We start from the raw sequence: 57,671 nt of genomic DNA on the forward strand, positions 1-57,671 counted from the left end.
AGCGTGGTGGGCAGCGGCACCACCGTGCGGCTGTATTTCCCGCGCTGCGATGAAGCCGAGACGGTCGAATTCGGCGATCAACGTGTGGCACCGCTGGGTGGCAGCGAGACCATCCTCATCGTGGAAGACGATGCGCAGGTGCGTCTGACTGCCGTGGAAATGCTCGCGCAACTCGGCTACAAAGTGCTCACGGCCTCGGATGGCGACGCGGCGCTCGAGTTCCTCAACAGCGGCGTGCCTATCGACCTGCTGTTCACCGATGTCGTGATGCCAGGCAACATCAAGAGCGTCGAACTGGCGCGCCGCGCGGCGCTGCGCACGCCGCCCATGCCGGTGCTGTTCACCTCCGGTTATACGCGCGACGAGATTTTCCATCACGGCAAGCTCGATTCCGGCGTGACATTGCTGAGCAAACCTTATCATCGCGACGATCTCGCGCGCACCGTTCGCGCGGTGTTGCATGCACATACGCATGCCACGGCGCGCGCGGCGGAGTCCGAGGTGGACCCCACGGCGCAATCTTCTGCGTTCGAACTCGCTCCTACCAGTGCCGACGGCGAACAACATCCGCGCGCTGCACCTGCCCATGTTTTGTTGGTGGAAGACGATGCGCCCTCGCGCGAGGCCATGATCGAATTGATCACCAGCTTCGGGCTGACGTGCACCGCCGCCGCCAGTGCGGAAGAAGCGCTTTCGCTCGCCGCCGGTCATCGCTACGATATCCTGCTGAGCGACGTGACGCTGCCCGGCTTGTCCGGTGACGCGCTGGCGCGCATGCTCCTTGGCGCGCAGCCCGCACTCCGAGTGGTGCTGATGTCGGGCTACGGCGAGCAGGCGAATATCGGCGCGGCGATTCCAGGTGTACGGCTCTTGCCCAAACCGTTCGATATCGCCGTGCTGCGTCACGTGTTGACAGCAGTCCCGGAACGCGCGGATACGCTCGCTCAGTGCGGTCATGCCACGTCGTGAGTGGGGAGAAGATGGCTGAGATGAACATCCAATGCGGCACGGCCGGCTGGGCCGATAAATCGCTGATTGCCTGCAAGCGCTTCTATCCGCGTGGCTGCAGCAGCGCGGAAGCGCGTCTGCGTTTCTACGCAAGCCAGCTCCCGCTCGTCGAAGTGGATTCCGCTTACTACGCCATGCCGTCCGCTTCGAATGCGCAACTCTGGGCCGAGCGGACTCCGGCGGATTTCACGTTCAACTTCAAGGCGTTCCGGCTATTCACTGGCCATCAAACCTCGCCGGACGTATTACCGCCGGATATGGCGATGGCGCTCGGCGCTGCGTCAGGTGCATCAGGTGCGCCGGGTGCATCGACGCGCAAGAAGAATCTGTACTACCGCGACTTGCCGCTGGATATGCGCGACGAACTGTGGCGTCGCTACTACGAAGCACTCGAGCCTTTGCGCCAGGTCGGCAAGCTCGGCGCCGTGCTGTTTCAGTTCGCACCGTGGATCACCAGCGCGCCGGACGATCTCGCGCACGTGGACGAGTGCGCGGCCCGCATGGCTGGCTACACGATGGCCGCGGAGTTTCGCAATCAGTCGTGGCTCGATGAGCGGCATGCCGCGTCGACGCTCGCCTTCCTGCGCGAGCGCAATCTCGTGCATGTGATCGTCGATGCACCGCCTGATGTCACGAATCGCGTGCATACCGTGTGGGACGTGACGAATCCGCAACTGGCGATGGTGCGTCTGCACGGACGCAACACGCGGTCGTGGAATCCGGGCGCGGGCGCCACCGCAGCGGACCGCTTCAACTACGACTACAACGACGCCGAACTCGAAGAGCTGGCCGCCTCGATCCGCACCATTGCCTCACGTGCCGCACGCACGCATGTGATCTTCAACAACTGCTTCGAGGATCAAGGGCAGCGCAACGCGCTCACCATGACGAGACTGCTGGGCGGCACGCCGACCACCCTGTTCTGAGCGACGCGCGCCGCGTTTGCTGTTCAGGCCAGTCCGAACGGATCGTCGATACTGCGCGCCGGCTCGGTAAACCAGCGCGGCCCGGACTCCGTCATATACGCGTGATCCTCGTGACGGATACCGAACTCGCCCGGCAGGCACAGCATGGGTTCGATGCTGAAGCACATGCCCACGTCGAGCGGCGTCGTATCGCAACCCACCAGATACGGGCTCTCGTGGATTTCCAGGCCGATGCCATGCCCCGTACGGTGCGGCAGTCCCGGCAAACCATAACCCGCGCTGTAGCCCGTTTTCTGCAGATACGCCCGCACGGCCTTGTCCGCTGCGCCGGCCGGCACACCAAGGCGCACGGTGGCGAACGCCGTGCGCTGCGCCTCCTGTTCGTCCAGCCAGACCTTGCGTTGCCGCTCATCGGCTTCACCGAACACATAGGTACGCGTGATGTCCGAGTTGTAGCCGTGCAGCTTGCAACCCGTGTCGATCAGCACCATGTCGTTGTTGCTCAGCGCCTTCGGTGTTTTCACGCCATGCGGGAACGCCGTGTCCGGTCCGAACAGCACGATGCAAAAACTCGAACCAGCGCGCGCGCCAACCGCGCGATGCGCGGCATCGATGAAGTCGAGCACTTCCTCCGTGCTGATGCCCTCGCGCAGAATCGCGGCCGCCGCCTGATGCACGCGGATCGTCATGTCGTTGGCGCGCTGCATCAAGGCCAGTTCCGTGGCCGATTTCTGCATCCGGCAGGCGCGCGTCACGCTGGTGGCCGCCATGATCTGCACGTTGCCCGCGCAGGTACGCAGCCCTTCGAACATGAAGTACGAGGCGGACTCGTCCAGACCCAGCACGGCACCATCGGACTTGAGCTGCGCGACCCGTTCGATCAGCAGACGATGCGGATCTTCGTCTTCTTCCCAGCAGCTCATCGCGCCGGGAATCTGCAGCATGCCGGTGAATGTGCCGCGCTCGAACGCCGGCACGATGTATTCGATTTCACCGCTGGCGGGAATCAGCGCACCAGCCAGCCGCTCGCTGCGATACCAGGGCACGCCGGTGAAATACAGCAGGTTCGCGCCCGACTCGACATAGAGAGCGTCCATGCCCTGCTGCTGCATCAGACGTTGCGCCTTGGCAATGCGCGCCAGAAATTCCGCCGGCTGGATAGGCTCGACGCCCTGCGTCATGTCGTGCAGTTGCGACAACTCGCGCTGCGCATCCGAACCGCCAATGCCAATACCCATGAATCCCCCTTCCTCTTTCTGAAAATTAGCTTCTTTCCAGGCGCGATGCGTCGCACCAGTTTGATTCAGTTTCCTGCCTGCTTCCCTGCTTCCATGCTGCCCTGCTTCCCTGTTCGTTGACGAGCCCGCTTCAACGCCATTCCGCCGCTCTCACCTTTCAATCGGCTTGAGTAGTAATCCTGATCAAGACCGACGACGCGTCTACTGCTCGCGGCACTCACTTACGCTTCTACCTCGGATGGTGACTCGAACACCACCGCCGGGTCATGGAACTCCGTCTCGCGAAAACGCGCGCCTTTCTTCGCGCCGGCCCGCGTTTTCGCGGTGTCGTAGACGTTGAGCGTGCCTACCCAGATCACCTGCGCTTCGCCACCCACGGCCTTCACCGAGTGCGGTTTGGTCGCGTCGAAGTGAACGCTGTCACCCGCCTTCAGGTGATAAATCTTCTTGTCGACGCAATAACGAATTTCACCCTGCAGCACGAACACGAACTCCTCGCCCGCGTGCGACACGGTTTCCGACACGTATCCTGCCGGCATCAACATCTTGACTGCATGCACCTGGCTGCCGGCGAACACGGTGGATAGCCGCTCATATGCAACGCGGCCATTCTCGACCGCGAAGGTAGGACGCGAATCCTGATGCGAGTCCAGTTGCGGCGACTCCGGCGCCTCGACCAGCGCGCCGAGCGGCATGTCCAGCGCCGCGGCGATATTGGTCAGCGACGACAGCGACGGACTGGTCTGGCCACGCTCGACCAGCGAAATAAAGCCGATCGACAAACCCGTAGCCTTGGCCAGTTGCAGCAAGGTCAGGCGCAACTCGCGCCGACGCGTGCGAATGCGCTCGCCGATGCCCGTAATCTGCGCGTGGTTGTTGCCGTTGGCCACAGTACCTCCATCTTTGACGGCATCTTCCCGAGGTCAAAAATTTTAGTCAAGGTAAAATTATTATGGAGGTAAAACTGGGATTGGGCGGTACTGAGTCACGTCCAGACACACACTCTCACGCTCGAAACACGCTCGAAGCACGCGCGGATCGAGCGCAGACAGGCTTCCCAGCGGCGGCTGTATTTACCCGGCACGGTAGAATCCAGGGCAAACAACACGAGGCAAAGCCGCTGCCCTCCCAAACGCCCCATGCCGAATCAAACCCTGCTCCAGCTTCTCACTGCCCGCGTCCAGGACGCCCTCGCTGCCGCCGGCTGCGCAGACGCGCCCGCCATCGTGCAGCCCGCCGGCCGTCCCGAACACGGCGACTACCAGGCCAATGGCGTGATGGCCGCCGCGAAGGCGCGCAAGCTCAACCCGCGTGCGCTGGCCCAAACGGTGGTCGAGCATCTGCAACTGGATGGCATCGTGAGCCGCGTCGAAATCGCCGGCCCTGGCTTCATCAACATGACGATTGCGCCGGATTTTCTCGCGCAGTGGATGGGTCGTGCGCTCGACGACAGCCACCTCGCCGTGCCGCGCGTCAGCGGCGATGGCGTGCAATGCGTCGTCATTGATTATTCGTCGCCCAATCTCGCCAAGGAAATGCACGTGGGCCATTTGCGCTCCACCGTGATCGGCGATGCGCTTGCCCGTGTGCTGCGTTTCGTCGGGCATCGCGTGATCGCGCAGAATCACGTGGGCGATTGGGGCACGCAGTTCGGCATGCTCACGGCGTCGATGGACGACGCGGTGGGAGAAACGGCCGCCGAAGAAACCGCCGTGATGGCGCTGGCCGATCTCGAGGACTTCTATCGCCAGGCCAAGAAACGCTTTGACGAAGACCCGGCCTTCGCCAACCGCGCTCGCGACTACGTGGTCAAGCTGCAAGGTGGCGATGCCCGCGTGCAGGCTCTATGGCAGCGCTTTCTCGACATCTCGATGCAGCATTGCGAGGAGATTTATCGCAAGCTGGGGGTGGGCCTCACGCTCGCCGATGTGCATGGCGAAAGCGCCTATAACGACGATCTGCCGGTCGTCGTGGCTGATCTGGAGACGCAAGGGCTCGCCGTGACGAGCGATGGCGCCAAAGTCGTGTTCCTCGACGAATTCGCCAGCAAGGACGGCACACCCGCCGCGTATATCGTGCAGAAGCAGGACGGCGGCTATCTGTACGCCACGACCGATCTCGCCGCGCTTCGCTATCGTTCCGGCACGCTCAAGGGCGACCGCCTGCTCTACGTGGTGGATGCGCGTCAGAAGCTGCATTTCCAGCAGTTGTTCGCGCTGGGCCGCAAAGCGGGCTACGTGCCGTCGCGGATGCAACTGGAACATATCGGCTTTGGCGTCGTGCTGGGCGACGACGGCAAACCCTTCAAGACGCGCAGCGGCGACACGGTCAAACTCGCCGAACTGCTCGCTGAAGCAACCCAGCGCGCTTACGATCTCGTCACCGCGAAGAACCCGGAGCTACCGGAAGCGGAGCGCCGCGAGGTCGCGCAAGTGGTGGGCATTGGCGCGATCAAATACTTCGATCTCGCCAAAAATCGCAGCACGGATTACGTGTTCGACTGGGCGAGCATGCTGTCGTTCGAAGGTAATACGGCGCCGTATCTGCAGTATGCGTACACGCGGATTCAAAGCGTGCTGCGCCGTGCCGGTGATTGGGACCAACGCAGCGCCGTCAGTCTCGCCGAGCCCGCCGAGCGCGATCTGGCGTTGCAACTCGCGCGCTTCGCCGACGCCGTACTTGCCGTCGCACAGGACGCGTTGCCGAATTATCTGTGCGCCTACCTCTACGAACTGGCCGCAGCGCTGATGCGTTTCTACGAAGCGTGCCCGGTGCTGAACGCGAGCGGCGAGGTGCGCAGCAGCCGCCTGCAACTGTGCCGTCTTACTGCGCAGACGTTGCGCACGGGGCTGGGACTGCTGGGTATCGACGTGCTCGAGACCATGTAAGCGCAAGCTCCAGCCGGTAGCGTGCGCGTGTCAGAGACCACTGCAATGACACGGCGCAAGCGCTACCGGCCAGGCAAGGCAGCGCCTTAGAACTGCTCCTTGTTCATTAGATCTTTCGCGTTGCTCTGGTCGATACGCTGTGTCGGCACCACTACGTTGCGTGGCACTTCGCTCGCGCAGTCGATCAGGATCTTCTTCGCCAGTTCAAGCGCCTGCGCCGCGCCCGTCGGATAGGTGTAGGTCGCGGCCCATTGACCGTCCGCCACGGAACGGATCCCGCCCGACGGTCCCGGCAAACCATCCGTGCCGATGATCTTCACCTGGCCCTCCTTGCCCGCCTGCTTGGCCGCAATGTAGGCGCCCGCTGCCGCCAGATCGTTGCTGGTGTAGACGAGCTTGATGTCCGGATGCGCCTGCAGCATCGCCGAGAACACGGTCACCGCCTGGTCTTCCATCCAGTCCACCGGCTGCACTGCGACGAGTTTGATCTTCGGATTGCTGGCAATGCCCGCCTTGAAGCCTTCGAGCCGCTCGATGGCCGGCGACGAACTCGGCAGTCCTTCCAGAATCGCCGCTTCGCCGCCATCCGGCAACAGCGTCTTGGCCGCCCACTCGCCCGCTTCGCGCGCAATCAGACGGTTGTCGCCGCCCACGAACGCGGTGTAGTCGTTGCCGGTGGTTTTACGGTCGAGTTCGATCACCGGCACACCCGCCTTGTAGGCCGCCGAAACCGCCGGCGTCAGCGGCGCGGCCTCGAAGGGCGAGATCATCAACAGGTCGACTTTCTGGGTCATGAAGTTTTCGACCTGCGACACCTGCGTGTTCACGTTGGCCTGTCCATCTGCAATGACGATCTTGAACTTCGGATAGTTCTTCACGAGCCGCTGCAACTCGTTGTTGACGTGCTCGCGGTACGGCTCCTTGAAATTCGCCTGGCTAAAGCCGATCACGTAATCGTTGTTCGGCCCGCAGTCCTTCGCGAGCGGCTTGCCGCCCGCCGCCCATGCGCTGGATACGAGCACCACACCGGCTGCCAGCAAGCTCGTTTGCAAAATGACGTTCATATGCCTGTCTCCTTTGTCGATCTGCGATCGTTATGACAAACGTCAGCGCACCCTGCTCGCCGCAGCCGGGAACCACGCGCCCAGATTTACCGCCTCGAACCTCCGCGGCCCACGACGTACGTCTGCAAAGCCGCGGCGATCACGATGATCGCGCCCGTCGCGAGCAGTTGCATAGCGGCACTGACGTCATTGAGCTGCAGAATATTGGCAAGCGCGCCCAGCATGATGGCGCCCGCGATCGTGCCGACCATCGAGCCGGCGCCCCCGAACAGATCCGTGCCGCCAATCACCACGGCGGCAATCGCGTTGAGTTCGTAGCCGGTGCCATCGTTAGGGCTGCCGAACGAAAACTGTCCCGCGTGCACGATCCCCGCAATCGCGGAACAGAAGCCGGTCAGCGCGTAGACCGAGATCTTGATCGGCGCCACCGGAATGCCCGAGAGACGCGCGGCCTTTTCGTTACCGCCCACGGCGATCACGTAGCGTCCATAGCGCGTGTTGTTGAGCAGGAACGCGGCCAGCACCGCCAGCACGACGAACACCAGCGTCGCCACTGGAAACACGCCGCCAATCCGCTGCCCCAGCACGCCAAACGCGGGCGGCGCATTGCCCGGCCCCGCGCCATAGTTGATGTTGATGAAGGCGTTGTTGGACGCGATCAACGACAAACCGCGCGCCGCCTGCAAGCCGGCCAGCGTGACGATGAACGCCTGAATCCGCAGCCGCGTGGCGATCACGCCCTGCACCGCGCCAAACACCACCCCCGTGACGACGACGAGCGGCAGCGTGCTCCACAGTCCCCAGCCTGAGTTGACGAGCAGGGTCGCGGTCAGCACCGAGCACAAACCGAGCACCGCGCCAACCGAGAGGTCGATGCCCGCCGCGATGATGACGAAGGTCATGCCCAGCGCGAGAATGCCGGTCTCGGAGATCGAACGGATGATGTTGGCGATATTGTCGGGCGCGAGAAACAGGATATGGCCATGCCGGCGCGGCGAAAACAGCACGCCCGCCGCGACCACCAGAATCAGGCCCAGCAGACTCTGAAAGCGCACCAGCCAGGCGAGCAGACTGCGTGGATGATTGCCAGAGGCAGTCGTAGTGGTCGGCGTGGTGCTCATGCTGCAAGGCCCTCCCCTTCGCTGATGCGGCGCACGGCTTCTTCGCTGGGATTCGGGCCGAATTCGTGGATGGTGCGGCCCGCATGCATGACGATGATGCGGTCGCACAGACCGATCAGTTCGGGCAATTCAGAGGACGCCACCAGCACGCCGAGACCCGACTCGGCGAGGCTGCGCAGGCGCCGGTAGATTTCCGCCTTGGCACCGACATCGACGCCGCGCGTGGGTTCGTCGAGTAACAGCAGGCCCGGATCGTTCATCAGTTCCTTGGCGAATACCACCTTCTGCTGGTTGCCGCCGGACAGGTTGACCACCTGGGCGTCGGGCGAGCGCGGCCGCACATCGTAGTCGTTGATGGCGCGTGTCACCTGACGCCGTTCCAGCGCGCGCGAAACGAGTCCAAACGGTGTGACACGTTTGAGCGTCGACATGACGGCGTTCTGCGCCACCGTCTGACTGAGGATGAGGCCGGTGCCGCGCCGGTCGTCCGTGACGAGCGCGATGCCCGCCTCGCGAGCCGCCGCGATACTGCCGAGCAGGGTCGGCTTGCCGCGCACGTCGACGCGGCCGCGCCACTTGCCGCTAATGCCGAAGCCGTACAAGGTGGAGAGCAGTTCGGTACGGCCCACGCCCATCAAACCCGCCAGGCCGACGATCTCGCCAGCATGCACGGTCAGCGAAATATCGACCGGCACTTGCCAGCCGAGACGCGGGATGTCGGGATCGAACGCGGCGTGCTCGAGTTGCAGAATGGGCGCGCCGATTCGCTGCGCGCGTGGCGGAAACAGATCGGAGAACGGCCGCCCCACCAGCATCTGCACGAGCGTGGCCTGCGGCGCGTCGGGCGTGGTGGTGCCGACGACCGCGCCGTCGCGCATCACCGTGACGCGATGGCCGATGCGTGTCACTTCTTCGAGCCGGTGCGAGATGTAGACGATGCCGACGCCGCGCTCGGAGAGCTCCTTGACCACCGTGAAGAGATGATCCGCTTCGACTGCCGAGAGGGCCGCCGTCGGTTCGTCCATGATCAAAATGCGCGCCTGCGCCGACAGGGCCTTGGCGATGGCGACCAGTTGCCGCTCGCCCATGCGCAGACTCGCCACCGGCAGACTGGCATCGAGCGACACGCCTGCGCGGGCCAGCAGGTCTTGCGCCTTGCGACGCATGGCGGCGCCCGCCAGCACACCGTGGCGGGTGATTTCGTTGCCGAGGAACAGATTGCCGGCGATATCGAGGCCGGGCACGAGGTCGAGTTCCTGCGGGATCATCACGATGCCGGCAGCGTGGGCGTCGCGCGGGCTGGTGAGGTTGAGGAGATTGCCGTCGAGCGTGATGGTGCCGGCGTCGGGCAGGAACGCGCCGGACAGCACGCCCATCAAGGTGGATTTGCCCGCGCCGTTTTCGCCGAGCAGGACATGCACCTCACCGGCAGCGAGATCGAAGTCGACGCCCTTGAGCGCATGCACGCCGCCGAAGCGTTTCTGGATGCCGCGTACCTCCAGCAAACGCGCCGTCATGGCGCACCGAACCCGGTCTGCCGAACGACCCAGTGCATGTCTCCTCCCTCTGTGCGGGATGTGTCTCTCTTTGTTCTACTTCATATTTAAGCTGATTCATAGGAAAACGCCAACGCGGGCGGGTTTGCGTGAGCCTCTTATACACGCGCCCCGATCCGGCAATCGTTGGCCTTGCCCGAGACTTTGCCCGAGACCTTGTCAACCGCACGCCGATACGTCTGCGACTCCTTGCCATAGCTGCGCCCGAGTTCGGCAAGATCGAGCACCGCGGCGTATTTCAGCCCGCAATGCGGTGGCTCGCCGGACATCGCGAGCGGCGAGGCTTCAAGTGCAGCAGCCTCACCAGGAATCGCCACGGGAAACGGATCTGTGTCGCTGCCCACCCGCACCACCAGTGCCACCATGATGGTGGCCGCCACCATCAGCGCCATCCATACCCGCCGCCCCGTTTGCGGCGATCGCGCCGCTATCGCCGCCCCACCGGCCTGCCCGTCGTCGACGAGTTGATCTCCTCGCATGCCCTTCGCTCCCGTTCTGCTCATCACGCCGCTCAAGCCCAATGCGCCGGAACCCACACCGCGCCCATCCAGTGCCCCGGCACCCACACCAGCGGACGGGGCGGCGGCGGCGCGACATACACGGCCGGCGGCGGCACATACACCACGGGACGCGGCGGGACGTACACCACCGGCGGCGGCACATAGACCACGGGCGGCGGCGGAACATAAGCGACCGGCGGCGGCACGACCACAGTCGGCGTACGCACCACGACCGCCGTGCCACCCGTCGTCACCGTGCCGCCTGCCACGACCGTGCCGCTGGTTGTGACCGTGCCTCCTGCCACAACCGTTCCACCGGTCGTGACCGTCGTGCCATGCACGCCTGTCACGCTGCCGGTGGTCGTCACCACGCCTGTGCCCACACCCGTAGCCGAGCCGGAGTGATAGACCGTGCCGCCGTCGCTGCCCGTCACCGTGCCCGAGCGGTAGCAGCTGTTACCCGAGCAACTGGTCGAGGCCGCATGGTTGACCGTGTTGCCGTTCGAACCGGTCACGCTGCCCGAGGAGGAGTACTGACCAGGCGCATCGCGCGTCACACTGCCGGACGTGCTGGCGGTCTTGCCGTCAGGGCCCGTGAGCGTGCCGTTGTGCGCGCAGGTGCCGCCGGCGCAGCTGGTGTCCCCCGAGTGCTGCACGGTGTTGCCGTAGCGGCCGGTTGCGGTGCCCGAGTTGGAAAACTGTCCGGGTGCCGTGCGCGTCACGGTGCCGGTGTTAGAAGCAAAGCCACCGTAGGGACCGGCGACACCACCCGCATGCGAGCAGCTACCGCCGCCGCACGAGCCGTAGTGCGCGCCGTTATAGGTGCCGCGCGACGTGTAGGCCGTACCGCGCGAAGTCCATGCCAGAGCCGACGTGCTGCCCAGCACCAGCACAGCCGTGGTCGCGGCAAAAGCAACGTGACGAACGGTAAAGCGGGCGCGGCGCACGCTCATCGAAGAGGCCAGCCAGGCGCTGGCGGAGCGGACGGGGGCAGCAAACAAAAACGAGTGGATTTTCACGGTATGTCCTTCGCGGTTTCGGGCCACTTTTGCGTGCTTCGGCGTGGCGACGAACGGACTATAGAAGGGCGTCCGTTTTTAAACTATCGCAAAGATATGTCGCGCTGTTTCACCGTTGCGGGATGCGCTGGAAGGCCCGCCGGACGGGCGTGAGCGGGATCTGCGGGAAGCGGCCTGACATCGCGTGACACATTTGTGCGGGTCGATGTTTCTGCATCCATCCGATCGCAGTCAGAATGCACAGGCCGGGACCGGCAGGTATGATGGGTAGTTCACGCCCGTGCGCTGTGCCGGGCGGATCCATCACGCGAATCCAACCACGGAGTCAACGATATGGCATTGCACAAAGCAATTCTGGTAGCCGTCGCCCTTGCCTCATGCATTGATGCACACGCGCAAGTCGCCGGCACCCAGCCGCTCAGCGTCACAGTCGAACAATCCAACGCCCTGCTGGAAGGCTGGAGCGTCAAGAAGAGCGTGCTCGGAAAAGCGGTGTACAACGACCAGAACGCCAAGGTCGGCACGATTCGCGATCTGATCGTGGCGCCGGATGGCACCGTCTCCGCGGCGATCCTCGCGGCGGGCGGCTTCCTCGGCGTCGCCACGCATGACGTCGCGGTGCCGATCGCGGCACTCGACGTGCGCAACGGCAATCTCTATCTGCCGGGCGCGACCAAGGATGCGCTCAAGGCCACGCCGGAATTCCAGTACGCGAAGGTGCAGTCGCCGCCGAAGCCGAAGAAGAATGAATGACGATGTTTGAAGGGCGCGCCGCGCCCTGAGAACCGTACGTACGAGAGCTTCACGAGCAACGTACGGCTGGCACGATGCGGCGGCAATGCCGCCGCATCGTGCGCAAGAAACTGACAGATTTACAGCGTCTGCATGTGCGGGAGCCGTTCCACGAACACCTTGCACAACGCTTCCATGCCCTTCGCGTCTTCCTCGTCGAAGCGCGCCACCAGCGGACTATCCACGTCCCACACGCCAATCAACGCGCCGTCAGCAGCGACGAGCGGCACCACGATTTCCGATTGCGACGCCGAATCGCAGGCAATGTGCCCCGGAAACTCATGGACGTCGCGCACCACCTGGGTGACACGCGTCTGCGCCGCCGTGCCGCACACGCCCTTGCCGATCGCGATACGCACGCAGGCCGGCTTCCCCTGGAACGGTCCCACCACCAGTTCGGTGCCGTCGAAGAAATAGAAGCCTGCCCAGTTGAGCCCTTCCAGCGAGTTGAACACGAGTGACGAGAAGTTCGCCGCGTTCGCGATCAGGCTGGTTTCGTCGCCAATCAGCGCGCGCGCCTGGGCCACCAGTTCTTCGTACTGCGCGGTTTTGGAAAGATGTGCAGAAGCGGGAGAAGCCTGAAACATGATGCCGTCCGTAGCGGAAACTTAAAAAATGGGGAATCCCGCTACGGTCGCGGCGGCTCATCGAGCTCGGGCAACGCGGCGTGTCACCGCTGCGGGCATGCCCACGCCGCGCCCGTACGCCGCGCCATCACGGGATTCAGCAAAGCCAAGATCGTACGCGAGTTCCGGCTTGCCTGCCGGATCGCTCCACCCCGCTCCATGCCGTTCCACCCGCTCCATGCCGCTCCACGCTTACACCTTGCGACTCACGCCTTGCTGTCGTCAGCGCCGGCACACGCCGGACACGCCAGCGCCGCGCCGTCACCCGTCCGCGCGCCGGGGTACTCCAGACGCGGGTACCAGCCCGTACCCCGACCGCCGGGCGTCAGATCGAGAATGTTCCAGATCGGCATGGGATCGGGCGCGCCGCGCGGATCCTGGCCCGGATCGGCGGTTTCCGGGCTCATTTCGTCGCCCCAGAAGTGCCGCACCACGCCACCGCTTTTCGTGAAGACGTTGAAAGCCGGGGTGTCCTCACCCTCGGGATCCTCGTTGGCGTACGCCTGATTGAAGCGGTTAGCCCCCGACGAATACAGCCGCAGATGGCGCCAGCCCCGCTCGTTCTTGAAGGCGATGAGCCGCTCGATCGGCGCTCTTGCGATCACCGCGAAGGCCACGCGCTGCAGGATGTCGGCCATTTCGCCGTCGAAGGCGCCCAGCAGCGACGTGCACATCGGGCACGGCCGCTCGCGCCGTGGACCAAACATGAAGTTGTACGTAACGAGCGTATCGTGTTCGCCGAACATGGCCGAAAGCGTCACAGGGCCGTGCTCGCCTTCGAAGCGATAGTCCTCCGGCACGGCCCCGCCCGGCGGCAGCGCGCGCCGCTGGGCCGCCACCCGTTCGAGATGGCGCCGCAATTCAATCTCCTCCGCCAGCAACGCATTGCGCGCGCTGCGGTACTCGGCGCTCTCACCAGGAAAGCGGCGGGGCGATTGCGCCAGCTGCGCGGCCGGTTTTAAAGCGGGGCTCAAGGTTCCATTTGCGTCAGACATGCGTGACCTCCTGTGACGATGGCGAAGAAGGATGCAAAGCCGGGGTGTACTGCTACGACGAGCGGCGCGCCACGAAATCGACACCGTCATGGTAAATCCCCTTATGTTCTGACAAATCGGATGCGTCCAGACTGAGTGCGGACATTCCCTTATCAGCCACCCGTCAGGCGTCCCAAACTTCAAGTTTTCACGCCGGATGCCGTTGTTCAGGATGAGAGGACTGCCCGTTAAAGCAAGTCAAACAGACGCTGGATTGGCGGATGCGCTTGTGATGGCATCACCGTCTTGCTTACTCCGGGGTCAAACCGTGCGCCGCCCGCCCAAGCTGTTCTATTTCGTGCTGATCGCCGCCGCGTTCGCGTTCGTGCACGCGGCGTGTCTGCTGGCGTTCAGGTCGGCGGCCTCGCTCCTCACCTACCCGTTTCTGCTGCTCGCGCCGACCCTGGCGGTCGTGGCGTGCGGCTGGCGTGCCTTGCGCGGCGCTGGTCGCGACGGCGCGACAGGCACGGCACGGGTCGAACCCTTCAGTGGACCGCTGCGGTCCGCGTGGGGGCTGCTTGCGGTGGGCCTGCTGCTGTGGACCATCGGCATGTTTCTGAGTGCCTGGGAAGATCTGCTGCAACACCTGCCGCAAAGCGTCGCGTGGTTCTCGGACCTGGCCTTCTTCCTGTATGCCGTGCCGGTCCTGCTGGCCATTTCTTCCATTTCGAGCCGGCAGCGCATCCGCCTCTTCATCTGGATGGATGCCGCCCAGGCGTTGATCACGGGCTATCTCGCGTACATCAGCATCTTTTCCGTGGTGCCGTTCGCGGGCGCGCCTCTCGCGCCCGTTTCCGTAACCACGCTGGTGCTGGTCTACAACGCGGAAAACCTCATTCTCGCCGTGGCCGCGACGCTGCGGATGATCGTCCAGCCACGCGGCAACGAACGGCGCTTCTACGCCATCCTCGCCGGCTTTCTGTGGATTTATGCGGTGGCGGCCTACATTTACAACGCGTGGGCCGCAACGGCAGACGGTCACGCGCCCTACGACGTCCTCGTCGACATTCCGTTTCTTGCGCTCACCGTCGCGACGCTCGCGCCGTGGCCGCAGTGCGTCGAAACGGCACCCGTGCAGCGCGAGCAGACGCTCGCCATGATCATCGAGAACGTCAGTCCGATTTTCTACACCGTGGCGCTGCTGTTGCTGAGCATCTCGCTCATGCGAGAGCATTTTCAGGTCGGCACGCTGGGAATTTTCACGGCGCTGGCGGTCTACGCGGCACGCTCGACCACGCTGCAGGGCCGCTATATCCGGGTACAGAACGAACTGCACGAAGCGCGCGACCGCCTCGAACAGATGGCGCTGACCGACGCGCTGACGGATACCGCCAACCGCCGCCGCTTCGATCAGGCGCTGGTGCTCGAATGCAACCGTGCGGCACGTCACCGGCATCCGCTCGCGTTGCTGCTGGTGGATATCGATTTCTTCAAGATGTTGAACGACCGCTACGGTCATCCGGCCGGTGATCGCTGCCTCGTTTCGGTGGCGCTCGCGCTGCAATCGGCGTTACCGCGCAGCGGCGATCTGCTGGCCCGCTACGGCGGCGAGGAATTCGCGGCCATTCTGCCCGCCACGGACGAAGCCGGGGCACGCCAGGTCGCCCTGACCATGCAACAGGCGGTCGCCGCACTGGCGATCTGCAACGAGACCGCGACCGGCGATTGCGTGACGGTCAGCATCGGCATTGCGGCGTTCGATGCCGCCGCGGCGAGCGCAATGCTCGCGGATATCGCGCAGACCGGCGCGGCGCAACTCGTCGAACGCGCGGACCAGGCGCTCTACCGCGCGAAACAAAGCGGCCGCAATTGCATCGCGACCATCGATCAAGGGGAGTTTTCGGGGCACGGCGCGCAGTGATGCAGCGGCGGCCGGGGCATGGCGCCGGTTGCGGGTCATCATCTTGGCCCTTGCGCCCTTATGCCCTTGCGCGCTGCCGTCGGCGTGCGCCTGCACCCTGACGGAAGCCCGCTCGCGCACCAAGTAACGCTCGCCGGTCGCGCGAGTGCCATAATCTGGGTTGCAACCGCATTACTTGGAGAGCATTTTGAGCGGCCTTGACAATCCATTACATGACCAGGAAGTCGGCGTCGCCGACGCCACCCAGGACACCACGCGCATCGACGACGTCCGGATCGGCGCGGTGCGGCCCCTCATTTCGCCCGCCTTGCTGCAGGACGAATTGCCGGTGCCGCCCAACGTGCAGACCCTGGTCGAACAGAGCCGCGCGGCTGTCGCCGACATCCTGCATGGCCGCGACGATCGCCTCGTGATCGTGGTCGGCCCCTGCTCGATTCACGATCACGACCAGGCGCTGGAGTACGCGCGTCATCTGAAACGCGCGGCAGATGAGCTGCGCGAAGACCTGCTGATCGTCATGCGCGTGTACTTCGAAAAGCCGCGCACTACGGTCGGCTGGAAGGGTTATATCAACGACCCGCGCCTCGACGGCAGCTTCCGCATCAACGAAGGTCTGCGTCGCGCACGACAATTGCTGCTCGAAATCAGCGAACTGGGTCTGCCGACCGCCACGGAGTTTCTCGATCTGCTGAGCCCGCAATACATCGCGGATCTGGTGGCGTGGGGTGCTATCGGCGCGCGCACCACCGAAAGCCAGAGTCACCGTCAACTGGCCTCCGGCCTGAGTTGCCCGATCGGCTTCAAGAACGGCACCGACGGCGGCGTGCAGATCGCCTCGGACGCCATCATCGCAGCGGCAGCGAGCCACGCGTTCATGGGCATGACCAAGATGGGCATGGCGGCGATCTTCGAGACGCGCGGCAACGACGATGCACACGTGATTCTGCGCGGTGGCAAGAAGGGGCCGAACTACGATGCCGCGGCCGTCGAAGAAAGCTGCGGCGTGCTGCGCGCCGCCGGTCTGCGCGAACAGGTAATGGTGGACTGCTCGCACGCCAATTCGAACAAGTCGCATCTGCGGCAGATCGACGTGGCGCAGGACCTCGCCCAGCAGTTGTCGCAAGGCGAGCGTCGCATCATTGGCGTGATGATCGAGAGCCACCTGGAAGAAGGCCGCCAGGATCTGAAACCTGATGTGCCGCTGCGCCGCGGCGTGTCGATTACGGATGCGTGTCTGAGCTGGGCGCAGACGGAGCCGGTGCTGGTGACGCTGGCGCAGGCCGCGCGTGAGCGGCGTGCGGTGATGGCAGCGGCGAAGTGAACGCGCTGCAAGGTGGCGTCTCCCACGTTGCCACCTTGTTTGCCGCCCTGCTTGTAAACTTAAGTCGCCACCTGCCTCGCCTGTGAACGTCCGGCGGCCGCTTCGGCGCGCTCGCCGGCCGGCGACACTTCGCGCAGTTCCTGCACTTCCTCGCGTGCCGCATCCACCGAGAACGCGAAGGTGTTCACCCCACTCGCGCTTTCCACGGACACCTTGCCGCGGTGCATTTCCGCAATCGCCTTGACGATGGCGAGACCCAGCCCGTGATTCTCCCGGCTATTGGTGCGTGACACCTCGGCGCGATAGAAACGGTCGAACAGATGATCGAGCGTGAGCGGATTGATTGCCTCACCGGGGTTGGCCACAGCGATGCGAATCTGATCGTCCTCGCGCGAAATCGTCACCGTCACCGTGTCGCCATGCGCGCAATGCTGAATGGCGTTCATCAGCAGATTGGTACAGGCCCGGCCAAACAGCGAACGATTCACGAGTGCCGTGGCATCGCCGCGTGAAACTGCGCGGACCCGCGCCTCTTCGAACGGAATCTCGAGAAACTCCAGCGTACGGGCCACTTCCGCCGCGAGCGACACCTCCACCCGGCCCGTCGCGCGTTCGCCCTGGTCGGCACGTGCGAGGAACAGCATGTCGTTGATGATGCCGCGCATGCGCTCGAATTCTTCCAGATTCGATTGCAGCGTCTGGCGCAGATCGTCGACCGAACGGTTGCGCGTCAGCGCCACTTCCGTCTGTCCAATCAGGATCGTGACCGGTGTGCGCAGTTCGTGCGCCACGTCGGCGTTGAACGATTCGAGCCGGCCATACGCGCCGTCGAGCCGCTCCAGCGCGCCGTTGAACGAGTTCGCCAGATCGTTCAGTTCGAGCGGCAATGAGGCCGTGTTCAAACGCTGCGAGCGGTTGTTCGGACTGACCTCGGAGGCGTCTTTGGTCAGACGCCGCAGCGGCGCGAGTCCGATACGCGTGACCGAATAGCTCAGCAGCAGCACCGCGAGGCTGCCCAGCGCGCACAGCGCGGCAAGTGCCGCGCCAAAGGCGCGCATGGTACGTACGTTAGGTTGATAACTTGCCGCCACCTGGAGTTGCACCGGCGGACGCGTGCCGCTGGCAGGAATGGCCACGGTGCCGGTCAGCATGTCGGGGCCGCCGCCAACGGGCTGCACGCGCGTATAGCCGCCCGGCCAGTTGTCCTTCACCGAACCCTGCACCGCCTGACCGTAATGGAAGGACGGGTCGTCGCTCCACACCGAATAGCTCGTGGTGCCGTCGCGCGGCGTCATATCCGTGAGCTTCTCGCGCGCCATGCGCCACTTTTCCGGCGTGACCGAGTGATACACGATGATCTTCGCGATCTCCATGCGGTCATCGAGCGACTCACGCAGGTGATGATCGAGCTGCGTACGCAGCACGAAAAACAGCCCCGAGCCGACCAGCGTAAAGACCGACAACGCGACGAGCGCAAACATCATCGCGAGGCGTCGCGCAATTGAGCGGTTCATGACAGTTCCGCCTCCTCCCGTACTTCGAGCACATAGCCCATGCCGCGCACCGTATGCAACAGCTTGGTGCGAAACGGCCCGTCCAGTTTGGCGCGCAGCCGCTTGATGGCGGTTTCCACCACGTTGGTGTGACTGTCGAAATTGACGTCCCACACGAGTTCGGTAATGGCCGTCTTCGACAGAATATCGCCCTGACGACGCGCCAGCACGCTCAACAACTGGAATTCCTTGGCGGTCAGATCGAGACGCACGCCGTCGCGCGTGGCACGCCGGCCGATCAGATCGACGAACAGATCGCCCACCGAGATCAAGGTCGATTCCTGCGAACGCGTGCGCCGCGCCAGCGCATGCAAACGTTCAACCAGTTCGAGAAATGAAAACGGCTTGGTCAGATAATCGTCCGCACCTTCGCGCAGACCGCGCACGCGGTCGTTCACATGGTCACGCGCGGTCAGCATGATGACCGGCGTCGACTTGCGCATGCGCAGCGCCTTCAGCACGCTGAAGCCATCGCGCTTGGGGAGCATGACGTCGAGCACGATCACGTCGTAATCGAACTCGGTGGCCAGATGCATGCCCTCCTCGCCGTCGAGTGCAATGTCGACCACCCAGCCCTGCTCAGTCAGCCCCGAACGTAGATAGTCTACGACCTTGTGTTCATCTTCGACGATGAGCAGTTTCATTCACGCCCCCTCATTCCTTACATTATACGAAACGCCCCGTTTTTCAGCCGCGACGGTGGCTGCGGCAGTGGCCGCTGTGGTATCGACACGCAACACCCCATCGCTCCTCAGGTTGAAATCAGTTGGGGTGATTCATTGCCTCTTGCCCGATCACGGCATTGGCTCCGCTCGCGCCGCTGCCGGTGCCCGCCCCGCCAGGCATAGCAGGTACACCGCTCGCTCCATTCGCGCCGACCGCCTGGCCCGCGGGCGTAGCGACATCCCAGCCGCCACCCAGCGCCTTGACGAGCGACACCGACAAGGTCATCTGCTGGCCATGAATCTGCACGTCCTGGCGCTCGCTGTTCAGCAGCGTCTGCTGCGCCGTGATGACGTCGAGGTAAGCGACGAGGCCGCCGGAATAACGGTCGTTGGCGAGCGAGAGCAAACGCTGCGAATCGACCACGGCGTTATGCGACTGCTTCGAGGCGCCATCCAGCACCGACAATCCGGTCACACCGTCCTGCACCTGCTGGAATGCGTTGAGCACGGTCTGGCGATAGTTCGCCTCGGCCGCCTGGTAGCCTTCGCTCGCGTACTTCAGGTTCGCCGAGCGGCGGCCGCCGTCGAACACCACCTGGCTCACGGCCGCACCGAGCGTCCACATCAGACTCGGCGCGCTCAGCAGATCAGCGAAGTTGGTGCTTTGCCAGCCAACCGTCGGGGTCAACGTGAGGCTCGGGAAGAACGCTGCCTTCGCCACGCCGATCTGTGCATTCGCGGCAGCCATGGCACGCTCGGCAGAGGCCACGTCAGGACGCCGCTGCAAGACATCGCTCGGCACGCCTAACGGTATGCCCGGCACACTCGTATTGATGACCTTCGGTTCGATCGAGAACTGCGGTGCCGGCACGCCGATCAGCGCGGCAATCGCGTGCTCCTCGTTGGCGCGCTGCACCAGCAGCAGTTGCGCCTGTACCTTGGTCGTATCGAGTTCCGATTGCTGCTGCAGCACGTCGAGCCCGGAAACCGAGCCCAGTTCGTGCTCCGAATTGACGTAATCGAGCGCCTTCTGTTGCAGGATCACGGAGCGGTTCAGCACGTCGATTTCCGCATCCAGTTCGCGCAATGAGAAGTAGTCCGTAGCGAGATCCGTGGTGAGCACGAGGCGCGCATTGGCCAGATCGTCGCGCGACTGTTCCGCCGATGCTGTCGCCCCTTCCACTTCACGGCGAATCCGGCCGAACAGATCGGTATCCCAGGTAATTGTCGGCGCGACCACGATGCCGTTCTGCACAGTGGACTGGTTCGGCGTGCCATACGCCGTGACCGGCCGGTTCTTCGATATCTTCAGCCGTTCGGCCTGGCCATTCACATCCAGTTCAGGCAGTTCCTGCGCCGAGGTATTGGCGAGCGTAGCTCTTGCCTGCTCGTAGTGGGCGACCGCTGCCGCCAGCGTCTGGTTCTGACCGAGCGCCTGTGTTTCAAGCGTGTTGAGCTGCGCGTCGCTGAAGCTCGACCACCAGTCGAGCGCCATCGGTGCATGCGACGGCTCGGCCACATGCCAGTACGAATCGGTGCGCCACTCGGGCGGTGCGTCGGCATGCGGCTGGTGATAATCGGGGCCCACCGTGCAGGCCGCGAGCAAGGCAGCGCCGACAGCCACCGCCAGGTAGCGCGGCGTCGCAGCGAGAGGAGCCAGGCGCTTCACGACCGCTCCTTGGTGTTCTTCGACGGCTGCTGGATCTTGACGTGATCGCCATCCGCGATGGAATCGCTCGGGTTGATGATGACCTTGTCGTTCGGCCCGATGCCGCTTTCGATCTCGAGCGTCTCGCCGAGGTCCTGCGCAATCACGACCTTATGCAGATGCACTTCGCCATTCGCATCGACCACGGCCATGCTCGGCCCTTCGGCGCGGAACAGCAACGCGTTGCCCGGCACCATGATGTCCGCATGGGCGACGGCCGGCACGGCCACCTGCACATAAGCGCCTGGGCGCAGCACGCCATCCGGATTCGAGAGCCGCACTTCGATCTGCAACGAACGGGTCGGCACGTCGATGGCGCCGGCAATATGCGTGATGGTGCCGTGGAACTGTTTGCCCGGCAGTTCGGCCTGGGTCACGATGACGTCCTTGCCCACCGAGACGTTCTCCGCATACGCCTGCGGCAGTTGCACATACACGCGCAACGGATCGGACTGCGCGAGCGCAAACAGCGCGCGGCTCGTGCCGCTGCCCGCATCGATCAGGTCGCCCACGTCGACGTTACGCTGCGTGATCACACCGGCAAACGGCGCCACGATGCGCTTGAAGCCCTCGAGCTGTTGCAGGCGCTGCACGTTGGCGTTGGCCGCTGCGAGATTCGCCACGTCCTGATCGTAGGTGCTTTGCCGTTCGTCGAGTTCCTGCTGCGATACGGCATCACGCTGACGCAATTGTTGCCAACGTTCATACGAGCTTTTCGCCAGCACGAGGCTCGACGCAGTCTGCTGACGCTGCGCGATGGCCTGGTTCAGTTCCTGATCGATTTCCGGCGTGTCGAGATCCGCCAGCAACTGGCCCTGCTTCACTTTCGCGCCAATATCCACGTACCAGTGCAGCAGATAACCCGTTGCGCGCGCATAGATGGGCGATTCGACGTAGCCGCGCAGCGTGCCCGGCAAAAGCGTATGGCCACCACCGTCGCTCTGTTTCGGCGTCACCACGTTGACGTATTCCTGCGAATTCGCCTGGGTGGATTGTTCGACGGAGCGGTTTTGCATGATGTTCGCCACCACGGTGCGCAAGGCACCGAGCGCAAGCAGGATCAACACGATCCAGATGGCGAACTTGGCGCGCTTCCACTCCTTGTTGCGCGGCGGCAGGGCGTGTCCATCCTCGGTGTCCCGAGCGGGAATCGCCAGCGAAGCATGAGTTTTTTCTGTCATCTCAGTCAGCCATCATTTAACTTTACGCGTGCTTGCCATCGCCGGCGCTACCGCCGTGGTCCGGACCCTGGTCACCATGCGAGCCGCCGCTGCGTCGAGCGAGGCGCGTATGGATCGCCGCAAAAACCAGCGGCACGAAAAAGAGCGTTGAAACGGTCGCAAACAGCAGACCGCCGATCACGGCGCGGCCCAGTGGCGCGTTTTGCTCGGCGCCTTCGCCGAGACCTAGCGCCATCGGCACCATGCCGATAATCATCGCCAGCGCCGTCATCAGCACCGGACGAATCCGGCTGGCGCCTGCTTCGAGCGCGGCCGTCAACGGCGGCATGCCTGCGGAGAGCCGCTGGCGCGCGAAGGCCACCATCAGAATACTGTTCGCGGTTGCCACGCCCATTGTCATGATGGCGCCCGTGAGTGCCGGCACGCTCAGGTGCGTGCGCGTGATGAACAGCATCCACACGATGCCCGCGAGCGCGGCCGGCAGCGCGCTAATGATGATGAGCGGATCGACCCACGACTGGAAGTTCACCACGATCAGCAGATACACCAGCACGATGGCCATCGCGACACCCACACCCAGACCGAAGTACGAACTGGCCATGGTCTGCACCTGGCCGCGCACGACGATCTGACTGCCGCGCGGCAGCGTCTTGCGGGTCTGGTCCACCAGCTTGTTCACCTGACGCGCCACGCTGCCGAGATCGCTGCCTTCCACGCTCACATACAGGTCGATCACCGGCCGGATGTTGTAGTGCGTGACGATGGCGAACTGGCTGGCCGGCGACACCTGCACCAGATTGCCCAGCAATTGCGTCGGTCCGTTGACAGCGGCCGACACCGGCGTGCGCAGCAGCTGGTCCATCGACGCCACCTGATACTGCGGAGTTTGCACCGCGACGCTGTACTCCACACCGTTTTTCGGATTGAACCAGAAGCCCGGCGAGGTCTGCGTGCTGCCCGACAGCGAAATGAGCACGTTTTGCGCCACGTTATTCGCCGTGAGGTTCAACTGCTGCAGGCGGGTACGATCCATCTGAAGATTGATCACCGGCTCGTCGAGCTTCTGCTGGATATGGGTATCCACCGTGCCGGGGATCATGCGCACCTGCTTGTACAGCTTGCGCATGATGTCGAAATTGCCCTGCTGGTTGGCGCCGACAATCTGGATGTCGATGGCCGCGGGCAAGCCGAAGTTCAGAATCTGCGTGACGATGTCAGCCGGCTGGAAGAAAAATTCCGTGCCGGGGAAACGTTGCGGCAGGATAGAACGCAGCTTGTCGATGTAGTTCTGGGTCGGCTTGTGGTCCTCGTTAAGCGCCACCTGTATTTCGCCGTCCAGTGTGCCGATCGTGCCCGCGTTGCTGTACGAGAGATTGATACCGCTATACGGCAGGCCCAGGTTGTCGAGAATCGTCTCGAGTTCCTTTTGCGGCACCACCTGGCGGATCACCTTTTCCACTTCATCGGCAAGGCGCGCGGTTTCTTCGATCCGCGTACCGGTCGGCGCGCGCATGTGCAAACGGATGTCGCCGGCGTCGACGGTGGGGAAGAAGTCTTCGCCGAGCACGAACACGAGGCCCATCGAAACGACGCAGAAGCCGAGGAAGATGCCGCCGAACATGCCGCGACGCACCAGCACGCTGCTCAAAATCACGATGTACGCCGCGCGCATGCGTTCGAAGCCGGCATCGAAACGGTGATAGAGCCGCATGAACAGATTCGGCTTGCTGCCCTCTTTCGGCTTGTGCGCGTGACCCATCAGCAGCATGGCGAGGGTCGGCACCAGCGTACGCGAGAGCACGTAGGACGCCATCATCGCGAACACCACGGCTTCAGCGAGCGGCACGAACAGGAACTTCGCAACACCCGTGAGGAAGAACATCGGCACGAACACGATACAGATACACAGCGTGGAAACCAGCGCCGGCACCGCGATTTCGCCCGCCCCTTCCAGAATTGCCTCGTGTAAATCAGTGCCCATGTGCAGGTGCCGTTCGATGTTCTCGATCGTCACCGTGGCATCGTCCACCAGAATCCCCACCGCGAGCGCCAGCCCCCCCAGCGTCATGATGTTGATGGTCTGTCCTAGCGCATGCAGGCAGATCAGCGAAGTCAGAATGGACAGCGGAATCGACACCGCAATGATGCAGGTGCTGCGCCAGTTGCCGAGGAACAGCAAAATCATCGCGGCGGTCAGCGCGGCAGCGATCAGCGCTTCGCGGATCACGCCCTGCACCGCCGCCTTCACGAAGATGGACTGGTCGAACAGCGGGGTAATGGTGACGTCTCGCGGCAACGCGGCACGCGCGTCGGGCAGCAACGCGTATAGCGCGTTGACAATTGCCAGCGTGGAAGACGTGCCGGTTTTCAGCACCGAAATCAGCACGCCACGGTGGCCGTTTTCGCGCACCACGTTGGTTTGCGGCGAATAGCCGTCACGCACGTGTGCCACTTCCCGCAGATACGTGGTCGCCCCATCGAGCGTGCGCACCGGCATGTCGTTCAGGCCCGCTACCGTTGCGGGCGACCCGTTCATGGCGACGGTGAATTCCTTCGCGCCGATCTTGGCGGTGCCGGTTGGCAAGATCAGGTTCTGCGCGTTGAACGCGCTGATGACATCGTTAGGCGTGAGCCCCTTCGCGAGCATGGCGCGCGTATCGAGGTCGACGGAAATCAGCCGCGTCTTGCCGCCATAGGGGTATGGCACGGCGGCGCCAGGTATCGTCACCAGTTGTGGCCGCAGGAAGTTCAGCGCCGTGTCGTTCAGTTGTGCCTCGGATTCGCTCGCGCTCGACATACCCAGCTGAATCACCGGAATACTGGAAGCGGAATAGCTGATCACGAGCGGCGGTGTTGCGCCGGGCGGCATCTGCTTCAACTGCGCCTGCTCCACGGCAACGGTCTGCGCAATCGCCGTCTGGATGTTCGCGGTAGGCTGAAGAAACAGCTTGATGACCGTGATGCCGGCGAGCGATTGCGACTCGATGTGCTCGATGTCGTTGACGGTCGTGGTCAGGCTGCGCTCATTGACCGAGGTGATCCGGTTGGCCATATCTTCGGCCGAGAGACCCGTGTAACTCCAGATGATGCTCACCACCGGAATGTTGATTTCCGGCAGCACGTCCACTGGCGTGGTGAGCAGAACAAATGGCGTCGCCAGCAGGATCAGGATGGCCATCACGATGAACGTGTATGGCCGTTTTAGCGCAACGTTGACAATCCACATTGAAACGCGCCCGAAAGAATGCAGGAGTGAAGGAAGTCGCCTTGGCTGAACATCAGCGTTGCGCTTTGCAACGCTGGCGGACGCAGTGCCAAAACCAGCGGTTGTGCGAACGCATTGGCTTACGAAAGCGAAACACGTCCCACGTTGAATCTGCGCCTATGCTAGATCGTAGTCACCAACGGCTATATGACGCCAAGATGGCAAAACTGTCAGGAAGCCAAATGTAAGCCTGAATGCGCGCAAACGCAATGCTGGCGCGGGGTTCAGCCCGCTATCCACTTACAGAATGGCCAAAAAAAGGCGGCGTCAGGATAGCGTTTTTCTGCGCAAAGGCGCATCGGGTTTCTACCCATTCGAGCACTCTTCCACATTACGATGTATGACATGAAGCGCGTTTAAAACGTCAATCGCGCGATCGAAAGCGTCATGCGCGCGGTCAGCTCGCGTGACGGACGCATTCTGGAATCATCAAGCACTCCAAAGGGAATGGCGCGCGTGGATCGCGCATTGCGATCCAGCCACGGTTGCACGAAGAATGCGACTTTACTGCGAGGCACGGCGTTTCACGGTACCCTGAATCCTTTCATCGCATTGGCATGGCCGTCGTAGTCGCGCAATCGGCATGCCCGCAGCGTTTTTTGCAAGCGAAACGCGATGCTCCGTCCCGGCCACGTCCGGACCTCGCTCGCTGCCGCCTGCGTCTATGCGAAAATAACCGCAGTCCGCACGGAGCGAGCATGACAGACATGACCACCAGCCGGGTCGCGACATCCGACTGTGCCAGTGAACCCATTCATATTCCTGGCGGCATCCAGCCGCATGGCTTTCTGATTAGCGTCGACGGCAACGGAGACGTGCTGCAGGTCAGCGAAAACATTGTCGACCTGACGGGCGTTCAGGCCCAACAGTTGCTCGGCCAGCCGCTCGAACGCATTCTCGGCAACTCGGCGTCCCTCGCGCTCGACGCGCTGCGTTCACTGGATGCCGAAGGCGTCCCCCTCTATGTCGGTTCCATCGCCGATCCGCGCGCGGTCGACACCGCCAACGCTGCAGCAGCGTCGCCGCTCGCCGTGATCGTGCACCGGCTCGACGGCGTCGCGGTGATCGAACTCGAACCCGCACGCGGCACCGCGGATGTGTTTGCCTCCATCTATCCGCTGGTGCGCACGTTCATCGCCAGCCTGCAAGGCGTGGATACCGTCGAGGGCCTTGCCGCGCTCGCCGCTCACGAAGTGCACCGGATTGCCGGCTTTGGCCGCACGATGGTGTACCGCTTCGATGAAGACGGTCACGGGCATGTGCTCGCGGAAGCGCTCGAACCCGGCTATCCGTCGTATCTGAACCAGCACTTTCCGGCCTCCGACATCCCCGCCCAGGCCCGGGCGCTCTACGTGCGCAATCGCATCCGTCTGATTGCCGATGCCGACTACACGCCCGCGCCGCTCGTGCCCGCGCTGCATCCCAGCACGGGGCGCCCGACCGATCTCACGTACGCGTCGCTGCGCAGCATTTCGCCGGTACACGTGCAGTACATGAAAAACATGCAGACGTGGTCCTCCATGTCCATGTCGATCGTCGTGCGCGGCAAGCTGTGGGGCTTGATCTCATGCCATCACGCGAGTGCGCGCGTGCCGCCTTTCGAGGTGCGCACGGCCTGCGAACACATCGCCTCCGTACTGTCGCTCCAGGTGGAAGCGAAGGAAGAACACGCGGAAGCCGAATACCGTATCGAGTTGCGGCGGCGCCAGTCGCGCCTGCTGGCGGAAATGGCCAACACCGATCACTTCATCGACGCGCTCGCCAACGACCCGCGCGAACTGCTCGGCCTGACTGATGCAACAGGCGCGGCGATCGTCTTCGAGGGACGCGTGGTGCTGATCGGCGCTGCCCCCACCACCGCCGAGGTCGAGCGGCTGGTGGCCTGGCTCGACACCCAACCGGACGACATCTACGCCACCGACCATCTCGCGGCGGCGCGCAATGAGGCCATCGTGCCGGATTGCGCGGGCATTCTTTCGGTCTCGATCTCCAAGCTGTTTCGCAACTACGTGATCTGGTTCCGCCCGGAAGTGGTCCGCACCGTTGAATGGGCCGGTGATCCACGGGCGAAACTGGCCTCGCTGTCCGCGTCGCTCTCGCCGCGCGAGAGCTTCGAAGTGTGGACCGAAACCGTCAACGGCCGCTCGTTGCCGTGGCGGCCGGCGGAACTCGAAATTGCCGTTGAGTTTCGCACTGCGCTGCTCGGCATCGTGCTGCGCCGGGTCGAGGAACTCGCCCAGCTTGCGCTCGAAGTGGGCCGCGCCAACAAGGAACTGGAAGGCTTCTCGTACACCGTCTCGCACGATCTGCGCGCGCCGTTGCGGCACATCGTGGGTTTCGCGGACCTGTTGCGTGAAATGGAAAACACACGCCTGTCCGAGCGTGGCAAACATTTCGTCGAACGCATCATCACGTCCGCCCGCTTTGGCGGCGAACTGGTGGATGACCTGCTAGCCTTCTCGCAGATGGGACGCGCCGCGCTGCGGCCGCAAAGCGTCGATCTGCGCGCACTCGTCGATGGCCTGATCGCCGACGAGCAGAAGCAGTCCAATGAACGGCACATCGAATGGCGCGTCGGCGAACTGTGCCGCGTCACTGCGGATACCGTGCTGATTCATGCCGTACTGCGAAACCTCATCGAGAACGCGGTAAAATTCAGCTCACATCGGCGTCCGCCGGACGAACATCCCGTCATCGAAATCGGTTGCGAGCCGGGCGTCGACGAACTGGCCGATCACTACGTGATCTTCGTGCGGGACAATGGCGTGGGCTTCGACATGCGCTATGTCGACAAGCTGTTCGGCGTATTTCAGCGGCTGCATCGCTTTGAAGATTTCGAAGGCACAGGCATTGGTCTGGCCAGCGTCAAGCGCATTGTCGAGCGGCATGGCGGTAAAACATGGGCGGTGGGTGAACTGGATAAAGGCGCAACGGTATATTTTTCCTTACCGAAAGCGATGACCGCGGAAACCGGCGACTACGATCAAACGGCCGCTGCGGTGGCGCGGCTTGCCGCTTTCTCGCCCGGCCCCCTGTTCAAGCCGGTGCCGAAGGACACCCAGACAGATACCCGCGCGGACGGTGCTTCCGAAAGCGCGGATGCCAGCGCCAATAGCCATTCGAAAAGCCGCTAGAACATAACGTAATAGCAAGCCGTCATCACAAAGGAACGTAGCGTGTTAAGACCCATTCTGTTAGTCGAAGACAATCCTAACGATATCGAGCTGACACTGATCGCGCTTGAAAAGTCGCGCCTCGCCAATCCGGTCGTCTCAGTTCGCGACGGTGCAGAAGCGCTTGACTATCTGCGCCGCGAAGGCGAATGGACCACACGCACTGACGAAAATCCCGCTGTCATTCTGCTCGACAAGAAGTTGCCGAAGATCGACGGGCATGAGGTGCTGAAAACCGTACGCGGTGACGAACGCCTGAAACGCATTCCGGTGGTGATGTTGACGTCGTCGCGCGAAGAAAAAGACCTGCTGCGCAGCTACGATCTTGGCGTGAACGCGTACGTGGTCAAGCCGGTGGAATTCGACGATTTCATGGCCGCCATCAGCGATCTCGGCATGTTCTGGGCCGTGCTGAACGAACCGCCGCCGTATCGTGGGTAGTGCCTGGTCAGAACGAAGCTAACGCACGGGCGAGGTGCGTATGACGCGCCTTTAGCCCGCAGCTCGTATTTTGATGTTAGTGGTAAAGCGGCAGCATCACATGAAAGGTCGCGCCGTGGCCGCGCCCGGCGCTCTGCGCGAACACCTTGCCGTGATGCAGATCGACGAGGTTTTTCACCAGCCACAGTCCCAGCCCCAGGCCACCCACGCGTCCACCGCCAGCGGCGCCGAACTGCTCGAAGCGCTCGAAGATCCTGCCTAGCGCTTCGGGCTCGATACCGCAGCCGCAATCGCGCACGCACAATTCCGCCATCCCATCACGCAGGCCAACGCTCAATTCGATGGTCCCCTGCGCAGAGAATTTGACGGCGTTCGACAGCAGGTTCCAGACAATCTGCTTCATGCGGCTCTCGTCTGCCATGACGAAGCACGAACGGATGTCGTCGGCCTTCAGGCTCAAACCCTTGGCTTCGGCCTTCATGCGGATATCTTCCGCGACATTGCCGGCCAGCGCACCGAGATCGACCGGCTGGAGATTGACCGACAGCTTGGCCGTCGCAATCGCACCGCTGTCGAGCAGATCGTCGACCATGTGCGAGAGTTGGCGCGCATTGCGTTCGATCACATCGGTTGCGCGTGCAACATGTGAGCCATCTCCCGAGCGCTGCAACAGCGCACTCCACGAGAGGATCGCGCCGAGCGGTGAACGCAGTTCATGGCTGACGGCCGTGACGAAGTGATCCATCGCCCGTGCTGTGCGGTCGCTCTCTTCACGCGCGCGCTTTTCCGATTCGGCGATAGCCTGCTGTTCGAGTTCGGCTTCCTTGCGCGTGGTGATGTCGAGCGTAAACCCAAGCATGGATTTGAGCGTGCCGTCCGGCAGATAGCGACCCTCGGCGCGCACGAGAATCCAGTGCACGGATTGCGCCGGCCAGACCACGCGATATTCGACTTCAAACGGCAGGCGATTTTCCGATGACGCCGTCATGGCGGCATGCACGCGCGCGCGATCGTCGGGAAACACGAGTTCCGAGAAAAAGCGCTGCTGATCGAGCACGGCTGACGACGGTAGCCCCAGGTTCGCCTTGCATTGTTCGGTGCACGCAATCGTGCCGGTGAGCGGGTTCAGTTCCCACGCGCCCACATGCGCGAACGCAAGCGCCTGCTGAAACTGCTCCTGATGGTCGCGCAACTGGGCGGTGGTCTCTTCGATCAGCACTTGTCGCAAGCGTGCCTGCGACCTCAGCTTGGCGCGCTCGCGTTGATTACGCTCATTGGTGGCGATACTTTCGCTGACATCGAGGACGCACAAGGCAATCAGTTGTCCTTCGCTCGCACCCGAGGCCAGCATGCCGGCCTTGATCTGCCAGTAACGCTCCGGGCCACCACCTGTGACGCTGGGGCGGCCAATGTCGTAGCGAAGCAGCGGAGAAACGCGCTGCTCGCCCGGCACCAGATTGTCCAGTGCGGATTTGAGCCACGCGTAACGCTCGGCGCGCTGCTCTGGCGGTCCAAACTGATTGATGTCGAAGACGGAGCGGCCCTGCACCTCGGACAGTGTCACGTCTACCATGCGCAGATAACTTGCGTTGGCGAGGACTACGGTGCGGTCTTCATTGAGGATAAGGTAGGCGTCGGGCAGCAGATCGAACACCGACGCTGGGTCGATGGCTGAGGCCGCTGCCTGCTCACGGGAGGGTCTGTCCATAGTCCACAACTTTACCCGAAACACGCTCGCTTGACTGCAGGCTTTGGCATTGCAATGGTCTCTACGAACGGAAATAGTGTATGTCGGCGCGCACACGTGCCCGCATCCATTCATGGCGAACGTCAACGCCTGGGAGACAAGCGAGGTCCGCACCCTGGCGGCATGGAACGTGCTGCGAAACGAGTATGCCTCGGGCGTCGCAATACCGCGGCTCCGTTGCGCGTCGTTCTAGCCGTATTTAGCCGCAATGAATAGAGACCTTCCAAGCAAAGCTTACCGACCCACCCTTCTGCTCATCGACGATGAGACTGATTTGCTCATCGCATGGTCAGGCCTGCTCGAATACGAGGGGTTTCACGTCGCCACCGCCGCGGGCGGCCGCGAGGGCTTAAGCCTCGCACGCGAACTACATCCTGCACTGGTGATTACCGATCTGATGATGCCGGGCACCGACGGCGCCGAAGTGTGCCGTGCGATGAAAGCCGAAGCACCGTTACGCGAGATTCCTGTGATCCTGTGGACCGCGTCTTCGGAAATACCTGCCGGTTTGCGCTGCGAGCGCGTGTTGCGCAAACCCGTAGCAGGACCTGTCCTGATTCGGCACATTCATGCATTGCTTGGCGATTCGTTACACGCATCCGAAGAGCCTCAACCCATGCCGACGCCTGCGAGCGATCACTAAAGCAACGTTGCGCGAGCCGCTTTATAGCCGCTCCATACGCGTGTCTAAGCGCAGCGTGCGTGCAACCTGATTTTAAGGTTAGTCGCGTCCGGTAAAACTGCCCGCAAGCTGGTCTGCCTGATCCGGTAACAAGGACAGGAGCGTGTCGAATGCGTCGGTTGCGCCGTCGCATGCCGCAGCGATAGCGGCATGATCCGTCACGTGCGCCTGCAACGCCTGGACGAACTGCTGCCAGCGCGGCCCGACGGGCGCGCCATTGCCGCCGAGGTATTGCAAGGGATGCGGCGCAAGTTGCGCCCGCAACCGTTTATACAGTACTGCCCCGCCCAGTTGCGAGCCTTCCACGACATAGCAGACGCCCCAGCGATACGCGCGGCTGCTATGCGGCGACGGCGGAAACGTCACGGGCGCGAATGCATCCACCGGCGCAATGCTTGCATGAGCGAGGTCCGCTTCGATGATCGGCGTGCGCCGTATTGGACTAAGCACGCCGCTATCCTGCGGACCGTCGGCAAACTGCGCTAGCCACGTTTCAATAGGACCGAGCCAGGCATGCAGGAGCAACAGATGGTCACGATAATCGTCAATGGAAGGATGTGCTTTAGCGAGCGGCATCGAACTGTCCAGCACCGCGTGACGAGGCCCGGTCGCTGCGCGCAGCGCTGCAAGAACATCTGAAGAAGAGGAAGACGGCGCGGGCACGAATGGATTCCAGAGCAGGTTGGCGGATGGGGTGGCTTATGAACGTGGCCCATGAACTCGGCCTATGCTCGTGGCTGATGAAAAACAGAAAAAGCACCACGTTCTACGCTGTATTTTACATGGGCCTTGCCTTATGCATCGGCTCAAGGAGCAACCGCTGCCCCTTGCTGCCTGATCGCCGTCCCTCACGCCTCCAGCGGATTGTTCTGTTAGTGGTGACGCCAACTGTATCTGTGAATACGCCGGGTCTCTCCCGCACAATGCGTGTAATGCGTGTATCACCGGCAGTACGCATGCCGTTGCATCCTGCGCGTCCACCATAACGACGCGCGGACTCACGCAGCGGAAAGCCGCGCCCTTCACGCCCAACACGCTTGACCGAACCTCGATCTCCATGACTGCCAGCGCCTTCCTGTCTGCCAACGTTCTGCTCGCCTACACGGCCTACTTCGTCGGCACGGCGAGTCCCGGTCCGAGCAATCTCGCCATCATGTCGCTGGCAATGGGCTCAGGCCGCAAAGCGGCCTTCGCCTTTGCGCTAGGCGTGATGTCCGGGTCCTTCTCGTGGGCCTTGCTTGCCACGCTCGGTTTGTCCGCACTGCTTGCCACCTATTCACAACTGCTCGTGGCAATCCGCATCGTGGGCGGCCTGTATCTGCTGTGGCTGGCGTGGAAATCCGCGCGTTCAGCAATCGCGCCCCGGCAACCGGACGCCAACGTGACGCGCGCGCCGCAACCGCTTTCGCGCCTCTACGTGCGCGGTCTGCTGCTGCATCTCACCAACCCGAAGGCCATTCTCGTCTGGTTGTCGATTGTCTCGCTGGCCGTGCCCGCCTCGGGCGGCGCCTCGCATTCGCTGCCGGTCGTGCTCGGTTGCATGGGTATTGGCGTGTTCGTGTTCAGCAGCTATGCCGTGCTGTTCTCAACGGCAACCGCGCGCCGCGTTTATGGTGCGATTCGCCGCTGGCTCGATGGGTCGCTCGCCGTCGTGTTCAGCGTCGCCGGTCTCAAGCTGCTCACTGCACGGACGTGAACTGGTCCGATCAGGGTGTGCGCGTAAAACGCGTTCCTTGATGGCGCTTTTGCGCTACCGTAATGGATCACGCAGAGCGGTCGCGGGAATCGCACTGCCAGCGCATCTCCACGGTCCGCAGAACAAGCCCGGTTAGCCACATGCACGGAACGCATCATGAGCGGTAAGGAACAGCACTTCAATGGGCTCAAATATGGCTCGCTGCAGGCGCGCCTCTACCTGGCCAGCGTCGTGTTCCTGATCGCAGGATTCATCGGCGCCATCATGATCTACGCCACGGCGCCCGCGCCTGACACGGCCGAGCAGGTCTACGGCATGACGAACAGCCCGCAATACACGCAGCAGCTACAACGCATTGGTGGTACGGGTGAGGTCGTGCTCGCGCAATTTCATCAATGGTTTGACAGTCTCTGGCACGGCAAACGGCTGGCCTTCACCGTGGCAGCGCTGTGCGCGGCGGCTGCCGCTGCATGCTTTCTGGCGGGATATTTCGTGTTCTTCGAGCAGGCACGACACCCGGACGACGACGCCGGCGCTTAAGCGAGCCGCTTCAAATCTACATACGTGCCAGACGCGCAACAGAGCTTAGCCGTTTGCGTCACATCACGCCCTGCGCCCGTGCATCCCCCGCCACACCCACCGCTGCGAGCGCCTCATGCAGCGTGCTGAAAATGCACGACGGCTTGACGATCTCGGTGATGCCATGACGGTCCATGTCGGCGCGCAAATAGCGGTTCACGCGCCCAAAGATCACTTCGACGTTTTGTTGTGCCAGGGAATCGAACAGATCCGTCAGTGAACGCGCGGCTGAATAATCCAGATCGGTAATCGCGCTGGCGTCCACCACGAACCAGCGCACCTTGCTGGGGGCCTGGTCGATGATCTCGCGCACCTCTTCGACAAAGAAGTGATCGTTGGCATAAAACAGATCCGCGCCGAAGCGATACACGATCAAGCCGGGCGCGGTCTGGGTGCCCGGGCGCGACGGCACCGGTTGCCAGCGCCCATCCGGACCGGGCGCGAGCAGCATGGTATGCGGCCGGTAGCTGTGACGGACATGCCGCAGCAACGAAAGCGCGACGGCAATCAGAATGCCGTGCTCTACGCCGAGCACCACGACCGCCACTGCCGTGACCACGGCGAGCGTGAATTCACCAGGACTCTCGCGGCGGATATCGCGCAGGCTCTGTACATTGATCAGGCCCACCGCGATCGTGAACACGATGCCTGCCAGCACGCAGTGCGGCAGGTATTGCAGAAACTGGCTGAAAAACAGCAGTACCACCACGACCACCGCCGCAAACGCAACCTGCGCAAGCTGACTGCGTGAGCCGGCGCGATCGGCCATCGCGGTCTGGGTCGGACTGCCGTTGACGACGAACGCGCCCGTGAACGCCGCTGCGGTATTCGCCGCGGCCAATCCGAGGATGTCCGCGTTCAGATCGACATCCTCGTGATAGCGCTGCGCAAACACGCGTCCCGCGGCCGCGCTTTGCGCGACGATCATCACGAAACAGGACGCAGCGACGGGCAGCAGATCCAGCATTTGCCGCCAGCTCACCGCGGGAAACCGCAACGGCGGCAAGCCACCCGCAACCGGCCCCAAGGTTGCAATACCGTGAGCGGCGAAGTGGTAGACGTCACTGGCCGCGATGCCGCCCACCACCGCCAGCAGCGGCACCGGCAAGCGCGGCGCAAAGCGCTTGGCCAGCAGAATCGCCGCGACCACACTGAATGAAATGGCGAACGTGGGGACGTTGACATGCGCGAGGTGCGCGACGATCTGCGCGGCTTGCTCGGTGGTGCGTGACGAGGTGGTGGTAATGCCCAGCATGTCGCCCAGCATGGCAACGCCCACCTGAACGCCGACGCCCGCGAGAAAGCCCACCAGCACCGTGCGCGACAGAAAGTCCGCGAGAAATCCCAGCTTAAACACGCGCGCTATCAGCAGTAGCAGCGCGGTCAGCAGCGCGACCATGCCGGCCAGCGCGACGTATTCCGCGCTGGCAGTGGGCGCCATCGTAGAGAGCGTGCTGGCGAAAATCGTCGCCGTTGCCGAATCGGCGGCAACCACGAGGTGCCGCGAGGCGCCGAAGAAGGCAAATGCCACCAGCGGCAAAAACACCGTGTAAAGCCCGGTCACCGCCGGCATGCCGGCAATGCGCGCGTAGCCCAGCACCTGCGGAATGTCCATGGACGCCAGCATCACGCCAGCGAAGGTATCGCGCAGCGCGGCGGCGCGCGTCAGCGGGAGAACAGCTTTCAATAAGCTAAAACGTGCAGCGATTTTTTCTAGTCGAGCTTGCATGCGGTCGATATGGCAGTTTTGTGTCAGCGTATGCCGCATCGTGCCGCGAGTGGGCACCGCAATGCAAGGCTCAATTGCGATCGCGCCAAATAGTGTGGGCTATACGAGGGGAAACGGGAGGAACAACTACCAGCAAACAGGCGTTTGCTGGAAAGCCGGCAAGCGGGACTCTATGGGCGACTCGAACGCCTTCTGAAAGCTAGCGCCAGGTGCTCGAAGACGGCTACGGAATCGACTGCAAAGCAGTTCGCCAGGCGGCGAACCGTCCAGTCAACCAGGTGGCATGCAACACGCGCCGTCGAGGGTACGCGCTTTACCGCCGGAATTGCCCGGTGCGCGGATCGACGAATCGGGCAAACCCGAACAGCGCCGCAATGGCGAGCGGGCATGTAATGAGGAAAGTGGTCAGCATCTTTCACCCCGTAACCAATTGTTTTCAGCGAGTGTAAAGAATCGATCGTGCTTTTTAATCAGGGAAAGCCCGCAAGCTGAGTGAGCACACTATTAACACCCGGCAAAAGCCCGTACCGTCAGGCGTTTAGCGGCTTTTCGCGCGGGCGGAAATGCGCGTCATCTGGCGCGCTCGAACACTTCAGTGCAATCGTTTGCGTGAGTGAATCCAACCGCGCGACGCCACGCATTCGGCGCGAAAACTGTCGATTGGCGCGGACCCCTTATAATCGGGCATGACTCGATTCCCGCCCCATGCTGCCTTTGCGCAGCTCGCCACGCCTACGCGCATTGCCATTCGCCCTGCCATCGTTCGCCACGCTCCGCATTTTTCCGTGGCGGTGCACGCATGAAAACACCTAAACGTCTGCTCCCGCTCGTCGAAGAGGGCCTGATCGACGAGGTCATCAGCCAGTTGATGAGCGGCAAGGAAGCCACCGTCTACGTGGTACGCAGCGGCGAGTCGATTCGTTGCGCGAAAGTTTATAAGGACGCCAAACAACGCAGCTTCCGCCAGGCCGCCTCGTATCGCGAGGGCCGCAAGGTCAAGAACAGCCGCGAGGCACGGGCGCTGGAAAAAGGCAGCCGCTATGGCCGCGAGGTGCAGGAGCAGTTGTGGCAGAACGCCGAAGTCGACGCGCTGTTTCGTCTGGCAAACGCCGGCGTGCGCGTGCCGCAGCCGTATATCTGCACGGACGGCGTGCTACTCATGGAACTGGTGGCGGATGCGGACGGCAATGTCGCCCCGCGTCTGAACGATGTCGAAATGAGCGAGGCGCGCGCCATCGAACTGCACGCGCTGCTGCTCAATCAGGTGGTACGTATGCTGTGTGCCGGTCTGATTCACGGCGATCTGTCGGAGTACAACATTTTGCTCGCCGCGGATGGTCCGGTGATCATCGACCTGCCCCAGGCCGTCGACGCCGCCGGCAATCTCGAAGCGCCCGCCATGCTGGAGCGCGACGTGGACAATCTCGCGTCGTACTTCGGCCGTTTCGCGCCGCAGCTTCTCAACGCGAACTACGGCAAGGAAATCTGGGCCCTGTTCGAGGGCGGTGCGTTGCATGTGGATGCGCAACTGACTGGCCAGATCGAACTGGATACCACACCGGTCGATCTCGACGCCGTGCTGCAGGAACTCGAAGACACGCGCCTCGACGAAGAAGCGCGCTTGCGGCACGAACAGAGCTTGCGCAGCGACGCCTGACGCAACGGTTAAGCAACGGGGTCAAGCAACGAGATCAAGCGCCCTTTGCAATGGCGCGCTTTCGAGTGCCCTGCTTTTCCGTCGCTTTCGTTGCGGTAGCGCGCGTGGCCTTCGCCGTGGTGGTACGCGGCCTCGCAGCGCCCACCGAAGCGCGCATCGTCACCGTCACGGGAAACTCGCGGAATATCTCCCACGCTGTGCCATAGCATTGGTTGATCAGCCAGCGCACTGCGTTTTGCGTGAGGTCCGCAGTGGGAATGTGCACCGAAGTCAGCGCCGGCGCGGCGTAGGCGGCGGAATAGTCATCGTCGTAGCCGATCACCGACACATCGCCCGGCACTGCAATGCCCGCCTGTTGCAGACACGCGAGCGCACTCACGGCCATCGTATCGTTCGCACAAAAAAGCCCTGTAAACGGACGTTTCATGTCGAGCAACTGCCGCGTCGCCGCATAGCCGCCTTCGGGCGAAAAGTCCGAGTCGATCAGCGTCACGGCGTCACGCTCGATGCCGCAACGAGCGAGTTCCGCGAAAAAGCCGTCGATCCGCGCCACGTTGTCCGACGCGGTGGCGGGCCCGGCGATCACCGCGATCTCGCGATGACCGTGTTCGAACAGCGTGCGCGCCGCCAGTTCGCCGCCACGATAATGGTCTGCACAAAACGAGGCCTCGGGCAACTGCTCGAAGCCGCGATTGAGAAACACCATCTTGGGATGCATGCGATGCAGCAGGATCAGGTCTTCGTCGTGCAGGTCATGGCTGATCACGACCACACCGTCGCAATCGCGGGCAATCAGAAAACGCACGGCTTCCATTGCCTGTTCGCGTGGCGACGATTCCCCACAACCGGTCGCCACCACGACGTGACGATGCACGACGCGCAACTCGATATCAGTCTGTTTGAGAATGGTGCCGTAATACGAGCCGAAAAAAGTCGGGACGAACAGGCCGATCATGCCGAGCGATTGCGTCGCCATCGCGCGGCCAATCGACGACGGCCGGAAGTTGAGCGCTTCGATTGCGGCCTGCACGCGACGTGCGGCATCGGCCGACACCGGCCCTTTGCCGGAAATCGCCCGCGATGCCGTCGACATGCCGACACCCGCCAGCTCCGCCACGTCTTTCAAGGTTGCCACACATGCTCCGTCGAACCAGCCGTTACAGACGGGCGCCACTAGCCTCGTCGAACAGCGAAATATGGGCACTGTCGAGCGAAAAGGTACAGGTCTCACCCACGGCCAGCGGTGTCTTGTCCTGATCGATCGACGCGATCTGGGCGTCATGATAATCGAGCCAAATCACGCGGTGGTTGCCCATCGGCTCGACGAGCGACACCTTGCCGCTGTGCGCGGCGCCGCTCCCGTTCGATGCCACCGCCGCGGCCGCCCGCACATCCTCGGGGCGTATGCCCAGCACGCAGGGCAGCGCCTTATCGTGCGACGCCGGCATCTGCCTGAACGGATAGCGCGAGACATCCAGATCGAGATGCGGCGTGCGAAAGCGAATGGTCTCACCGCTGCGCTCCAGACGGCCTTGCAGCATATTCATGGCCGGCGAGCCGAGAAAGGTGGCAACGAACAGATTGTCCGGCCGCGCGTACACCTCCGCAGGCGTGCCGAACTGCTGGATCACGCCGCCACGCATCACGGCCATGCGCGTGGCGAGCGTCATCGCCTCCACCTGGTCGTGCGTCACGTAGATCATCGTGGCACCAAGCCGCTGATGCAGTTGCTTCAACTCGCGCCGCAACTCGGTGCGCAGTTTTGCGTCGAGGTTCGAGAGCGGCTCGTCGAACAGGAATACGTCCGCCTCGCGCACAATGGCGCGGCCAATCGCAACCCGCTGACGTTGCCCGCCTGAGAGTTGCGCCGGCTTGCGTTTGAGGAGCGGCCCGAGTTGCAGCATTTCCGAGGCGCGCGTCACACGCCGGTCGATCTCCGCCTTCGGCGTGCCGTTGATTCGCAATCCGAACGACAGATTGCGCTCCACACTCATGGTCGGATACAACGCATACGATTGAAACACGAGCGCGATGCGGCGATCTTTCGGATCGGCCCAGGTCATATCCTGACCGCCTATTTCGATGCTGCCGTCCGCGACATCGATCAACCCTGCAATGCTGTGCAGCAAGGTGGATTTGCCGCAACCCGACGGCCCGAGCAGCACGACAAATTCGCCTGCGTTCACATCGAGATCGAGTTCGTCGATGATCGTATTCGCGCCCAGCTCGATACGCAGATTGCGGATCGATACGTTCGATACGTTGGTCATGCACTATCCCTTGACTGCGCCGGAAGCAATGCCGCGCACAAACCAGCGGCCCGAGACGAAATAAATGGCGAGCGGCACCATCGAGGTCAAAATGGTCGCCGCCATGTTCACGTTGTAAAGGCGTTCACCCGTGGTCGTGTTGATGATGTTGTTCAGTTGCACCGTCATCGGCAGATTCTTGGTGCCCGCAAACACGAGCCCCAGAATGAAGTCGTTCCAGATGCCCGTCACCTGCATGATCACCGCGACCACGATGATGGGCGTGGACATGGGCAACATCAGTTGCAGGAAAATCCGCCAGAAACCGCCGCCGTCGATGCGCGCGGCCTTGAACAGTTCGAGCGGAATCGACGCGTAGTAGTTGCGAAACAGCAGCGTCATGATCGGCATGCCGAAGATCGTATGAATCACCACGATGCCCGGCAACGAACTGAACAGATGCACGCTCGCCAGCACGCGCACCAGCGGGTACACCATCACCTGCACGGGAATGAAGGCGCCCATCAAGAGGACGGCGAACAGCACCCCTGCCCCACGCGGCCGCCAGAACGACAGCGCGTAGCCATTCACAGCGCCCACCGCGATGGAGAGGATCGTGCTGGGCACGACGATACGCACCGAGTTCCAGAATCCCACCTGAATGCCGTTGCAGTCGAGCCCCGTACAGGCGGTCTCCCACGCGTCGCGCCACGGCGCGAGCGTGAAATGCGCGGGCAACGCGAGCATGTTGCCCAGACGAATCTCCGTCATGGGTTTAACGGAGGTCACCAGCATCACGTAGAGCGGCAACAGGAAAAACAAGGCGGCGGTCAGCAGGAACGCGTAGACACCAAGCCGGGCCGGCGTGAAGCGGGCGCGCCGTTTGCGCGCGGCGGGTCTTCCTGCAACGGGACGGGTGGCAGCAACCGGACGAGCGCTATTCATCAGACGTCCTTTTTGAAAGCCGTACGGCTGCGGATATAGAAGAACGGCGCAAGTATGGCGAGTACCGTGGTCAGCAAGACGATGGAGGCTGCCGAGGCGAGGCCGATGTTGGCGCGGCCAAACAGATAGTCCATGATGAACTTGGCGGGCACCTCGCTCGCTGTGCCTGGGCCGCCCTGGGTCATCGCCACTACTGCGTCGTACAGCTTTACCACCATCACGAACAGCAGCACGAAGGCGGTGGACATGGACGTCTTGAGCATCGGCACGACGATGCTGGCATACACGCGCCAACGCGGAATGCCGTCTATGCGCGCGGCTTTCCAGATTTCGTCGTCGATGCCGCGCAAGCCGGCCAGCAACAACGCCATCACGAGGCCCGATGCCTGCCACACCGTCGCGATCACCAGCGTGTAGATCACGAAGTCCTGATCGACGATCCAGTCAAAGCGTGCGTGCGCAAAACCCATTCGATGCAGGATCTGCTGCACGCCCAGTTCCGGATTGAGAATCCACTGCCAGACCAGACCCGTGGCGACGAACGACATCGCATACGGATACAGGAACACCGTACGCAATGCACCTTCGGCCACGACCCGTTGATCAATGAAGATGGCGAGCAGCAGCCCGATCACCATGCACGCGACGATGAAGCACACCCCGTACGCGACGATGTGCTGCAGCGACACCATCCAGCGATCGTTATGAAACAGATGCACGTACTGCGATACGCCGGCGAAGCGGTCCGACGGAAAGGTGCGCGACAGCGTGAACGAAACCTTCGCAGTCCACAGCATGGTGCCGAGGTATGCAAAGACGACTGTCGCTACCATCGGCAGCAACGCCAGCCAGGCGGCCAGCGGCCAGCGCCGGCCAAGCGGTTTTTTCCGCCTGACCGTGCTGCCCGCCGCCGACGTCAACCCAAGTGCGCGCATCGTGACGCTCAGCTCTTCAGCGCGCTGGCAAACGCCTTTTGCGCATCGTCGACCGACTCGTTCTTGTTCCAGAAGTTGGTGATGACATCCGTCAGTGCGCCTTGCACGTCAGGCGAAATCAACATTTCCGGATTCGGCAACTGGCGCGATTTGTCTTTCATGATCGCAATGCCCTCTTTCGCGCACATGTCGAGACTCGAGCTATCCACGTCCGGACGAATCGGAATCGAGCCTTTCTTCGCGCTAAAGGCAACCTGTGCGGCAGGCGAAGTCATCACCGTGGCCAGCAGGTTTTGCGCCTTCACCTGTTCGGCGTTATCCGTCTTCGGGAACACGAACACGTCACCCGCCACCATATACGGCGAATGCGGGCCAAAACCCGGGAAGCAGCCAAAGTCTTTACCCGGCACCTGATTGGCTGCCGAAAACTCGCCCTTGGCCCAGTCGCCCATGATCTGCATGCCGGCCTTGCCGGAAATCACTAGCGCCGTGGCGTCGTTCCAGTTACGTCCCGGCGAGCCCGGATCGACGTAGTTGTGCAAACGCTTGAAGGTGGTCAGCACATTCTTGAAGGCCGGCGAATTCACCGCGTTCTGATCACGATCGCGATAGACCTTCATATACAGGTCCGTGCCGCCGACATCGGCAAACACCGCGTCGAAGGTAATCTTCTCCTGCCACGCCTGGCCGCCGAGCGCGAGTGGAATCATGCCCGCCGCTTTCAGCTTGTCGAGGTCCGCGAACAGTTCATCGAAAGTTTGCGGCTCACCCGCGATACCTGCTTTCTTGAAGGCCGGCTTCGAATAGAAGAACCAGTCCTGCATGTGGATGTCGACAGGCGCGGCGTAGAAATGGCCGTTCACCTTGATCGATTCGAGAATCGACTGCGGGAAGATGGTGTTCCAGTTTTCCTTGGCGGCCACCGCGTCCACGTTGTTGAGCATGCCCTGATCGATCAGGTCGTGAAACTGCTTGGACGTATTGAACTGCGCGGCGGTGGGTGGATCGCCGCCGACGATGCGGTTAATGGCCGTCGAACGCGCCTGATCCGCGCCCGCCACCGCGTTGTCGACCCACTGACCGCCCGCCTTGTCATAGGCATCCGCGAACTGGCGAATCGCGGCAGATTCACCGCCCGAGGTCCACCAGTGGATCACATTGGCTTTCAGCGGATCGGCGTGCGCCACGATACCGTTGAGCGCCAGTGCGAGGGCGATACCGCTCAAGACTTTCTTCCTGCTGTTCATTCCGTCTCCTCCAGGCTTTGCGCCTTTGTTTCAGGCCGACATACAAACCAGCTTGGTGCAATCAGTTGCGTTTTTCAGTTGCGTTCCTTCCGCTCCGCAAGAAACTTTGCGATCAGTTCCGCGCTATGTTTGACGGTGCGTTTCTGCGTTTCATAGTCCACATGCACGACACCGAAACGCCGCTCGTAACCAAACGCCCATTCGAAGTTATCCATCAGCGACCAGACGAAATAGCCGCGAATATCCACACCGGCCTTGATCGCGCTATCCACTGCGGCCAGGTGGCGCTTCAGAAACGAAATACGCTGCGGGTCCTCGACGCGGCCGTCAATCACTTCGTCGTCCGAAGCCATGCCGTTTTCGGTGATATAGATGGGCGGCAGATTCGCATACGTCTGCTTGAAACCGATCAGCAGATCGCGCAAACCGTCAGGGTAGACTTCCCAACCCATCTGCGTGCGCTCGACGTCCGGCAGCGGCACCTCCGTGAAACCATGTGCGCCGTCACTCTTTACATTAGTGCGGAAGTAATAGTTGATGCCAAGGAAATCGATCGGCGCGGCAATCGTCTTCAGGTCGCCCTCGAGCACGAGAGGCTTCGTGCCGGGCCAGAGTTCGAACAGATCCTCAGGGTACGCGCCCTTCAGCAACGGGTCGAGAATCCACGCGTTATGCTGCACCTCGAACAGGTGCGCGGCGCGGCGATCTTCCGCACTCTCCGAATTCGCCGTACCGCGGCCAATATTCGCGACGATGCCCTTCATGGAAGCCGGATCGTTGGCGCGCAGGATCGGCACCGCAAGTCCATGTCCGAGCAGCAGATGATGCATGGCCTGCGTCGCAAAGCGATCGTTCGCGAGACCCGGCGCATGATGGCCGTTGCCGTAGCCAAGGTAAGCGGAACACCACGGTTCGTTGAGCGTCGCCCACGCATCCACCTGACCCGCCAGTTCGCGGCTCATCAGGTCGGCGTAGTCCGCGAAACGATAGGCCGTATCACGATTAAGCCAGCCACCGCGATCTTCCAGATGCTGCGGCAAATCCCAGTGATACAGCGTGACGAACGTCTTGAGGCCCTTTTCCTTGAGGCGCCCGAGCAGCCGCTTGTAGAAATCGAGGCCCTTCTGATTCGGGCGCCCCGCTTCGTCCATCACGCGTGGCCACGCAATGGACAGGCGGTACGCTTCGAAGTTGAGTCCCGACAGCAGATCGAAGTCGGATTCCCAACGGTGATAGTGATCGCAGGCAACCTCGCCGGTATCGCCCGCCAACACTTTGCCTGGCGTTGCGGAGAACGTGTCCCAGATGGAGGGCAAGCGGCCGTCTTCGTTGATCGCACCTTCGATCTGGTACGAGGCGGTTGCTGCGCCGAGCAGGAAGTTTTTGCGCCAGAGCGCGGAGTCCGCCGGCGGCGAGAACGGATCACTGTTCACACCGGGGGACAAAGCAGATGCGTCGTTTGCCACGGATTCTCCTGTACTGCGCAAGGTGATTGAACCGGGATGGTGAGCGCCCTCACGCTCCTTGCCGGAGCGGAGTGGAAGCGCTTCCACAAGACCTGCGCACGATAGCAGTCGTGAAAACGTCGCAGCAATCAGGGTTTGTCTGGATAGGGTTGCGGGGCGTGGAATTCAGCCTTGTCTGCCGCTGTTCGACACGCGTCACGAGCGTGACATGAATCGACATAATTCCTGAATGGAGTCGCGCGGGCCATTCCCCCATACTCGCTTCTGCTGACGGTGTGCCTGAAAGCGCACACGCGATCAGCAAGGGTATCGAGTATGAACGCGAGCGCGGAAGAAACGTCATCCTGCAGGTTCGCAATCATCGGACGATATAAGTTCAGGCGAATGGCGGCACACGTGTCGCACACAGGATCAGCACCATGTTCACTTCAATTCAGACGGTAGCGAAAAAAAGCACGCGCGCTGTATGCGCAGCAGGGTTGGTGGTTTGCGCGTTGCTTGCGGGTTGCGCAGGCGGCACGGTCACGAATGCAACGACGTATCCGGCGACGCACTTGAGCGCATCCGAAGCAAAACCCGAAACGATTTACGTATACGCGTTCGACTGCGACCCGAGCCAGGTGAAGCTCGACAACACCGGTGTCGTGCAGAAGATCGAGTCGCAGTTCAAGCCGGCCACGCCGGAACAAAAGCAGGTAGAGCAGGCCACCCAGGTTCGCGAACAGGTGGCCAACGAAATCGTGCGCCAGTTGCAGTCCATGGGTCTGCCTGCCGTTCGCGCGGATGTCCCCGCGCCTGCCAATCAAAACGTCCTGATCGTGCAAGGCAGATTCGACACCATCGATTCAGGCAACCGCCGCCGCCGCATGTTGATTGGTCTGGGTGCGGGCAAGAGCGAATTGAGCAGCACGGTACAGCTTTTCTACAAACCGGCGGGCGATGCACCGCGCCTCGTGCAAAGCTTTGCGGCGAGCGCGGACAGCGGCAAGATGCCTGGCATGGTGGAAACAGCGGGGGTCGGCGCAGCAGCAGGACATCTCGCCGCCTCGGGCGCCGCAGGCGCAGGTTTGCACGGCGCCTCCGAGACCAAAAAAGGCGGGGCCACTGGCGACGCAAAAAATCTGGCTGAGTCCATTGCCAAACAGGTCGCGCAGATCGGCAAGTCGCAGGGATGGGTCGCCGTTGAACATACCCAGGGCTAGGCAACAGCAAGCTTCCGTTTTCGAAGCCGCTATGGAGACCACTTTGGAGACCGCTCAGGAGGCCACTTAGGAGACCGCTTCGTCATGTCGACGAAGCGGTTTTTTTCATCACGCTCTCGACTAGATTGACTGCGCACACACGGCATTTTTGGTGTCTTTGCGGGTTGCAGCGAGCCCTCTATACTCGGCACCACACTTCTGCACGTCGCGCCCTGGAGCCGCAATGCAAACGCCGAATATCGCCCGTTCAAGCAAGGGCATGGTGACCAGTCCGCACGCTTTGGCGAGCGAAGCGGGACTGGAAGTTCTGCGGACCGGCGGCAACGCCATTGAAGCCGCCATTGCGATGGGCGCGACCCTGTGCGTCACGTATCCGCATTTCACCGGACTGGGCGGCGACGCATTCTGGGTCATCGCGGATCGCCACGGCATGCTGCGCACGATCTCGGGCATCGGCCAGGCCACGCAACAAGCTCCCGCATTCTCCGCCGCCATTCCGTCGCGCGGTGCGGCAGCCACGTTGACCACCGCCGCTACCGTCGATACCTGGCATCAGGCCTATGCGATAAGCCGCGACGTGTGGCGCGGACAAGCCTCGTGGTCCTCACTATTTTCGCGCGCAATCGAATACGCCGCCGAGGGTTTTCCTGTTACGCCGTCACAGCATTTCTGGCAAACCCTGCGCGCCGACGAATTGCAGACGCTGCCCGGTTTCGCGCGCACCTTCGCTCCAGATGGACGCATTCCCGCCATAGGCGAGCGTTTCCTGCAGCCTGAACTGGCACGCAGCCTCGAACGTATCGCCCAGTTCGGCGCACGCGAGTTCTACGAAGGAGAGCTTGCGGAGCGCGTCATCCGAGGTTTGCAGGAAGCCGGTTCGCCCTTGAGCGTCGCGGACCTCGGCGCGACTCGCGCGCGCGACGAGCCGCCACTGCGCGTTGCGTATCGCGGTGGTGAACTGGTGAGCATGCGGCCGCCCACGCAAGGCGTGACGACGCTGCAGATCATGGGCGTGCTCGAACGCTTCGATCTGGCTGCGATTGCCGAAGGCAGCGCCGACTACTATCACCTGCTGGTCGAAGCCGTGAAATGCGCCTTCACGGATCGCGATCGGCTAGTCTGCGATCCGGATTTCCACGCGGTGCCGGTCGACAGCATGCTCTCTGCGGCCACGCTCGATGCACATGCGCGCACCATCAGCATGACGCAGGCGCGCGCATGGCCACACGTCTTTCGTCCCGGCGACACGGTTTACATCGGCGCCACGGATCGTGACGGCCACAGCGTGAGCGTGCTGCAAACGATTTATTTCGACTGGGGTAGCGGTGTCGTGGCAGGCGACACGGGCATCCTCTGGCACAACCGTGGCGCATCGTTCAGCACGGACGCCCGGCATCACAACGCATTGCAGCCCGGCAAGCGCCCGTTTCACACGCTCAATCCCGGCATGTATCTGAAGGACGGTCAGCCCCATTTGCTGTTCGGCACGCAAGGTGCCGACGGTCAACCGCAAACGCTCGCCGCCATTCTCACGCGCCTGATCGACTACCAGATGGATCCGCTTGCCGCGCTGGCGCGACCGCGCTTTCTGCTGGGCAAAACCTTCTCGGATTCGCGTGACGCCTTGAAGCTGGAGGAAGATGCGGGGGCTGCCGTGTTTGCCGAATTGTCGGCGCGCGGCCACGATATCAGCGCGATACCGGCGCAAAGCCCCCTGGCGGGTCATCCTGGTGCGATACGTATTGCCACGGACGGCTCGGCGTGTGGCGCACATGATCCGCGCAGTGACGGGTTAGCGCTGGGTGTTTAGTTAATCTAACGAACTGCGGCGTACTCATCCCAACGTAAACCGGTCGCGCGTCGTCACGTAGTCGCTCGCGCCAAAACGGCCCACCGGGAAATAGTGCTGCAACCGTACGCGCCACGTCTCCAGATCGATCAGTTCATCACGCGCATGCAGGCGATGCACACGTCCGATAAAAATATGCCGGCTGGTCGTTTCCAGCGTTTCCCACAAGGTGCATTCAAACGCCACGGGCGCTTCGACAATGCGCGGCGGGGCAACATGTGAACTCGGCACCGACGTCAGCCCCACTTCGGCAAGTTCGCTGACGTCGGGCGGCCAGCGTTCCCCGCAGCGATGCATTTTCTCTGCAATCGCCTCGTCGGCCAGATGCACGACAAATTCGCCGCTTCGCCCGATGTTCACCGCGGTATCTTTCAGGCCGCCATCCGGCAAACGGTTGATGCTCACCATCACGATGGGCGGTTCCTCTCCCATCATGTTGAACATCGAAAACGGCGCAGCGTTGATCGTGCCATCTGCACCGAGCGTCGTCACCAGCGCAATGGGGCGCGGCACGATGAGGCTCGCCATCAGTTTGTAGCGCTGATACTCGGTGATCGCCTCAAAGTCGATTTCCATGCGTGGCCGCCTATGCTGAAGTGATGCCGAGCAATTGACCGAGGCTTTTCTCTCCAGGCATGCGCGACGTTTCGATGCGTTCTTCGAGTTCGCGCAGATGGGCCGCCATGCGCGCCACGGCGCCGGCCGCATCGCGCGCCTCGATGCAATCCACGATGGCGGTGTGCTCATCATGCTCGCACGGTGCGTTACCGGGCGCCTCATACACGCCAACAATCAATGAGCAGCGCGAAATGAGTTCCGTGAGATAGGTCTGCAGGATCGAATTGCCGGCGAGCGCCCCGATCCGCAAATGGAAACAGCTCGTGAGGCGAGCCCATGACGGCTGATCGAAACGGTGCATGGCCTCGTGCTCGTGCGCCAACTGTTGCCGCAGCGCGGCGATGTCCTCGGCACTCGCGCGTTGCACTGCCAGTTGCACCAGCGCACTTTCCAGCGAGCGGCGCGCTTCGAAAATCTCGCGCGTTTCAGCGGGCGTCGGTGCGGCAATGACCGCACCTTTGTTAGGCCGCAGCACCACGATGCCGTGATACGCGAGCTTTTCGAGCACGCGCCGCACGACCGCGCGGCCCACGCCGAACAACTGGCATAGCTCGGGTTCGGGCAGCTTGGTGCCCGGTGTCAGCCGGTGATCCAGCACGCCGTCGAAGATCGACTGATAGATGCGCGCGTCGATATCCACATCGGCGTCCGCACCGTTCGATGCGACGACTTTCGACGTGTGAGCAGAACCCGTGCAAGCCTGCATGGTCACTTCGCTGTCTGCAGCGCGCCTGGTTTGCATGCCCCTTCTTCCATGACGTCCATGTAGTCTGCGATCGCCCCTGGCGTCGTCATCCATATTTCACCCTTGTCACGTGCCGCCGCAATATGCTGTAGCGCCCGGCGCAAATGTCGCAAACGATACGGCTGCCCCACCAGATACGGATGCAACGCAATGCCCATCACCAATGCCTGCGCGCCCTGGCCATGCGCGGCGGCACGACGGGTCTGCTCCAGCATTTCATCGAACTGGTCAATGATCATGTCGGCAAACGCACACGCGTCCATCTGGCGTCCCACCAGCATCGGCAGATCGTTCAGTTCCTGCGGATAAGGAATCGCCCATAACGGTGCGCCTCGCGTGGACATGCGCTGCGGGCGGTCGTCGTGGCACCAGTTCAGCGTGTACCGGTAGCCCGTCTCCGCCAGCAGATCGGGCGTCAGATGCGACTCTGAGATCCACGGCGAGAGCCAGCCAGCCGGCGCCGCCCCGCTCTCTCTGGCTATCCGTTGACGGCAATGCAGCAGCAGTTCACGTTCGGCGTGCTCATCCAGATCGCTTTGCCGGTGCGCATTGCTATGCCCGTGGCCAATCAGTTCGTCACCGCGCGCGACGCAGGCGGCGATCAATTCCGGGCAATGATCGTATAAGGCGGTATTGATCAGCGTGCCCGCCGGCATGTTCAGTTGGTCGAACAGTTCGATGCAGCGCCACGCACCCACCCGGTTGCCGTACTCGCGCCAACTGTAATTGAGCACATCCGGTTGCGGCGACAGGGGTCCAAGCGCTGCGCCCAGGCCCTCGCCGAACGAAAAGTGCTCGATGTTGAAGCCCAGATACACCGCGAGTCCCGCGCCCCCCGGCCAGCGAAACGCTTCGGCATCCGTAATGGGCCGGTAAGGAAAACGCCCGTGCGTCGCAAGCGGCACGCGGGCGCGATCCAGCGCGATGGGAATGGTCCCTGTGTCGTTCATATCAGGCAGTCGTCGCTACTAAACAATAGTTATCACCCAATTTTCGTCTGGCGGTCCGCATGAACCGCTTTGGCGTCGTCATGCCCCGTGACGGATCGAAGACGCACCGCGATTGCGCAGGACATTGCCAAACACGCGCCAAACAATCGCCAACGATTCGAGCTTCGGATCGTTTGCAATATGTGAGCCAACTCGTAGACGTTAGCGCGCAGCATTGGTCAGCGATTGTTTTGCTCATGTGTTCGCACGATGGCACACGTCTTGCATTTGACGGGCTTCGCGGCAGCGTCATCTCTGCATTGCCGCTCATTGCGTCATCGGCTCAACTGCACGTTATTGACTTCGCTTACGAGGACACCTTCTCAATGACTCAGCCCGCTTCCACCGTGCTCCACACCGAAGCCGCCGATATCGAGCTGGTGCACGTCTCGAAGCAATACGGCGATTCACTGGCCGTGAATGCGATCGACCTGCGTATTCCCGGCGGCCAGTATTGCTGCCTGCTGGGACCCTCCGGTTGCGGCAAGACCTCGACCTTGCGCATGATCGCGGGCCACGAATCAGTTACCGAGGGTGACGTGCTGATCGCGGGCCGCAACGTCACGCGCGAAGAACCCGCTGCGCGCGGCACCGCAATGGTGTTTCAGAGCTATGCGCTCTTTCCGCATCTAAGCGCGCTCGACAACGTCGCCTTCAGTTTGAAGATGCGCGGCGTCGCCAAAGAAGCGCGTCGCAAACGCGCTGGCGAACTGCTCGAACTGGTCGCCATGTCCGCTTACGCCGAGCGCAAGCCCGCACAGTTATCGGGTGGCCAGCAGCAACGCGTGGCATTGGCACGCGCGCTGCTCAACCAGCCGCGCTGCCTGCTGCTCGACGAACCGCTCTCCGCGCTCGACCCCTTCCTGCGCGTGCAGATGCGCGCCGAACTCAAGCGTTGGCAAAAAGAACTCGGCATCACCTTCGTTCACGTGACCCACTCGCAGGAAGAGGCAATGGCGCTGGCCGATCTCGTCGTCGTGATGAGTCACGGCCACATCGAACAGAGCGGCACGCCCCATGAAGTGTTCAACCGGCCGCGCACTGAATTCGTCGCGCGCTTTCTGGGTGGCCATAACGTATTCAGCACCAACGGACGGCTCTTCACGGTGCGCGCCGATCATCTGCGGGTAGTGCCGCATGGTGTCACGCCGGTGCAGGCCGCCGCGGGAGAAGGCGGCGTGGCGCGCATCGGTGGTGTGCCGTGTACGGTGCGGGAAGCTGAATATCAGGGCACCCACCTGCGCATGACGCTGGTGCCGCTCGACGGCTCTCCCGAACTCATCTCACTGGTCAGCGACAGCGATTACGACGCGGCCCGTCTCGGTCCCGATGCCCGCGTCGTGGTCTGGTGGAACGAACAGGACGCGCATCCGCTCGCAGCCTGAAACACGGAGTCGTCGCATTTCAACGAATCGAATCATCACGGGCCATGCCGACCGGCGCGCTGCATTCCTTGTCGTGCGCAGCGATAAAGCAGAATTTCACCTGAGGAGATTGCAATGAGTGAGCAGAACGAGAGCCCGGCAGCAGCAGTCACGCCAGCAGCCGAACCCGCATTGACGGACAAAGGCCAGAAGCGTCGCACCCTCATCAAGGGCGCGGTGGCCGCAGCGGGTATCGCCGGTTTCCCGTACGTGCATGCGCAGGAAAAAATCGTCCTGCGTTATCTGGGCACCGCGACCAACCAGAGCGCGGACATCGCGAAGAAGTTCAAGGAAGATACCGGCATCGAGATTCAGTACATTCCGGTCACCACGGACGATGTCACCAAGCGCATCATCACGCAGCCCAATTCGTTCGATATCGTCGACACCGAATACTTCTCACTGAAGAAACTGATTCCCGCCGGCACGCTCGCGGGCATGGACGCGAAGAAGATCAAGCTGGCCGACAAGATCACGCCGGTGCTGACCAAGGGTGAGATCAACGGCAAGAAGATCGGCGATCAAGGCACTGCGCCGAAGAAAGTGATGTTTCTGACCGGCCCGCGCTCCACTGAGTTCTCCGCCACGCCCACCGAGTGGATGACGCTGATTCCGACCACCTATAACGCCGACACGCTCGGCATCCGGCCGGACCTGATCAAGCGGCCCATCACCAGTTGGGCCGAACTGCTGAACCCGGAATTCAAGGGCAAGGCAGCGTTGCTGAACATTCCCGCCATCGGCATCATGGATGCGGCGATGGCAATCGAATCGCAGGGTCATGTGAAGTATGTCGACAAAGGCAACATGACCAAGGCCGAAATCGACCAGACCATCAAGGTGCTGATCGAAGCCAAACGGGCTGGACAGTTCCGCGCTTTCTGGAAAGACTTCAACGAGAGCGTCAACCTGATGGCCTCGGGCGAAGTGGTGATCCAGTCGATGTGGTCACCCGCCGTCACCAAAGTTCGCACGATGGGCATTGCCTGCAAGTTTCAGCCGCTCAAGGAAGGCTATCGTGCGTGGGCCTCGGGCTTCGCTTTCCCGCGTTCGTTGCAGGGCAAGAAGCTCGATGCCGGCTATGAATTCGTCAACTGGTTCCAGGACGGCTGGGCCGGTGCGTATCTGATGCGTCAGGGCTATTACTCAGGTGTGCTCGACACCGCCCGCTCGCACATGGAACCGTACGAGTGGGACTACTGGATCGAAGGCAAGCCGGCGGCGCAGGACATCAAGGCACCGGATGGCCAGTTGCTCGAAAAGGCCGGCACGGTGCGCGACGGTGGCTCGTACACCGAACGCATGAGCGCGATTGCATGCTGGAATGCCGTGATGGACGAGAACATCTACATGGTGCAGAAGTGGAACGAGTTCATCGCGGCCTGACCGTCCTCGCGCCCGAATCGTTCACGGTTCGCCGTACCTAGCCTATTGTCTCGTGGGCCGGCGCATACGCGCCGGCCACTCTGGTTTCGCGACCACGGATATCCCGCATGGCATCCATCGACATTTCCGCCCCCGCCGACGCCAAACCCGTGCGTCATTGGCGCGCTTCCGCGTGGTTGCAGGCAACGCCGCTCACCTTGACGTTCGTGCTGTTTTTCATCGTGCCGCTCGTCATTACGTTGATTGTCAGCTTCTGGGACTACAACGAATATCAGATCATCCCCGCGTTTACGCTGAAAAACTACGCAGCGATTTTCGACGGCTGCTCGTCGACGGCGGATATGTGCGTCACCTTCAAGACGTATCTCTCGACGCTCAAGTTCTGCGCGATCGTCTGGGCCATCACGCTGATACTGGGCTTTGCGATTGCGTATTTCCTCGCGTTTCATGTGCGCACCACCGCCATGCAGACCATCCTGTTTCTGGTCTGCACGATTCCGTTCTGGACCTCGAACGTGATCCGCATGATCTCGTGGATTCCGCTGCTTGGCCGCAACGGCCTCGTCAATCAGGCGCTGCTCGCCACGCACATCATCGACCAGCCGCTCGAATGGCTGCTGTATTCGGATTTCTCCGTGGTGCTCGCCTTCGTGCACCTGTTCACTTTCTTTATGATCGTGCCGATCTTCAACGCGATGATGCGCATCGACCGCTCGCTGCTCGAAGCGGCGCGTGACGCAGGCGCAAGCGGCTGGCAGGTCATTCGCGACGTGGTGCTGCCGCTCTCCAAAACCGGCATCGTGATCGGCTCCATCTTCGTCATCACGATCGTGATGGGCGACTTCCTGACAGTGGGCGTGATGGGCGGTCAGCAGATCGCCTCGGTGGGCAAGATCATTCAGGTGCAAACCGGCTATCTGCAGTTTCCTGCCGCTGCGGCCAACGCCATCATTTTGCTCGCGGTCGTGTTGATGATCGTCTGGGGTTTGACGCGGGTCGTCGATATCCGCAAGGAGCTTTGACATGTCGACCATTCATCTCAAACACCGCGAACGGCGTCCCGCCAGTTTCTACTGGCTCGCGCTGCTGTTTGGCCTGTTCGTGCTGTTCCTGTACGGACCGGTCATCACCATTTTCATTCTGTCTTTTCAGGGTCCCGAGGGCGGTCTCACCTTCCCGATGCGCGGCGTGTCCCTGCACTGGTTCGCAGCGCTACGCGACGGCGTGGGCGACGTCGACATCTGGGCCGCGTTCATGCGCTCGGTACGTCTCGCACTCGCCGTCACGGTATTGACGGTGCTGTTTTCCGTGGCTGCCGGGCTTGCTTTCCGCAAGCGCTTTCGCGGCGATACGACGGTGTTTTATATGTCGGTGGCGAGTCTCATCATGCCGTCCATCATCGTGTCCCTCGGCATCGGCCTCACGTTCCGTCTGCTGGACAGCGCCGTGAAATACCTCGCCACGGCGTCGGGTCATCAATCATTCGCGGACACGTATACGAGTTCGATGGGACTCTTCACGTCGGCGCTCGGCGCGCATCTCACGTGGACCTTGCCGTTCGGCTTGCTGGTGATGTTCGCGGTGTTCAACCGTTTCAATCCCGCCTTCGAAGAGGCCGGCCGCGATCTCGGTGCCACGCCGTGGCAAAACTTTCGCCATATCGTCCTGCCGATCATCGGTCCTTCGGTGATCGGCGTGGGCATGTTCGGCTTCACGCTCTCATGGGACGAAATCGCCCGCACCTCGCAGGCGATCGGCGATCAGAACACCTTGCCGCTGGAATTGCAGGGTTTGACGACGTCCATCACCACGCCGGTGATTTACGCGCTCGGCACGATGACCACCGTGCTGTCGCTGACGGTGATGATCGTCGGCCTGCTGGCGGTGCGCTGGCTCACGCGTCGACGCAACGCAGCGGCCTTGCGCTAACCGGCATCGCCTCAGTCATGCGCAGCTTTAGCCAAGCCGCGCCTGCAATTCCGCCGCCCCGCCGCGTCGATACAGCACCACCGTCGCCACGAGGCCGCATAGCGCCGCGAACATCATCCAGTACGCGGGGGCGGCTTTATCGCCGGTCATTTCGATCAGGAAGGTCGACACCGCGGGCGTGAAGCCGCCGAAGATCGCGGTGGCGAGGCTGTAGGCGAGCGAAAAGCCCGCCACGCGCACTTCCACCGGCATCACCTCCGTGAGGGCCGCGACCATCGCACCGTTATAGACGCCGAAGAAGAAGGAGAAATACAGCAGCACGGTGAGCATGCGCAGGAAGCTCGGCGCATGCGCGAGCCATTCGAGCGCGGGATACGAGGTCACGATGGCCAGCGCCGAAATGAACAGCAATAGCGGCCGCCTGCCGATACGATCCGAAACCGCTCCGCCAATAGGCAGCCAGATGAAGTTGGAGATGCCCACGAGAAACGTCACCACGAGGCTGTCCGCCGTGCTCAGATGCAGCACCGAGCGACCGAAGGTGGGCGTGTACACTGTGATCAGATAGAACGTGGTGGTGGTCATCGCCACCATCATCATGCCGGCCACCACCGTCTTCCAGTTCACCAGCATCGAGCGGAACACCTCGGAGGTAGCCGGATGATGACGGCGCGCCTGAAATTCCGCGGTTTCCTGCAGCGAGCGCCGCAAGATGTAGAGGAACGGTACGATCACGCAGCCAATCAGAAACGGCACACGCCAGCCCCAACTGCCGGTTTGCTCGGGTGTGAGTAGAAGATTCAGGATGTAGCCGAGCGCGGCCGCCACGATGATCGCCACCTGCTGGCTGGCCGATTGCCACGCAGTGTAGAAACCCTTCCTGCCGGGCGTGGCCATTTCCGCCAGATACACCGAGACGCCGCCCAGTTCGGCCCCCGCCGAAAAGCCCTGCAACAATCGGCCTATCAGCACCAGCAGTGGCGCGAGCATACCAAGCGTTGCGTAACCCGGCACGCAGGCAATCAGGATCGTGCCGCTTGCCATGATGCCGAGCGTGACGATCAAGCCGGTGCGGCGCCCCACCTTGTCGATATACGCGCCGAGAATGATCGCGCCCAGCGGCCGCATCAGAAAGCCCGCGCCGAACACGGCGAAGGTCTGCATCAGCGAAGCGAACTCGCTGGCGGCGGGAAAGAAGGTGCGTGCGATGAAGGTGGCGTAAAAACCAAACAGGAAGAAGTCGTACTGCTCGAGAAAGTTGCCGCTCGTCACACGCAGCACCGCACCAAAACGGGAGAGCGGCGGCGCCGCGCCAGCCTGCGCCGCGTTGGGAGTGTCGGGAGCTTGCATGTCGTCTCCTGAATCGTTTAATTATGCCGCTGGTCCCTTGCGCTGGTCCCTTGCGCTGGTCCCTTGCGCTGGTCGCTCGCGCCGGTCGCATGTATCGGCATCGCTTCTGCAACCTCTACATATTAATCCTCGACTGGCGCGCTGTAAGGCCGCTCACGCGTGCAACACCAGCTTCTGCACACGCCAGTTCAGCAACTCGGCAACGAACAGCGTGTTCTCCGATGGACAGGCCATCTGATGAATCCAGCCGAACTGCTTGAGCTGTTTGCCGGATTCGCCGAGCACGCCCAACACCTGGCCGTCGAGCGAGAGCTTGTAGATACGTCCGGGGAAAGCGTCGGAACTGTAGAGCACCTGATTGGGGCCCGGTGAAATACAGATCGCCCAGGGCGAGCCCGGCGCGAACGTGCCGGCAGCAATCGCAGCTTCGTCGGGCGCGTAGCCGATGGCGGGCCGCGCGTTAGGCGGTACAGGTACGTCGATGGTGAACTGGCGCTGGAAGTTGCCTTCCTGGTCGAACACCTGGATGCGCCGGTTGCTGCGGTCCGCCACATAGACGCTGCCGTTCGCATCCAGCGCGATGCTGTGCGGCGTGTGGAACTGGCCAGGACCCGTACCGCGATCGCCCCATGATTTCAGCCAGTTGCCGTCCTTGTCGACCTTGGCGACCCGCGAATTGATGTAGCCGTCGCTGATATAGGTGTTGCCGTCCTTGTCCCACGCCACGTCCGTGACCTGACGGAAGCGTCCCGGCTCGGCCGGCAGCGGCGGATTCGGATGCTTGAGCGGGCCGGTCTCTTCATCTGCGGCCTCCTGCTTGCGACCGAACACCATCGCCACGCGCCCTTCCGGGGTGAACTTGATCACCATGTCCGAGCCTTTATCGGTCACCCAGATATTGTCGTGGACGTCGACCTTGACGCTATGGGCGAACGACCATGCATACAGGTTGTGGCCAATCTCGCGAATGAAGCGCCCATTCGGCGCGAACTCGAGCAGTTGTGCGGCAGCGGCGCCATACGCGGGACCGGTGCTATTGCCGCGCGAGAGCACGAAAATGTGGCCCTTCGAATTCAGCGCAACGCCGGAGCATTCGCCGAAGTACATGTTCTCGGAAAGACGCACCGGGTCAGGTACGGACACGTAAGGAATCTCAGGCACCGTGCTCTCGGCATAGCCAAAGCGCGGCGCCAGCGCGAGTGCCGCCGCGCCACCGCCTGCTAGCGCGAGAAAGCGCCGCCGGGTGAGCGCACGGTGCTGGGGATCGCCGCAGCATGGACAGGATTCCGAATCATATTCGATCATTCGTTTGTCTCCTCCTGGTGACGCCTGGTGGTGCCTGGTGGTGCCTCTTGATGGATCACGGTGTGTCATGATCGTCGTCATGCGTTCGCGCACGGCATCGCACGGCATGAATTCCGCCGGAGTAACCACACCGTACAGTCTGCAAGTGCAGTACCCACTATAGTGCAAGTCGAGGCGAGTGCGTAGTGAAGCCGCCCGTTACACATGACAGTTGCCTGAATCTTTTGAAAGCAAATGACATGAAAACGTGGGGAACCGACCTGCCGGACGGTGACTCGATACACGAGGCAGACCAGATAAGGACACTTCATGAATATGCGCACCAAAGAAATTCCGGCCCGCAACCTTACAAGCGAGCAGGCATGGTGGCACAGCGCCGTGATTTACCAGATCTACCCTCGTTCGTTCGCTGACGCAGACGGTGACGGCATCGGCGATTTGCCGGGCATCACAGCACGGCTGCCGTATCTTGCGCGGCTCGGTGTCGACGCCTTGTGGCTGTCGCCGTTCTATCGTTCGCCGCAGGCGGACGCCGGTTATGACGTGGCAGACTATCGCGCCGTCGATCCCCTGTTCGGCACGCTGCACGATTTCGAGCAACTGCTGCGCGAAGCACACGCGCTCGGCATGAAGGTGATCGTCGATCTCGTGCCCAATCACACTTCGGATGAGCACGCGTGGTTTCAGGTGGCATTACAGTCGGCGCCTGGCAGCCCGGAACGCGCACGCTACATCTTTCGCAACGGCAAAGGCCAGCATGGCGAGTTGCCGCCCAACGACTGGCAGAGCGTATTTGGCGGCAATGCGTGGTCGCGCGCGCCCGGCGACACGCAGTGGTATCTGCACCTGTTCGACCGTCGCCAGCCGGATCTGAACTGGGACAACCCCGAGGTGCACGAAGAATTCGAGGACGTGCTGCACTTCTGGCTGGAGCGGGGCGTGGATGGTTTTCGCGTCGACGTCGCGCACGGTCTCATCAAGGCGCCGGGCCTACCGGATTGG

Annotated in this window: 47 protein-coding genes (2 of these 47 only partly in view); 19 read left to right on the top strand and 28 right to left on the bottom strand. The window is 62.3% G+C overall.

The window, feature by feature from the left end; translation table 11 throughout:
• Both D0B32_RS24565 and D0B32_RS24570 read left to right on the top strand, forming a co-directional pair.
• Window positions 1–969: the 3' end of a response regulator gene (locus D0B32_RS24565; RefSeq protein WP_117336903.1), read on the top strand. The gene continues 1,647 nt to the left of window position 1, outside the view; 969 of the gene's 2,616 nt are visible here — the last part of the coding sequence; its start codon lies off the left edge, out of view; its stop codon occupies window positions 967–969.
• A 20-nt stretch (window positions 970–989) separates the two neighbouring features.
• Complete coding sequence (locus D0B32_RS24570; RefSeq protein WP_117337173.1) at window positions 990–1,934, top strand: DUF72 domain-containing protein; 945 nt, start codon at window positions 990–992, stop codon at window positions 1,932–1,934.
• A gap of 23 nt (window positions 1,935–1,957) precedes the next feature.
• On the opposite strand, the gene D0B32_RS24575 is transcribed toward D0B32_RS24570, so the two are convergent.
• Together D0B32_RS24575 and D0B32_RS24580 are read right to left on the bottom strand one after the other, a co-directional pair.
• Complete coding sequence (locus tag D0B32_RS24575) at window positions 1,958–3,172, bottom strand: Xaa-Pro peptidase family protein (RefSeq protein ID WP_117336904.1); 1,215 nt, start codon at window positions 3,170–3,172, stop codon at window positions 1,958–1,960.
• A gap of 221 nt (window positions 3,173–3,393) precedes the next feature.
• The gene (locus D0B32_RS24580) at window positions 3,394–4,062 is read right to left on the bottom strand and encodes a cupin domain-containing protein (RefSeq protein WP_117336905.1); all 669 of its coding nucleotides are present in this window, start codon (window positions 4,060–4,062) and stop codon (window positions 3,394–3,396) included.
• Between the two features lie 249 nt (window positions 4,063–4,311).
• On the opposite strand from D0B32_RS24580, the gene argS reads away from it, so the two are divergent.
• Window positions 4,312–6,060: an arginine--tRNA ligase gene (argS, locus tag D0B32_RS24585; protein WP_117336906.1), complete on the top strand. Its 1,749-nt coding sequence runs from the start codon at window positions 4,312–4,314 to the stop codon at window positions 6,058–6,060.
• A gap of 86 nt (window positions 6,061–6,146) precedes the next feature.
• On the opposite strand, the gene D0B32_RS24590 is transcribed toward argS, so the two are convergent.
• The 5 genes from D0B32_RS24590 to D0B32_RS24610 all read right to left on the bottom strand — a co-directional run bounded on the left by D0B32_RS24590 (window position 6,147) and on the right by D0B32_RS24610 (window position 11,320).
• Window positions 6,147–7,124 (bottom strand): substrate-binding domain-containing protein, encoded by a 978-nt coding sequence (locus D0B32_RS24590; RefSeq protein WP_117336907.1) that lies wholly within the window; start codon window positions 7,122–7,124, stop codon window positions 6,147–6,149.
• An 86-nt stretch (window positions 7,125–7,210) separates the two neighbouring features.
• Window positions 7,211–8,245 carry an ABC transporter permease gene (locus tag D0B32_RS24595; RefSeq protein WP_117336908.1) on the bottom strand — a complete coding sequence of 345 codons (1,035 nt, stop codon included), beginning with the start codon at window positions 8,243–8,245 and terminating at the stop codon, window positions 7,211–7,213.
• Window positions 8,242–9,762 (bottom strand): sugar ABC transporter ATP-binding protein, encoded by a 1,521-nt coding sequence (locus D0B32_RS24600; RefSeq protein WP_117336909.1) that lies wholly within the window; start codon window positions 9,760–9,762, stop codon window positions 8,242–8,244. Before D0B32_RS24600 ends, D0B32_RS24595 begins: the two co-directional genes overlap by 4 nt.
• A gap of 137 nt (window positions 9,763–9,899) precedes the next feature.
• Window positions 9,900–10,280, bottom strand: coding sequence for a hypothetical protein (locus tag D0B32_RS24605; RefSeq protein WP_147329563.1), 381 nt, complete (start codon window positions 10,278–10,280; stop codon window positions 9,900–9,902).
• A gap of 32 nt (window positions 10,281–10,312) precedes the next feature.
• Window positions 10,313–11,320 carry a hypothetical protein gene (locus D0B32_RS24610; protein WP_404935592.1) on the bottom strand — a complete coding sequence of 336 codons (1,008 nt, stop codon included), beginning with the start codon at window positions 11,318–11,320 and terminating at the stop codon, window positions 10,313–10,315.
• Between the two features lie 333 nt (window positions 11,321–11,653).
• On the opposite strand from D0B32_RS24610, the gene D0B32_RS24615 reads away from it, so the two are divergent.
• Window positions 11,654–12,073 (top strand): PRC-barrel domain-containing protein, encoded by a 420-nt coding sequence (locus tag D0B32_RS24615; RefSeq protein WP_117336912.1) that lies wholly within the window; start codon window positions 11,654–11,656, stop codon window positions 12,071–12,073.
• Between the two features lie 119 nt (window positions 12,074–12,192).
• Here D0B32_RS24615 and D0B32_RS24620 read toward each other — a convergent pair whose 3' ends face one another.
• Both D0B32_RS24620 and D0B32_RS24625 read right to left on the bottom strand, forming a co-directional pair.
• Window positions 12,193–12,699, bottom strand: coding sequence for a GAF domain-containing protein (locus tag D0B32_RS24620; protein WP_117336913.1), 507 nt, complete (start codon window positions 12,697–12,699; stop codon window positions 12,193–12,195).
• A 245-nt stretch (window positions 12,700–12,944) separates the two neighbouring features.
• Window positions 12,945–13,733 (bottom strand): DUF899 family protein, encoded by a 789-nt coding sequence (locus tag D0B32_RS24625; protein ID WP_117336914.1) that lies wholly within the window; start codon window positions 13,731–13,733, stop codon window positions 12,945–12,947.
• 307 nt (window positions 13,734–14,040) lie between these two features.
• Between D0B32_RS24625 and D0B32_RS24630 the strand changes: the two genes are divergently transcribed.
• Both D0B32_RS24630 and D0B32_RS24635 read left to right on the top strand, forming a co-directional pair.
• Complete coding sequence (locus D0B32_RS24630) at window positions 14,041–15,633, top strand: diguanylate cyclase (protein ID WP_181969900.1); 1,593 nt, start codon at window positions 14,041–14,043, stop codon at window positions 15,631–15,633.
• A gap of 187 nt (window positions 15,634–15,820) precedes the next feature.
• On the top strand, window positions 15,821–16,954 hold the full coding sequence (locus D0B32_RS24635) for a 3-deoxy-7-phosphoheptulonate synthase (RefSeq protein ID WP_117336916.1): 1,134 nt from the start codon (window positions 15,821–15,823) through the stop codon (window positions 16,952–16,954).
• A gap of 59 nt (window positions 16,955–17,013) precedes the next feature.
• Here D0B32_RS24635 and D0B32_RS24640 read toward each other — a convergent pair whose 3' ends face one another.
• The 5 genes from D0B32_RS24640 to D0B32_RS24660 form a co-directional block, all read right to left on the bottom strand.
• Complete coding sequence (locus D0B32_RS24640; protein WP_117336917.1) at window positions 17,014–18,468, bottom strand: heavy metal sensor histidine kinase; 1,455 nt, start codon at window positions 18,466–18,468, stop codon at window positions 17,014–17,016.
• Window positions 18,465–19,151 carry a heavy metal response regulator transcription factor gene (locus D0B32_RS24645; protein ID WP_117336918.1) on the bottom strand — a complete coding sequence of 229 codons (687 nt, stop codon included), beginning with the start codon at window positions 19,149–19,151 and terminating at the stop codon, window positions 18,465–18,467. The genes D0B32_RS24640 and D0B32_RS24645 overlap by 4 nt, the downstream gene beginning before the upstream one ends.
• A gap of 118 nt (window positions 19,152–19,269) precedes the next feature.
• On the bottom strand, window positions 19,270–20,841 hold the full coding sequence (locus D0B32_RS24650; protein WP_117336919.1) for an efflux transporter outer membrane subunit: 1,572 nt from the start codon (window positions 20,839–20,841) through the stop codon (window positions 19,270–19,272).
• Window positions 20,838–22,061: an efflux RND transporter periplasmic adaptor subunit gene (locus D0B32_RS24655; protein WP_117336920.1), complete on the bottom strand. Its 1,224-nt coding sequence runs from the start codon at window positions 22,059–22,061 to the stop codon at window positions 20,838–20,840. Before D0B32_RS24655 ends, D0B32_RS24650 begins: the two co-directional genes overlap by 4 nt.
• 22 nt (window positions 22,062–22,083) lie before the next feature.
• Window positions 22,084–25,287: an efflux RND transporter permease subunit gene (locus tag D0B32_RS24660; protein WP_117336921.1), complete on the bottom strand. Its 3,204-nt coding sequence runs from the start codon at window positions 25,285–25,287 to the stop codon at window positions 22,084–22,086.
• Between the two features lie 737 nt (window positions 25,288–26,024).
• Here D0B32_RS24660 and D0B32_RS24665 point away from each other — a divergent pair.
• Together D0B32_RS24665 and D0B32_RS24670 are read left to right on the top strand one after the other, a co-directional pair.
• The gene (locus D0B32_RS24665) at window positions 26,025–28,460 is read left to right on the top strand and encodes an ATP-binding protein (protein ID WP_117336922.1); all 2,436 of its coding nucleotides are present in this window, start codon (window positions 26,025–26,027) and stop codon (window positions 28,458–28,460) included.
• 42 nt (window positions 28,461–28,502) lie between these two features.
• Entirely contained in the window at window positions 28,503–28,940 is a 438-nt protein-coding gene (locus tag D0B32_RS24670) for a response regulator (RefSeq protein ID WP_117336923.1), read from the top strand.
• Between the two features lie 76 nt (window positions 28,941–29,016).
• Here D0B32_RS24670 and D0B32_RS24675 read toward each other — a convergent pair whose 3' ends face one another.
• Window positions 29,017–30,648: a PAS domain-containing sensor histidine kinase gene (locus D0B32_RS24675; RefSeq protein WP_117336924.1), complete on the bottom strand. Its 1,632-nt coding sequence runs from the start codon at window positions 30,646–30,648 to the stop codon at window positions 29,017–29,019.
• Between the two features lie 247 nt (window positions 30,649–30,895).
• Here D0B32_RS24675 and D0B32_RS24680 point away from each other — a divergent pair, with 247 nt between their 5' ends.
• Window positions 30,896–31,330, top strand: a complete 435-nt coding sequence (locus tag D0B32_RS24680; protein ID WP_117336925.1) for a response regulator transcription factor — start codon at window positions 30,896–30,898, stop codon at window positions 31,328–31,330.
• 78 nt (window positions 31,331–31,408) lie between these two features.
• Here D0B32_RS24680 and D0B32_RS24685 read toward each other — a convergent pair whose 3' ends face one another.
• Entirely contained in the window at window positions 31,409–32,032 is a 624-nt protein-coding gene (locus tag D0B32_RS24685; RefSeq protein ID WP_117336926.1) for a biliverdin-producing heme oxygenase, read from the bottom strand.
• A gap of 394 nt (window positions 32,033–32,426) precedes the next feature.
• Between D0B32_RS24685 and D0B32_RS24690 the strand changes: the two genes are divergently transcribed.
• Together D0B32_RS24690 and D0B32_RS24695 are read left to right on the top strand one after the other, a co-directional pair.
• The gene (locus D0B32_RS24690) at window positions 32,427–33,065 is read left to right on the top strand and encodes a LysE family translocator (RefSeq protein WP_117336927.1); all 639 of its coding nucleotides are present in this window, start codon (window positions 32,427–32,429) and stop codon (window positions 33,063–33,065) included.
• 156 nt (window positions 33,066–33,221) lie between these two features.
• Window positions 33,222–33,605 (top strand): hypothetical protein, encoded by a 384-nt coding sequence (locus D0B32_RS24695; protein WP_117336928.1) that lies wholly within the window; start codon window positions 33,222–33,224, stop codon window positions 33,603–33,605.
• A gap of 58 nt (window positions 33,606–33,663) precedes the next feature.
• On the opposite strand, the gene D0B32_RS24700 is transcribed toward D0B32_RS24695, so the two are convergent.
• Window positions 33,664–35,373 (bottom strand): SulP family inorganic anion transporter, encoded by a 1,710-nt coding sequence (locus tag D0B32_RS24700; protein ID WP_117337174.1) that lies wholly within the window; start codon window positions 35,371–35,373, stop codon window positions 33,664–33,666.
• A gap of 799 nt (window positions 35,374–36,172) precedes the next feature.
• On the opposite strand from D0B32_RS24700, the gene D0B32_RS24705 reads away from it, so the two are divergent.
• Complete coding sequence (locus D0B32_RS24705; protein WP_117336929.1) at window positions 36,173–37,030, top strand: PA4780 family RIO1-like protein kinase; 858 nt, start codon at window positions 36,173–36,175, stop codon at window positions 37,028–37,030.
• A 34-nt stretch (window positions 37,031–37,064) separates the two neighbouring features.
• On the opposite strand, the gene D0B32_RS24710 is transcribed toward D0B32_RS24705, so the two are convergent.
• The 6 genes from D0B32_RS24710 to D0B32_RS24735 form a co-directional block, all read right to left on the bottom strand.
• Window positions 37,065–38,165 (bottom strand): LacI family DNA-binding transcriptional regulator, encoded by a 1,101-nt coding sequence (locus tag D0B32_RS24710; RefSeq protein WP_117336930.1) that lies wholly within the window; start codon window positions 38,163–38,165, stop codon window positions 37,065–37,067.
• Between the two features lie 22 nt (window positions 38,166–38,187).
• Complete coding sequence (locus D0B32_RS24715) at window positions 38,188–39,300, bottom strand: ABC transporter ATP-binding protein (RefSeq protein WP_117336931.1); 1,113 nt, start codon at window positions 39,298–39,300, stop codon at window positions 38,188–38,190.
• 3 nt (window positions 39,301–39,303) lie between these two features.
• Complete coding sequence (locus D0B32_RS24720; protein ID WP_117336932.1) at window positions 39,304–40,224, bottom strand: carbohydrate ABC transporter permease; 921 nt, start codon at window positions 40,222–40,224, stop codon at window positions 39,304–39,306.
• Window positions 40,224–41,159, bottom strand: a complete 936-nt coding sequence (locus D0B32_RS24725; protein ID WP_117336933.1) for a carbohydrate ABC transporter permease — start codon at window positions 41,157–41,159, stop codon at window positions 40,224–40,226. The genes D0B32_RS24720 and D0B32_RS24725 overlap by 1 nt, the downstream gene beginning before the upstream one ends.
• An 8-nt stretch (window positions 41,160–41,167) precedes the next feature.
• Window positions 41,168–42,406 carry an ABC transporter substrate-binding protein gene (locus D0B32_RS24730; protein ID WP_117336934.1) on the bottom strand — a complete coding sequence of 413 codons (1,239 nt, stop codon included), beginning with the start codon at window positions 42,404–42,406 and terminating at the stop codon, window positions 41,168–41,170.
• 74 nt (window positions 42,407–42,480) lie between these two features.
• Window positions 42,481–43,872, bottom strand: coding sequence for a GH1 family beta-glucosidase (locus tag D0B32_RS24735; protein ID WP_117336935.1), 1,392 nt, complete (start codon window positions 43,870–43,872; stop codon window positions 42,481–42,483).
• 419 nt (window positions 43,873–44,291) lie between these two features.
• Between D0B32_RS24735 and D0B32_RS24740 the strand changes: the two genes are divergently transcribed.
• Together D0B32_RS24740 and ggt are read left to right on the top strand one after the other, a co-directional pair.
• On the top strand, window positions 44,292–45,074 hold the full coding sequence (locus D0B32_RS24740) for a DUF4410 domain-containing protein (protein ID WP_117336936.1): 783 nt from the start codon (window positions 44,292–44,294) through the stop codon (window positions 45,072–45,074).
• Between the two features lie 223 nt (window positions 45,075–45,297).
• Complete coding sequence (ggt, locus tag D0B32_RS24745) at window positions 45,298–46,884, top strand: gamma-glutamyltransferase (protein ID WP_117336937.1); 1,587 nt, start codon at window positions 45,298–45,300, stop codon at window positions 46,882–46,884.
• Window positions 46,885–46,908: 24 nt separating this feature from the next.
• Here ggt and D0B32_RS24750 read toward each other — a convergent pair whose 3' ends face one another.
• Genes D0B32_RS24750 through D0B32_RS24760 form a run of 3 tightly spaced genes read right to left on the bottom strand, consistent with a single transcriptional unit; the run spans window position 46,909 to window position 49,236 of the window.
• Window positions 46,909–47,499 carry a flavin reductase family protein gene (locus D0B32_RS24750; RefSeq protein WP_117336938.1) on the bottom strand — a complete coding sequence of 197 codons (591 nt, stop codon included), beginning with the start codon at window positions 47,497–47,499 and terminating at the stop codon, window positions 46,909–46,911.
• 10 nt (window positions 47,500–47,509) lie between these two features.
• Entirely contained in the window at window positions 47,510–48,247 is a 738-nt protein-coding gene (locus D0B32_RS24755; protein ID WP_117337175.1) for a GntR family transcriptional regulator, read from the bottom strand.
• A gap of 2 nt (window positions 48,248–48,249) precedes the next feature.
• Window positions 48,250–49,236: a polysaccharide deacetylase family protein gene (locus D0B32_RS24760; RefSeq protein ID WP_117336939.1), complete on the bottom strand. Its 987-nt coding sequence runs from the start codon at window positions 49,234–49,236 to the stop codon at window positions 48,250–48,252.
• A gap of 365 nt (window positions 49,237–49,601) precedes the next feature.
• Here D0B32_RS24760 and D0B32_RS24765 point away from each other — a divergent pair, with 365 nt between their 5' ends.
• From D0B32_RS24765 to D0B32_RS24780, 4 genes are all read left to right on the top strand, one after another.
• Window positions 49,602–50,660, top strand: coding sequence for an ABC transporter ATP-binding protein (locus tag D0B32_RS24765; RefSeq protein ID WP_117337176.1), 1,059 nt, complete (start codon window positions 49,602–49,604; stop codon window positions 50,658–50,660).
• Window positions 50,661–50,774: 114 nt separating this feature from the next.
• Window positions 50,775–52,085, top strand: a complete 1,311-nt coding sequence (locus tag D0B32_RS24770; protein WP_117336940.1) for a PotD/PotF family extracellular solute-binding protein — start codon at window positions 50,775–50,777, stop codon at window positions 52,083–52,085.
• A gap of 107 nt (window positions 52,086–52,192) precedes the next feature.
• On the top strand, window positions 52,193–53,107 hold the full coding sequence (locus D0B32_RS24775; RefSeq protein WP_117336941.1) for an ABC transporter permease: 915 nt from the start codon (window positions 52,193–52,195) through the stop codon (window positions 53,105–53,107).
• Between the two features lies 1 nt (window position 53,108).
• Window positions 53,109–54,014 (top strand): ABC transporter permease, encoded by a 906-nt coding sequence (locus D0B32_RS24780; protein ID WP_117336942.1) that lies wholly within the window; start codon window positions 53,109–53,111, stop codon window positions 54,012–54,014.
• A gap of 27 nt (window positions 54,015–54,041) precedes the next feature.
• On the opposite strand, the gene D0B32_RS24785 is transcribed toward D0B32_RS24780, so the two are convergent.
• On the bottom strand, window positions 54,042–55,364 hold the full coding sequence (locus D0B32_RS24785; RefSeq protein WP_117336943.1) for an MFS transporter: 1,323 nt from the start codon (window positions 55,362–55,364) through the stop codon (window positions 54,042–54,044).
• Window positions 55,365–55,517: 153 nt separating this feature from the next.
• Complete coding sequence (locus D0B32_RS24790) at window positions 55,518–56,669, bottom strand: peptidyl-alpha-hydroxyglycine alpha-amidating lyase family protein (RefSeq protein ID WP_117336944.1); 1,152 nt, start codon at window positions 56,667–56,669, stop codon at window positions 55,518–55,520.
• Window positions 56,670–56,978: 309 nt separating this feature from the next.
• Here D0B32_RS24790 and D0B32_RS24795 point away from each other — a divergent pair, with 309 nt between their 5' ends.
• Window positions 56,979–57,671 carry the 5' end (the start) of a glycoside hydrolase family 13 protein gene (locus tag D0B32_RS24795; RefSeq protein WP_117336945.1) on the top strand. The gene runs 987 nt beyond the window's last position, so only the first 693 of its 1,680 coding nucleotides appear in the window; the start codon lies at window positions 56,979–56,981; the stop codon falls past the right edge of the window.

Source organism: Paraburkholderia sp. DHOC27, from assembly GCF_003429005.1.
Lineage (GTDB): Bacteria > Pseudomonadota > Gammaproteobacteria > Burkholderiales > Burkholderiaceae > Paraburkholderia.

What these genes read in the sequence shown, in the direction of transcription:
- D0B32_RS24570 (WP_117337173.1), top strand. Translation starts at nt 990, where the DNA reads ATGAACATCCAATGCGGCACGGCCGGCTGGGCCGATAAATCGCTGATT.
- D0B32_RS24575 (WP_117336904.1), bottom strand. Translation starts at nt 3,172, where the DNA reads ATGGGTATTGGCATTGGCGGTTCGGATGCGCAGCGCGAGTTGTCGCAA.
- argS (WP_117336906.1), top strand. Translation starts at nt 4,312, where the DNA reads ATGCCGAATCAAACCCTGCTCCAGCTTCTCACTGCCCGCGTCCAGGAC.
- D0B32_RS24590 (WP_117336907.1), bottom strand. Translation starts at nt 7,124, where the DNA reads ATGAACGTCATTTTGCAAACGAGCTTGCTGGCAGCCGGTGTGGTGCTC.
- D0B32_RS24595 (WP_117336908.1), bottom strand. Translation starts at nt 8,245, where the DNA reads ATGAGCACCACGCCGACCACTACGACTGCCTCTGGCAATCATCCACGC.
- D0B32_RS24600 (WP_117336909.1), bottom strand. Translation starts at nt 9,762, where the DNA reads ATGACGGCGCGTTTGCTGGAGGTACGCGGCATCCAGAAACGCTTCGGC.
- D0B32_RS24605 (WP_147329563.1), bottom strand. Translation starts at nt 10,280, where the DNA reads ATGCGAGGAGATCAACTCGTCGACGACGGGCAGGCCGGTGGGGCGGCG.
- D0B32_RS24615 (WP_117336912.1), top strand. Translation starts at nt 11,654, where the DNA reads ATGGCATTGCACAAAGCAATTCTGGTAGCCGTCGCCCTTGCCTCATGC.
- D0B32_RS24620 (WP_117336913.1), bottom strand. Translation starts at nt 12,699, where the DNA reads ATGTTTCAGGCTTCTCCCGCTTCTGCACATCTTTCCAAAACCGCGCAG.
- D0B32_RS24625 (WP_117336914.1), bottom strand. Translation starts at nt 13,733, where the DNA reads ATGTCTGACGCAAATGGAACCTTGAGCCCCGCTTTAAAACCGGCCGCG.
- D0B32_RS24640 (WP_117336917.1), bottom strand. Translation starts at nt 18,468, where the DNA reads ATGAACCGCTCAATTGCGCGACGCCTCGCGATGATGTTTGCGCTCGTC.
- D0B32_RS24645 (WP_117336918.1), bottom strand. Translation starts at nt 19,151, where the DNA reads ATGAAACTGCTCATCGTCGAAGATGAACACAAGGTCGTAGACTATCTA.
- D0B32_RS24655 (WP_117336920.1), bottom strand. Translation starts at nt 22,061, where the DNA reads ATGACAGAAAAAACTCATGCTTCGCTGGCGATTCCCGCTCGGGACACC.
- D0B32_RS24660 (WP_117336921.1), bottom strand. Translation starts at nt 25,287, where the DNA reads ATGTGGATTGTCAACGTTGCGCTAAAACGGCCATACACGTTCATCGTG.
- D0B32_RS24665 (WP_117336922.1), top strand. Translation starts at nt 26,025, where the DNA reads ATGACAGACATGACCACCAGCCGGGTCGCGACATCCGACTGTGCCAGT.
- D0B32_RS24675 (WP_117336924.1), bottom strand. Translation starts at nt 30,648, where the DNA reads ATGGACAGACCCTCCCGTGAGCAGGCAGCGGCCTCAGCCATCGACCCA.
- D0B32_RS24680 (WP_117336925.1), top strand. Translation starts at nt 30,896, where the DNA reads ATGAATAGAGACCTTCCAAGCAAAGCTTACCGACCCACCCTTCTGCTC.
- D0B32_RS24690 (WP_117336927.1), top strand. Translation starts at nt 32,427, where the DNA reads ATGACTGCCAGCGCCTTCCTGTCTGCCAACGTTCTGCTCGCCTACACG.
- D0B32_RS24695 (WP_117336928.1), top strand. Translation starts at nt 33,222, where the DNA reads ATGAGCGGTAAGGAACAGCACTTCAATGGGCTCAAATATGGCTCGCTG.
- D0B32_RS24700 (WP_117337174.1), bottom strand. Translation starts at nt 35,373, where the DNA reads ATGCAAGCTCGACTAGAAAAAATCGCTGCACGTTTTAGCTTATTGAAA.
- D0B32_RS24705 (WP_117336929.1), top strand. Translation starts at nt 36,173, where the DNA reads ATGAAAACACCTAAACGTCTGCTCCCGCTCGTCGAAGAGGGCCTGATC.
- D0B32_RS24715 (WP_117336931.1), bottom strand. Translation starts at nt 39,300, where the DNA reads ATGACCAACGTATCGAACGTATCGATCCGCAATCTGCGTATCGAGCTG.
- D0B32_RS24720 (WP_117336932.1), bottom strand. Translation starts at nt 40,224, where the DNA reads ATGAATAGCGCTCGTCCGGTTGCTGCCACCCGTCCCGTTGCAGGAAGA.
- D0B32_RS24725 (WP_117336933.1), bottom strand. Translation starts at nt 41,159, where the DNA reads ATGCGCGCACTTGGGTTGACGTCGGCGGCGGGCAGCACGGTCAGGCGG.
- D0B32_RS24730 (WP_117336934.1), bottom strand. Translation starts at nt 42,406, where the DNA reads ATGAACAGCAGGAAGAAAGTCTTGAGCGGTATCGCCCTCGCACTGGCG.
- D0B32_RS24740 (WP_117336936.1), top strand. Translation starts at nt 44,292, where the DNA reads ATGTTCACTTCAATTCAGACGGTAGCGAAAAAAAGCACGCGCGCTGTA.
- ggt (WP_117336937.1), top strand. Translation starts at nt 45,298, where the DNA reads ATGCAAACGCCGAATATCGCCCGTTCAAGCAAGGGCATGGTGACCAGT.
- D0B32_RS24750 (WP_117336938.1), bottom strand. Translation starts at nt 47,499, where the DNA reads ATGGAAATCGACTTTGAGGCGATCACCGAGTATCAGCGCTACAAACTG.
- D0B32_RS24755 (WP_117337175.1), bottom strand. Translation starts at nt 48,247, where the DNA reads ATGCAGGCTTGCACGGGTTCTGCTCACACGTCGAAAGTCGTCGCATCG.
- D0B32_RS24760 (WP_117336939.1), bottom strand. Translation starts at nt 49,236, where the DNA reads ATGAACGACACAGGGACCATTCCCATCGCGCTGGATCGCGCCCGCGTG.
- D0B32_RS24765 (WP_117337176.1), top strand. Translation starts at nt 49,602, where the DNA reads ATGACTCAGCCCGCTTCCACCGTGCTCCACACCGAAGCCGCCGATATC.
- D0B32_RS24770 (WP_117336940.1), top strand. Translation starts at nt 50,775, where the DNA reads ATGAGTGAGCAGAACGAGAGCCCGGCAGCAGCAGTCACGCCAGCAGCC.
- D0B32_RS24775 (WP_117336941.1), top strand. Translation starts at nt 52,193, where the DNA reads ATGGCATCCATCGACATTTCCGCCCCCGCCGACGCCAAACCCGTGCGT.
- D0B32_RS24780 (WP_117336942.1), top strand. Translation starts at nt 53,109, where the DNA reads ATGTCGACCATTCATCTCAAACACCGCGAACGGCGTCCCGCCAGTTTC.
- D0B32_RS24785 (WP_117336943.1), bottom strand. Translation starts at nt 55,364, where the DNA reads ATGCAAGCTCCCGACACTCCCAACGCGGCGCAGGCTGGCGCGGCGCCG.
- D0B32_RS24790 (WP_117336944.1), bottom strand. Translation starts at nt 56,669, where the DNA reads ATGATCGAATATGATTCGGAATCCTGTCCATGCTGCGGCGATCCCCAG.